We start from the raw sequence: 57,671 nt of genomic DNA on the forward strand, positions 1-57,671 counted from the left end.
GTTGTCCACGCCGTTATGATGTGTTGTTGCTGATAGCTTTGTTGGCAGAAATCCTGCTTTGGTGCATCGGTCTGGCAGCCAGGCATCTGGGATGGCAGCGGAGGTTTCAAGCCAATACGATACGTGACAGAAACGTGCTATCTGTGCTCCGGCTCGGCAAAGAAGTGAGACGACGTCCGGAATACTCAATCAAAGAATCGCATTTTCGCTGGGCTTGGGGTGAATTTCTTAAACTGGTTAACACCTCTGGGAGGCCCTAATTATGAGGGGATCCTCCAGAACCGGGGTTATCCTTATGTTCGAATGGGTCGAGAAAATTTCGTTTAGTGAAGCCAGTCCGTTAACGGCGCAGGCGCAGGACAATAAGTTTGGCTTTCATCGCAAGCGGCCAGAGGTGATGGCCCACAGCCATTGGCATGGCCATATAGAGATTAACTACCTCTTTGATTGTTCAGCCGATTATTTGATTAACGGTCAGGAGATCTCTGTGCCCGAGGGGCGGATGATCATCTTCTGGGCTTCGATCCCCCATCAGATGACCGCTTGTCATGGCGACGGTGAGATAGTCAATATCTACATTCCGCTGCAGGCCTTCCTCACCTGGATGCTGCCGGGGGAGTTTGTCAGCCAGCTGCTCCACGGCGAGGTGATGGTGTCGGACAGCCTCTATGTGTGCGATCGCCAGCTGACACAGATCTGGGAGGCGGATATCGCCAGTCAGGAGCCCTTGCTCGCCAGTCAGGTGATCAACGAGATCCGCAACCGTATCCGCCGCATGGCGATAGAGCACTACAGCACCTTTAATCTGGCCCATCGCAGCGGTCATGGGGTCGACAAGCCTGTGTTTGGCGGGCTTAATCATATCCAGACCATGCTGCGCTATATCGCCGACCACTATGATCAGAAGATCACCATAGAGAATGTGGCCATGTCCACCGGGCTGCACAAGAACTATGCGATGAAGCTCTTCAATCGCGTAATGAAAGTCTCAATAAAACAATATATTAACCAGCTACGGCTGCAGCATGCCCAAGCCTTGCTTATCGATACCGAGAATCCTGTGCTGAACATAGCGCTGGAGGCGGGATTTGGCTCGGTGAGCCGCTTCTATGACATCTTTCAGCGCGAGTTCAACATGTCGCCGCTGGAGTTTCGTCGCCGGGTGGGATGAGGGTTATTTTTCGAGAAAGTGTCATTGTTTTTTAGTAAGCCTGTTGCCGCGCTCGCGTGCTTCAATCTGTAAAGCGCTCGCGCTTAGCCCGTCCAGACTGGCTAATCAACATAGGCGCAGCAAATAAAGGTTCGGCGGGTAAATAGATAAGGCTATTTAACAAGAGTATCTATTTTCTTGGATATTTATCGGCACGAGCCACTTATAAAAAATAATACTGAATAGTAATAACCGAGTGTCTTTGATTATTGGGTTAAGCCTTATCGGCTTATTTTATATTTTGATTTTATAAGCAGCCAAATATTCGAATGACACAAGATAAAAACGTTATTAATACCGAGAAGAGTATGAAAAAAAGCATTTTATTATCGGCATGCGCAATCTCCATCCTATCGGCCTGTTCTCATCAAGCGCCCCGTTCAGGCGAGCAGCAAGTCGCCCCAGAAGCCCCTCAGGCCCAAATGCGGTTAAACGATCAGGTGCAGTTAAACGATCAGGTGCAGTTAAACGACTTGGCCAATACTCTGAATGACCGTTGGCAGTTGGGCGATGAGGGGATCACCTGGCAGGTACAGGACAAGCATGAAGATCATATCGAGATGAGCGGCGAGCAGATCTCGGCCATCATCTATTACGGCAGCGACGAGCAGGGACAGCTGACTCTGAAGCGTAAGCTGGTCTGGCCCATGCTGCGCACCATTCCTAACGACACCCATGCCAGCCTGATCCATGATTTTCCACTCAGCGTCTCGCCTGAGATCATGCTTGGCGGTAAGCCGCCTGCGAAAGAGTCACTTGCGCGTGTGACCATAGATGGCACCCTGAATCTAACCAGCCAGCTATCCGATGCCCAGGGCAGCAAGGTGAGTCTCAGTCGTACCCTGTCACCTAGCACCACAGGGCCTAAGATGATCGAGCGCTTGCGGTTTACTAACCAGGGCGAGCAGACCGTCGTGCTGGAGTTTAAGCCTTTAAATTATAAGGTCGAGACGGATGCGGATAAGGGGGTCTATGGCCGCTATCTTATCCAAGCCAGCAGCGATAAGGCGGGGCAGTATAGTCTGGCGCCCGGCAGCGACCTGGAGCTCTTCGTGACTTTCGAGGCCCACAGAGCCAACAGGCAAGCCGGTGAGGCGGGGCCTGGCCAGGCGCTAACTCAAGCGAACGTGCTAACGCCGGCACAAGAGCTAACGCCAGCTCAGGAGATAAGCGCACGTAAGGATTATGTCGCAGAGCTGAATCAAAACCTTCGCCTAGAGACGCCAGATCCTGTGCTCAACAAGATGTTCGAGTTTGCCAAGCTGCGCAGCGCCGAGTCTATCTTCAGGACCAAGGGCGGCCTGATGCATGGCCCCGGCGGCGGTCGCTACTACGCGGCGATCTGGGCCAACGATCAGGCGGAATATATCAACCCCTTCTTCCCCTTCCTGGGGGATAAACGCGGCAACGAGTCGGCCATCAACAGCTTCGCCCACTTTGCCCGTTACATGAACGATGAGGGCCGGGCGATCCCATCCTCTATCATCGCCGAGGGTGACGATTACTGGAACGGCGCCGGTGACAGGGGCGATTGTGCCATGATCGCCTATGGTGCCAGCCGTTTCGCCCTGGCCTATGGTGACAAGCAGCAGGCCCGTGAGCTCCTGCCTCTCATCGACTGGTGTATCGACTTTAGCTACAAGAAGCAGACCCAAGATGGCGTAATAGCCTCCGACAGCGATGAGCTGGAGGGACGTTTCCCCGCAGGAGAGGTGAATCTCAGCACCAACATGCTGACCTATGGCGCGCTAATCTCCTCGGCCTACCTGAATCAGGAGCTGGGCCGCACTGAACTAGCCAGCGACTATCGCCAGCGAGCCGAGGCGCTTAAGGCCGCCATCGAGGCCTATTTTGGCGCGACCGTGCAGGGGTTCGATACCTATCAGTATTATCTGGGCAACGACAAGCTGAGAGCCTGGATCGCCTTGCCGCTCACCTTCGGTATCTTCGACCGTAAGCAGGCGACCCTGGATGCCCTGCTGTCGGACTACCTGTGGAGCCCAGAGGGGATCTACAGCGAGGCGGGCAACAAAACCTTCTGGGACAGGGCAACCCTGTATGCCTTCAGGGGGATCTTCAGCGCCCAGGAGACAGACACCGCCATGCGCTACTTTAAGTATTATTCGCGCAAACGCCTGCTGGGCGAGCATGTGCCCTATGCGGTCGAGGCTTGGCCTGAGGGTAATCAGCGTCACCTCTCGGCCGAGAGCGCCCTCTACGCCCGGGTCGTGACCGAGGGGATCTTCGGCATGGAACCTACAGGCTTTAATCGCCTCAAGGTCGCCCCCTATCTGCCGACCGGTTGGAATAACATGTGTTTAAGGGGGATTCGCGCCTTCAACAGTAAGGTAGATCTCTGCGTCAATCGCACTCAGGCCAAGGGCGATGATGCCTATCAGATCAGCGTTCAGCAGCCAGATGGCAAGGAGCAGAAGTTCAGCTGGGACGGCAAGGGACCTGTGTCGCTATCACTCTAAACAGTCATTGCCAATAGCGCCTTTCTGTCCGCAACGAGGCGGAAGGGTGCATCTTAAACTGGTTGTGCGTCAGGTTTAGATCGCCTTAGCCCATATCGGAGGCCCTAGCTGTGAGCATCTTATCCATTGCCATCGTCGGTGGCGGCGCCAGCGGCTGGCTGGCCGCCAATCATCTGGGGCTGGCGCTCAAGGGACGTAGCCCTAAGGTGAGCATTACCCTTATCGAGTCGCCCGATGTCCCCACCATAGGAGTGGGCGAAGGCACTGTGCCTATGATCCGCAAGTCCCTGCAGGCGTTCGGCATTGAGGAGACGGCGCTTTTCAGGCGCTGCGATGCCAGCTTCAAGCAATCGATCAAGTTCATCAACTGGCGTCACCGCACGCCTGGCAGCGAGATGAGCGCCTTTCATCACGCCGAGTCCCTTTGGTGCGGATCTCAGCGACTTCTGGCTCGACGGGCTCGCAAAGGGTGAGAACCCCATGGGGTTCGATGAGGCCCTGTCGCCCCAGAGTTTTAGCTGCGAGGCGCAAAAGGCGCCTAAGACGCTCGCCTCCGCGCCCTATCAGGGAGCTCACGCCTATGCCTATCACTTCGATGCCGCCAAATTTGCCGAGCTGCTCAGGGAGAACGCCATGGAGCGTTTCGGTGTCGAGCATATTCAGGATCATCTGCTCGAAGTTGAGACGGGCAGGCTTGGGACGGACTGTGTAGAAACGGACATGCTCACAGAGGGCAATGAAAGTAAAAATGATAAGAAGATAGTGGCGCTGCACCTGAGAGAGGGCGGTCGCCGCTGTTTCGACTTTTATCTAGACTGCTCAGGCTTTAGTGGCCTCTTGATGGAGAAAGCCCTCGGCGTCGAGTTTACCTCCCTTGCAGATAAGCTCTGGATGAATAAGGCGTTAGTGACTCAAGTGGCCAGCGCGTCCGATGCGCCGCTGCCGCCCTATACCCAGGCGAGCGCCCATCAGGCAGGTTGGATCTGGGATATCGCCCTGCCCAAGCGGCGAGGCGTGGGGCTGGTCTATTGCGACCGCTACCTGAGCGACGATGAGGCGCGCCAGAAGCTCAAGCGGTATCTGGGTGACGAGCTGCTAAGTGACGGCGAGTTTCGCAGCCTTACGATGCGGCTAGGGCATCTGCAAAAGTTCTGGCAGGGCAACTGCGTCGCGCTTGGGTTGGCCCAGGGTTTCCTCGAGCCCTTGGAGGCGACCTCTATCCTGCTAACCGACTTCGCCGCGTCACTACTTGCACGAAAATTCCCCACAGACAGTGAGACACTGCCTGTGCTTGAGGCCAGGTTTAACCGTATCGTCGGCCACGCCTGGCAGGCGGTGATCGACTTCGTGGCGCTGCACTATCAGCTGTCGGATCGTAGCGACTCCGCCTTCTGGCGCGACTATCGTACTCATCTGGGCGCCCAGCCAACATCCGAGGAGCTGTCTCGGCGACTCGCCCTGTGGCAACACTTCACGCCCCATCCCGATGACTTCTTCTCTCAGTTCGAGGTGTTTGGGGTGGATAACTACCTCTATCTGCTCTATGGCATGGGCTTCAGTACCCTGCCCAAGGCGCTCGATGATGCGGCGCGCCAGCAGGCCAGGGCGCAGCTGGATAAGATCGCCCACGCCAAGGCTTTTCTGGCGCAGAAGCTGCCGGATCACAGGGCCTTTATCCGGGCGTTAACTGAGGGCTAATCACAGGGCTAATCTCAAGCTTAGTCTCAGGGCTATTCTCAGGCCGAATATCAGGCTTAAGCGAGGTCAGGCTAAAGTGAGGTAAGGCTGGAAAGGTGTTACCAGTTCGCGCCGCGCTCTGCCAACGCCTGCTTGAGAAAATCGATAAACACCCTGAGCCGGGCGGGCATATGTTGCCGCTCAGGAGTGAGGGCGTAGATGCCATGTGTCGGCGCCTGGTAATCGCTGAGCACTGGCACCAGGGTGCCCGCTGCCAACTCCTCTTCCACCAGATACCTGGGCATCAGGGCGATCCCCATGCCATCGAGCAGCAGGCGGCGGATCACCTCGCTGTTATTCACTTTGATGTTGCCCCGGGGCTTGATTCGGCTCACCTCGCCGCGCCGCTCAAAACTCCACTCCAGTCCGCCGCGAAAGTAGGAGTAGAAGAGGCAGTTGTGTCCCCTGAGCTCAGCAAGGCTTCTGGGATCGCCCTGGCGCGCAAGATAGTCGGGGGAGGCGCACAGCAGGCTGTGACAGGGGGCGAGCTTTACCGCTACCAGGCTAGAATCTGGCAGATCGCCTATTCGCACCACCATATCCAGGCCCTCTTTGAGCAGATCCACCACGCGATCGTCCAGGCTCACCTTTAAGTTGATGGCCGGGTATTGGCGGGTAAATTCGCTCAGCAGCGGCGCGATATGACGCTGACCGAAGACGTTGGGCAGGCTCACCTTTAAGCTGCCCTGAACTGCCCCCTGTTGGCTGGCCAGGGCATCCTGGGCCTGCTGCATCAGAGTGGCGGCCTGGTGCACATATTCATAATACTGCCTGCCGGCATCTGTGAGGTGCAGTCTGCGGGTGGTGCGCTGAATAAGCTTGACCCCTAAGGCTTGCTCTAAGGCGCTGATGCGCTTACTCACCGCCGATTTGTTAATGCCTAAACGCCGTGCGGCCTCGGAGAAACTGCCCAGCTCGACCACAGAGACAAACAGGGGAATGTTGGCGTAGATGTCCATATATAGTTTTCATCATGGCAACAAAGAGTTTCGAATATAACGGATTATCTATTTTATAGAAACAGATTAAAGTGGCGCCATCGAGATTAAGATGACTAATAAGACGCTACTTAGCGTGGAACGAGACGATGACGAAAGAGCTAATACCACAACTTATGCCACAAGAACCGACAGGCCAGGCTCACATTGACCTTAAGCCACAGGCAAGCACGCCACTGAACCTGATGCTTGGGCTGCTGGGTGGAGTGGCCCTGGCGGTGATGATCGCCCTAAACAGCGAACTATCCAAGTATGGCTCGCCGCTGCTGGCCTCTTGGGTGGCCCATGGGGTCGGCACACTAGTCGCGCTCCTATTGTTGGGCGCGGTGCGCCTCAGACAAGCTGCCCTTACAAGGCGCAACGGTGCAGCGCCTTGGTGGGCCTATCTGGGCGGGCTGCCCGGCGCCTTCACCGTGGTACTAGGGGCCATGACGGTCAACAGCGCCCTGGGGCTGAGCGCCAGCATCGCCTTCATCATGGCGGGGCAGATCCTCTTCGGTCTGGTGTGCGATAGCCTGGGCTTGTTTGGCATGGCGAGGCGCCGCCTAAATTGGGGGCAGGGCGCATCTCTGGCCGTGATGGCCCTGGGTGCACTTGTTGTCTTGCTGGCTCAGGAGGGCGCGTAATGCTAACGCTTCTTCTGCTTGCGCTGCTTAACGGCGTCTGTATCGGCCTGTGTCGCATCCTCAACGGTCGTCTGGGTCAGGCGAGCGATGCCTACTATGCCTCGCTGTGGAACCATGGCGTGGGCTTTGTCTTCTTGAGTCTGCTGCTGGTATTGATGCCGACTCCGCCCATCGCAAGCCTGCTCGATGCCCCCCTCTATGCCTGGCTTGGCGGCGTCGTGGGCGCGGTATTTGTGGTGCTTAATACCCTGGTTATCCTAAGGCTCGGCGCGACTCTCTGCAGCCTGCTGGTGATCTCGGGTCAGCTGCTGAGCGGCGTGCTGTTCGACCTTGTGGTCAAGGTGGTCAATCCGCTGCAGCTGCTGGGGGTGATCATCATCTTCGCCGGCGTGCTGGCTTTTCGCCGGATGGAGGCGCGTAGTAACAGTCCCAAGCAGCAGCTTCATAATCAGCCGCTTAAGTCAGAAAAGACGTGATTGGAAATACTTTAGGCTGGGGAGGTGCTAGCTAAAGACTAATGGTCTTCAGCGCCGGCGAGTTTGAGAAAGCTTAAATTCGCGGCGAAGCAAGAAAATGGGAAATAAAAGCCCCTTTTCAGGAATGACTGTAAAGGGCAACTGGCCGAGCATAGCGATCACTTAAGAACCAAGGATGTAGATCGCTATTATGTTTCAAAAGACCCAGGCTAAGCCGCAGTTTTCAACCGATGAACACCCCCATCGCCGTTTCAATCCCCTCACCGGCGAGTGGGTGTTGCTGTCACCACATAGAAGTAAGCGGCCCTGGCAGGGACAGACCGAGGCGCTGGATCTAACCACGGCGCCCAGCTACGACAGCGAGTGCTTCCTCTGTCCTGGTAATAAACGCATCAATGGCGAGCAAAACCCCAAGTACGACACCACCTTCGTGTTTCAAAACGACTTCGCGGCCCTCAATAGTGACGGTCCCAAGGCTCAGGGGGAGGACCCGCTGTTTCGCTTCGCGACGGTAGAGGGGGAGAGTCGGGTGCTTTGCTTCTCACCGGATCACAGCCTGACGCTGGCGCAGCTCGACCCCGAGGCGATGCAGGCGGTGATCGCCGCCTGGCAGAGTCAGAGCGAGCTTTTGGGGCAGAAGTATCTCTGGGTGCAGGTATTTGAAAACAAGGGCGCCGCCATGGGTTGCTCTAACCCCCATCCCCATGGGCAGATCTGGGCCCATAACCATCTTCCTACCTTGGTGGCGACGAAACAGCAGCGTCTTGCGGACTACTACCAGCAGCACCACGGCAATCTCCTGGGCGACTATGTCGAGCGCGAGCTACAGCAAGAAGTGCGCATTGTGGTGAGCAACCATGATTGGGTGGCCCTTGTGCCTTACTGGGCCAGCTGGCCCTTCGAGACTCTGGTGCTGCCAAGATTTGATATTAGGCGCATGACCGAGCTGACCGCCGAAACCCGTGAAAGCCTGGGGGAGATCATAGGCGCGCTTACCGTGCGTTACGACAACCTATTCCAGTGCGCCTTTCCCTATTCCATGGGTTGGCACGGCGCGCCGTTTGATGGCCAGGACCACCCCGAGTGGTGCCTGCACGCTCATTTTTATCCGCCGCTGCTGCGTAGCGCCAGCGTGAAAAAATTCATGGTGGGGTACGAGCTGCTGGCCGAGATCCAGCGGGACATCACCCCAGAGCAGGCCGCCGCGCGCCTGAGGGAACAATCCTCAATCCATTACAAGAGTAGCCATTACAAGAACAGCCACAACAAGAATAGCTAAGACAAGCAGAGCCAATAAAAACACAGATAAAGCCAGGCTTTAAAGAAAAGGAAAGAAAGATGAAAAATGGCGAGCTAACTCAAGCCCTTACTCACGCCTGGATGAAGGCCTTCACCCAGGCCTTCGGCCAAGAACCTGCGTTGATGGCCTATGCCCCAGGGCGGGTCAATTTGATAGGCGATCATACCGACTACAACCTGGGCTGGGTATTACCAGTGGCGCTCGACAGGGGCACCTGGGTGGCGGCGTTACCGAGAGAGGAGCCGCAGATCCAAGTGGTGGCGAGAGACATGGACAACGAGCAGGTTAGCTTTTCGCTCGATGACCAGGCAATGGCGCAGATGCCAATGGATAGCGTCTCGCCCTGGAGCAACTATGTGCGCGGTACGGTGAAGATGCTAAGCGCCTATCTGGCCGAGACGGGTCAGCCACCTCTCAGGGGCGCTAGCCTGATGATCACTGGCAATCTGCCTAAAGGAGCTGGGCTGAGCTCATCGGCGTCTCTTGAGATGGCGCTAATCAAGGCCTTAGCCGGGCTGTTCGATCTTAAGATCGACGGCATAAAAGCCGCGCAGCTGGGCCAGCAGGCGGAGAACGAGTTCGTTGGCTGTAACTGCGGCATCATGGATCAGCTGATCTCGGCGATGGGAGAGGCGGAGCGCGCCATGCTGCTTGATTGTAGCGATCTTGCTATCAATCAGGTGCCGCTGCCAGAGGGGCTTAGGCTGATGATCATCAACTCTAACGTGAAGCGGGCGCTGGTGGGCAGCGAATATAACCTGAGGCGCGAGCAGTGCCAAAAAGTGGCGCAGTATTTCGGCGTGAGCTCGCTGCGGCAGGTGAGCTACGAGCAGCTGTGTCAGGCAGAAGCCTCGCTGGAGACTACCCTGTTTCGGCGTGCCCGCCATGTGGTGAGTGAAAACGCCCGGGTGCTTGAGATGGCTGAGGCGCTAAGCGCTGGCGATAGCGCCCGCATCGGCCATCTGATGGCCGCCTCTCATCGCTCGCTGCGAGATGATTTTGCCGTGAGCACCCCAGAGGTGGACTGTCTGGTGGCACTGGTTAGCGAGGTGCTGGGCATGGATGGCGGCGCGCGCATGACAGGCGGCGGCTTCGGTGGCTGCGTGGTCGCCCTGCTACCGGAGCACAAGATAGCCGAGGTGCGCGAGACAATCGCCGCCGACTATCAGGCAAGGACAGGGCTGACGGCGGATATCTATCTGTGCCAAAGCGGGGCGGGGGCCTTCGCCTAAGCGTCTAAGCGCCTAAAGGCTTAAGCGCTTAAGCCTGTTTGGGGGCGGGCCAGGGGCCCGCCATAGAAAACGATAAGAATAAGAGAAGACGACTATGTTAGAGACACTGGATATTGGCATTTTGCTGGTCTACGCCCTTGGGCTGCTGGGGCTGGCGCTGTGGATCTCCCGCCAGGACAAACGTTATGAGCGAGACACAAAGGACTACTTTCTGGCGGGCAAGGCTTTGCCCTGGTGGGCGATCGGCGCCTCCCTCATCGCCTCTAACATCTCCGCCGAGCAGATCATCGGCATGTCCGGCTCTGGTTATGCCATCGGCCTGGCCATCGCCTCCTACGAATGGATGGCGGCGATCACCCTGATCTTGGTGGGCAAGTATATGCTGCCCATCTTCATCAAGAACGAGATCTACACCATGCCCCAGTACCTGGAGCAGCGCTTCGACAAGCGGGTGAAGACCACACTGGCGCTGTTCTGGTTGTCTGTGTACATCTTGGTCAACCTCACCGCCGTACTCTGGCTTGGCGGCCTGGCGATCGAGACGGTGGCGGGGATCGACTGGCTCTATGGCATGGTGTTGCTGGCGTTGTTTTCCCTGGCCTACTCTCTCTATGGCGGCCTCAAGGCGGTGGCCTACACAGACATCATTCAGGTGGTGCTGCTGATCTTCGGCGGCCTGCTGCTCAGCTATCTGGCGCTGGAGAAGGTCGCGGACGGGCAGGGCGTCTGGGCCGGGTTCGACAGGCTTTCCAGCGCCTTGCCGGAACATTTCGAGATGATCCTGAGTCAGAGTAACCCCCACTACATGAGCCTGCCGGGGATCTCTGTGCTGGTGGGCGGGTTGTGGATCATGAACATCAGCTATTGGGGCTTTAATCAGTACATCATACAGCGCGCCCTGGCGGCCAAGAGCGTGGCCGAGGCGCAGAAAGGAATAGCCTTTGCCGCCTACCTCAAGCTCTTGATGCCGCTCATCGTGGTGCTGCCGGGGATCGCCGCCGTGCTCCTCTATCCCGGTCTGGAGTCGCCGGATCAGGCCTATCCCTCCATGATGGCCCTGATGCCCGCCGGGGTGAAGGGACTGGTGTTTGCTGCGCTGGTGGCGGCCATCGTCTCCTCACTGGCTTCCATGACCAATAGTATCTCGACCATATTCACCATGGATATCTATGCCATGATGCGCCCGGCCAAATCCGAGGGGCACTATGTGTTGGTGGGCAGGCTGTCTAGCTTGATAAGCCTGTTGATCGCCCTGGCGATGGCTCAGCCGCTGCTGGGTGAGTTCGAGCAGGCCTTTCAATATATTCAGGAGTTTACGGGGGTATTTACCCCAGGGATCGTGGTGATCTTCCTAACGGGCATGTTTTGGCGCCGGGCGACCTCTCAAGGCGCGCTGGCGGCGGCGCTGGGCTCGGCTATTTTCTCCTTCGGCCTTAGGTTCTACTGGCCCGAGCTGCCCTTCATGGATCGCATCGGCCTGGTGTTCCTGCTCTGTCTGGTCCTTAGCGTGCTGGTATCCCTCATGGGGCGCTCACTGGAAGAGGGGGCGAGTGTGGCTTTAGGCGGCGTCAGCTTCAAGACGGGCAGAGCCTTCAATCTCAGTGCCCTGGGGGTGGTGGTGATCCTCAACTTCCTCTACGTCACCTGGTGGTAGGGCATTACAGCAGATGAAAGGTGAAAAGATGAACGTTTTAGTCACAGGGGGCGCGGGCTATATCGGCTCCCATGCCTGCGTCGAGCTGCTGAGCGCCGGGCATCAATTGGTGGTGCTGGATAACCTGTCACGGGCCAAATTTGAGTCCCTGGTGCGAGTCGAGCGGATCACTGCGGCTAAACTCATCTTCGTCGAGGGGGATATTCGCGACGAGCGGGCGCTGGATGCCCTGTTTTCCAGTTACCATATCGATGCCGTGATGCACTTTGCCGGGCTCAAGGCGGTGGGGGAGTCGACCCGGCTGCCACTGGAATACTACGATAACAATGTGGTCGGCTCCATGCGCCTGCTAAGCGCCATGACCCGCCATGGGGTGAAGACCCTGGTCTTCTCCTCCTCGGCCACCGTCTATGGGGCCAATCCACCGCTGCCCATCACGGAAGCGGCGCCCTGTTCCAGCACTAACCCCTATGGTCAGACCAAGCTGGTGGTGGAGCAGATGTGCGCCGAGTGGGCCAGGGCGCGCCAAGATGTTAGCGTGATCCTGCTGCGCTACTTTAATCCAGTCGGCGCCCACGAGTCCGGGCTGATTGGCGAAGATCCCAAGGGGGAGCCCAATAATCTCTTGCCCTACATCACCCAGGTCGCCATGGGGCGCCGCCCCTATCTGTCGGTGTTTGGTAGCGACTATGCCACAATCGATGGCACAGGCCTGCGCGACTATATCCATGTGGTGGATCTGGTGCAGGGGCACCTGGCGGCCCTGACTCGGCTACATGGGGTGGCGGGTTGTCATACCTTTAATCTGGGTTCGGGGCAGGGCTATTCTGTGCTTGAGATGGTTAGGGCCTTCGAGCAGGCGAGCGGTAAAGCAATTGCGCTGCATATGGCGCCGCGCCGGCCTGGGGATATCGCCGCCAGCTATGCCTGCCCAGATAAGGCGGCCCGGGAGCTCGACTGGCGGGCGTTGAGAGATCTTACGCAGATGATGCAAGACAGCTGGCGCTGGCAGTGTCGTAATCCACAGGGATATAGCTAAACAGCTTCTTAACTCGCTGGCAGGTTAGTCGCTATTTACAGGCCTTGTATTGGTTGCTGATGGGGTCATATTCGAACCCAGAGGCGGCCAGCTTCTGCTCCAGTTGGGCACTGGGAATGTCCAGCTGGTAGAAGAGGTCCTGCTTGTCATGACAGTTCAGCCTGAGCTGCTCGTTGACTATGCCCACCAAAATATCGCCGCTTAGCTGGGTTAAGTGGTAATCCATCTCGTCCTCCTGCATCTGAGTATGCATCTGTTATAGGTTTAGCCCAGTTTTTATGGGCTGACAACGGCGCTGTTACTCGGCTCTGCCCTTTGATGACACCTCTTTCCATAGCTATTTACAACGATATTTAACTGTTAACACGATATTTAGTGATGACGTATCACGATATTTCGTGAACGTTTGATCTTATTCTAACTTCCTGTCGATACAGCCCTTTTATCCAGTGCTGGCACGTTAGCTGCTGGTAGAGAGAGGTCATTGGGAATACCCAAGCTAACAAAAAACAGCGTAAACACTGATAAAGGGAAAATGTGATGAATAAGAAGTTATTGGCTCTGTTGATCCCATCTGTATTGATGGCCAGCTCGGCGCAGGCTATCGAGTTGTACAAGGATCAAACCAATGCTCTGAATATGATGGGCTGGCTAGGTTTCGCCGCGGTTAACGATGGTGACGACACCGCCGTGGTCGATAATTTTTCGCGTGTCGGCTTCCGGTTTGACCGTCAGGAGAAGAACGGCTGGCGCAGCTTCGCTCACACTGAGTGGGGCATCAACATGGTCACCAGCGACGACTCGCTCAAATATGTGGGCGGCCAGCTGGGCGCGCAGAAGACCTCAGACTTCCTGTTTAACCGTCTGGGTTATGTCGGCCTATCACACGCCAAGTGGGGTAGCCTGAGCTTTGGTAAGCAGTGGGGTGCCTACTATGACGTGGCCTACACCACTGACGTGCTCAACGTCTATACCGGTTATTCGGTTGGCGCCTATACCTTCGGTGACGGTGGCCTAACGGGCGCGGGTCGCGCCGATTCAGCCTTCATCTATCGTAACAGCTTCGGCGATCTGGATATCGCGCTGCAATACGCCGCCAAGCAAAATGGTGACGTCGCCCTGTTTGATAAGAATGGTCAGGCGGTGGACGATGGCTCTCACCTGAGCTTCGACACCAGCTATGGCGCCAACCTGACCTATCATGTGACCGATAAGTTTAAGGTACTTGCCGGCTTTAACCGCGGCGATTTCGAGGGTGAGCTGGCCGGAGTTAGCGTCGATGATACCAACGAGATCATAGGTATCGGCGCCCAGTATGGCTCCTTCTACCAGTATGCGCCGGGCCGCGACGCCAAGGGGCTCTATGTCGGTTTCAACGCCCATCAGAGCAAGCAAAACGAATTGGTGGCCGGTCAGCTGTATGACTCTACCGGCGCCGAGTTCCTGGTGGCCTACCACTATGACAATGGTTTCGTGCCTAGCTTCCTGATCTCTTATCAAGATCTGGATACCGACGAGACCACGGCCATCAAGGGTAACTGGACACGTCAGTTTGCCGTGCTAGGCCTGCACTATCGCTACAGCCGAGATACCGTGATGTTTGCCGAAGCCAAGTTCGACTTCAGCGACATGGATGACAAGGGCTTCGAGGCGGCACAAGACAACAGCTACGCCGTCGGTATCCGCTACTTCTTCTAGTTTGATTGTTCCCTGCAAGGTTCAAAGCACTCCTCGGAGTGCTTTTTTTGTCTCTGATATTTAAAGGCTTAGCGCCAGCTTCTAACGCTAAGCACTTAACACCAAGTGTTAAGCACCAAGCATTTAACACTGGCAGTTAGCACAGTCCCAGCTTCTTCATCTTGCTGCGCAGGGTATTGGGGTTGATATCTAGCATCTCGGCGGCGCCGCCCGGCCCATAGAGTTTACCGCCGGTGATCCGCAGCGCATGGGCGATATACTTACTCACCATCACATCCAGGGGCACCAGTTTATCGCTGGCATGACTGGGATCGATAATGATGGTCTCATGTTTGCCGTTGGCCGCGGGTTCCACCTTGTCCACCTGAGTCAGGTTGAAGTTGAGCGGTCCCTCTGGGGTTTCGATCATGGCCCGCTCCAGCACGTTGATCAGCTCACGCACGTTGCCTGGCCAGTGGTAGTGATTCAGGCTGTCGAGTTGTTCACTGCTGACTCTGGGTAGCTTGTTCAGATTAAACTTGGCCGCCAGTACCTCGATAAAGTGCTGCACCAGCAGGGGGATGTCCGAGCGGCGCTGACGTAGCGAAGGGATCTCGATGGGAAAGACCGCCAGGCGATACCAGAGATCCTCACGAAAGGTCTGCTTCTTCACCATGGCCTGCAGGTTTCTATGGGTGGCCGCAATCACCCGAATGTCTAGGTTGATGGCGTCATAACCGCCGACTCGAGTGATGGTGCCGTTCTGCAGCACCCGCAGCAGCCGTACCTGTACCGACAGGGGCAGCTCGCCGATCTCGTCTAAGAAGATGGTGCCGCCATTGGCCTGTTCGAAGAAACCAGCCTTACGCTGCTCGGCGCCGGTGAAGGCGCCTTTCTCATAGCCAAACAGCTCAGAGTCGATGAGGCTCTCTGGGATGGCGCCGCAGTTGACCTTGATGAAGGGCTTGTCGGCCCGCTGTGACTTGCAGTGAACGGCGTTGGCGATCACCTCCTTACCACAGCCGGTTTCCCCCAGGATCAACACGCTGGTATGCAGCTTGGCGATCGCCTCTACTTGGGTCATGACTCGCTTGAGGCCAGAGTCGGCACCTATTACCCCGCAAGGATTGAAGGCCTGTTTGAGTAGGCGGTTTTGCTGGGTGAGCGCTTGATTGGCCCTGAGCAGATTACGCCCCTTGAGATTAAAGGCGGTGATCAGCGACAGGGTGTCCTTGTGGGGCTCGATAAGCTCGGCGTGGCGATGACAAAACTGCGCCTTCTGCTTGGCATAGAAACCCACCACCCCCAGATGGGTGTTACCGCTGAGCATGCGCAGCAGAATCACCGACTGGATATTGGGGATCACCTGAGGCGCGACGAAGCCTGTCACCTGATCGTGCTCAAGATCGTTGATGATGCGGATCACCGGACGGTCGGGCTGGCTCAGCAGGGCCTGCATCTCGGCGGAGATCTTCACCTGTTTATTCAACGCCGTAGTCTGCGCCTCATCCACATGGGCCAGAAACTGGATGTCACCATATTCGGGGCGGTAGATGTTGAGGTAGATGCCGTCGATGGGCAGGTGTTGCCTGACATATTCGAAGTAGGCTCGCAGGGACTGCTCCAGCTCCAGGCTGCTGCACAGGCGCTGGGTGGCTTCGAAATAGAATTGTTTTTGCATTGAAATGTCACGGTGATCACGAAGTTTCGTGATTGTAGATCATCATATTTCGTGATTCTGTGCCCCCCTTCATAAATTGTTCCTTATCCCCCTCTTTTTAGGTAGTTGGCATGCCGGGTGCAATCTTATCTGCATGAAATCGAGGCGAATTCCCCCGATTCTACTTTGCTCAAATGGTCGAAAGGAAAATTAAAAATGAAACAGAAAGATCTGATAAGCCCGGGTCGTCGCCAGCTGTTAAAAGGCGGCGCCGCGATGGCCGTCAGTGTGGCGGGACTGGGCGCCATGAGCGCCCAGGCGGCCGAGTGTAGTGGCGATAAACCGCCCCATTTTGACGAGATAGTCGATGTCTTGGTGATTGGAAGCGGTTTCGCCGGCATGTCGGCGGCGCTGCAGGCCAAAGAGGCCGGTGCCAGCGTCATGGTGATCGACAAGATGCCCGTGTTTGGTGGCAACTCCACCATCAATGGCGGCGCCATGGCGGTGGCCGGTTCTAAGTTGCAGGCTAAGGAGGGGATCAAGGATTCGGTCGATACCATGGTGGCCGACATGCTCAAGGCGGGTCGCGGCATGAACGATGTCGAGATGCTCAAGCTGGTGTGTAACGGCACCGCCGAGTCTTGCCAGTGGCTGGAGGCCTATGGCGTCGAGTGGAAGCCTTTTGTGCAGCACTTCGGTGGCCACTCGCTGCCGCGCGTGTTACAGACGGTGCAGAGCTCAGGCGCCGGCATCATTCGCCCCCTGATCAAGGCGGCGAAGCAGCATGGTATCGAGATGCGAAATCAGACTAAGCTCGAATCTTTCGTGAAAGATCCGGCGGGTCGCGTGATCGGTGTCCAAGTTCGCGATGGCTATTATTTCCCGCAGGAGCGCACGGGTAAAATACATCTTATCGGCGCACGCAAAGGGGTGATCATGGCCACCGGCGGCTTCTCCCGGGATCTCGAGTATCGTCAGATGCAGCAGCCTGAATTAAATGGCGATCTCGACTCGACCAACCATCCCGGCGCGACTTCTGAGGCCCTCAAGCAGATGATGTTGATCGGCGCCAACCCGATCCATCTGGACCAGATCCAGCTCGGCCCCTGGGCATCACCGGACGAGAAGGGCTTCGGCACCGCCTCTCAGTTCAACACCATCGCCACTTATCCCAGCGGCATAGTGGTGGATGTGCGTACCGGCGAGCGTTTCTTCAACGAACTGGCCGACCGTAAGGCTCGCGCCGACGCCATCATGACCCGCCGTGACGCCCAGGGTAATCCCGTCTATCCCGTGGGCTTTACTAATGCCAAGGGCGCGGCCCAGGCCCAAACCCTGGAGTGGGGCCTCAAGTACAAGGTGATCCAGAAGGCGGACACATTAGAAGAGTTAGCGGCCCTGTATCAGATCCCCGCCAAGGCATTGAAGGCCCAGGTGGCGCGCTGGAACGACGCGGTAAAAGCCGGCGAAGACAAGGAGTTTGGTCGCCCCATGCAGAAGGCCATGGCACTGGAAGAGGGCCCTTGGTATGGCGTGCGTATGTGGCCCAAGGTGCACTACTGCATGGGCGGCGTGAAGGTGAATACCCAGTCTCAGGTGCTGCACCTGGTGAGCAACGAGCCGATCGACGGCCTGTATGCCGCCGGTGAGGCGACGGGTGGCATCCATGGGGCGAGCCGTCTCGGCGCCTGCGCCGTGGCAGAAGGTGTGGTGACGGGCAGAAACGCCGGTCGTATCTGCGCGGCGAGCGCGGCAATCGAATTAAAACAGGCTTAGCACAGGTGTGCAGCCGAGAAAAATATTAAGGAATTGATGATGAAAAAAGTAAATACTCTGTTGGCAACTACAGCCCTGGCCACCAGTGCCCTGGCGATGACCTCTGGCGCCGCTATGGCAAGCGATACCGTGGTGCTCGACGGTCAGCATCTGACTCAGGCCCAGGCCTGGGCGATCGCCGATGGCGCTAAGGTGGATATCGCGCCTCAGGCGGCCTCCGCTTTGGTGAAGGCTCACGATCTGCTGATGGAAGCGGCGCGACTGGGTAAGCCTGTGTATGGTCTCACAGTAGGCGTTGGCCTGAACAAGGACCACAAGCTGTTCGATGCCAATGGCGAGCTAAGCGCCGAGGTGATGGCGGCCTCTAAATCCTTTAACTACAGCACCCTAAGAGCACACAGCGCGGGCGTTGGCGAGCCGATGCCGGTGAGACTCACCCGTGTGGCTCTGGCGGTACGCCTCAATACCATCTTGTCTGGTCACACCGGCGTGCAGCCCTATGTGGCCGAGATCTATAAGGCCTACCTGAACCAGGGGATCACGCCTGTCATTCCATCGCTGGGCACAGTAGGCGAGGCGGACATTTTGCTGGCATCCCACGTGGGCCTTGCGATGATCGGCGAGTGGGATGTGTTCTATCAAGGCAAGCGCATGAGCAGTGTCGATGCGATGAGCAAGGCGGGCGTCAAGCCGCTTAAGCCTATCGGCAAAGATGCGCTCTCTATTTTGTCGAACAACTCGGTCGCCGTGGCCTACGCCATGCAAGGTTATCAGGACGCCGAGCATCTGCTGCAGGTCTCGCCAACCGTGTTTGGCCTGAGCCTGGAAGGGCTAAACGGTAACGTGGCGCCATTCCTGCCACAGACCAATGATATTCGTCCTTTCCCTTATCTGAAGGCGACCACTGAGGATATCTTAGGCTCACTTTCTGGTAGTTACCTGTGGGATCTCAACAGCGAGCGTCCGCTGCAAGACCCGCTGAGCTACCGCACCACCGCCTATACCCTGGCGAGTGCCCAGAAGGCGCTGTCTGATCTGGGCCAGGTGATCGACATTCAGATCAACCACTCAGATGACAACCCTGGGGTGATCCTGGGCGCGAGCAAGCAGTACGCCGAAAACTCTCAGGTGGCCAAGTACCTGGTCGAAGGCAAGGGCGGTGTGTTCCCAACCACTAACTTCGAACCGCTCCCTGTGGCCCTGGCGGTGCAGCAATTGAGTGTGGCTCTGACCCATGTGTCTCACAACAGCGCCATGCGCACCATTCACCTGTCGGACGATCACTTTACCCATCTGCCACGCTTTTTGAGCGCGCCGGGTAACAATGGTCACGCCTTCGGCGCCATCCAGAAGACCTTCGTGGACATGCAGGTGCGTAACAAGATGTTGGCGACGCCAGTGTCATTCGACGGCATTCAGATCGCCGGTAACATCGAAGACACCTTCACCAACCTTAAGCTGGCGAGCGATAACCTGATCCAGATCGTCGACAACATCAACACCATGTATGGCCTGGAGTTGTTGCACTCGACTCAGGCGATCGACCTGCGCAAGGCGGCCAACGCCGACCTTAAACTAGGTAAGGCGACTCAGGCCATGTACCAGGCGTATCGTCAGCAGGTGCCATTCGTCGAGCTTGACCGTCCGTTCACGCCAGACATTCAGGCGTCACACGACTTCATCGTCAAGTACTGATGGATTGGGCGTTAGCCTAAGCAAGTTATTAGCTGGGGCGCTGGTCGCCCCACAATAAGGATTCAAGATGTTAAGAGTATTATCGGCCCTCTGTTTGGCGGCGCTACTGAGCGCGCCGGGTGCACAGGCCATGAAGTTAAAAGATTATCACCAAGAGATCATGACCAACGAGCAGGGCAAGATCGAGTGCAGCGCCTGTCATGGTGAGGCGAAACGCAAGAGCATACCTAAGATGAGTGCCTGTGAGTCTTGTCACGGCACGGCGGCCGAGATGGCCGAGCTGACTAAGCGCCCCGAGGGGGCAGGCCACAGCGTTGAGCCGAATCCCCACGACAGCCTGCACTATGGCAGCGATCTTCCTTGTACCTACTGTCACCAGGAGCACAAGGAGAGCAAGGTGTACTGTAACCAGTGTCATGAGTTTAAGTACCCTAAGATGAAACGTTAGCCAAGTTCGGCTAGGGCGCCCAGTGCCGAGTCTGGGGACAAGGGCCACAGCGCACGCTCCCGCTGCTGTGGCCTTTTTCTCTGCTTTTTTCTTTGTCTCTTCCCCGCAATTTTCCCGCTATTACCTTCAGTTATTCTAGTAAATAGGCTACTTTGTCTTTGATTATCAACATCTGATGACTAATTTGGCGACTAATTAAGAACGAATAGGGGAGCTTATCTTGGATAGAATCGATACCATGAAGGCCTTTACCGCCGTGGTGCAGGAGGGCTCCTTCACCAAGGCGGCAGACAGGCTAGGGCTCTCCTCGCAACTGGTCAGCAAGTATGTGTCCCAACTCGAGGAGCATCTCAAGGTGCGTCTGCTCAATCGCACCACGCGGCGGGTTAATGTGACCGAGGCGGGCAGGGCCTACTTCGAGCGTTGTCAGCAGGTGCTTATCGATATCGAGGAGATGGACAACGCCCTGACCAACCTCAGCGAGACAGCCTCAGGTCTGCTTAAGGTCAGCGCCCCCATGTCTTTCGGTATTCATCATCTGCCGAGCGCCCTGGTGCAGTTTCAGCAGCAACACCCGGATGTCAGGCTGGATATCACCCTGACGGACAAGAAGGTGGATCTCTTGGAGGATGGCGTCGATGTGGCGCTGCGCATCGGCCTGCTCTCAAGCTCCTCGCTTATCGCCAAGAAGCTCACCCCGATCAAGCTGGTTGTCTGCGCCTCTCCCGAGTATCTGGCCGAGCGCGGTGAGCCCAAGACCCCGGCGGATCTTATCCATCACAACTATCTGCACTTTAGCTACTCGGATCTGGGCGCGGCATTCGGTCGTTTCGGCGAGCACTTCTCGGCGCTGAAGATCCCAAGCGACCTGGCTTGTAATAACGGCGACATGCTGGTGGAGGCCGCCATCGCCGGTCGTGGCATAGTGGTGCAGCCCACCTTCTTGGTGAGCAAGGCCCTGCGTAGTGGTAAGCTCAAAGCGATCCTCACCGACTACACGCCAGAGCCCTTCGGCCTGTACGCCGTCTATGTCCACCGTAAGTTTCTCGCCAGCAAGGTGCGCTGTTTCGTCGATGCACTGAGCCAATACTATGGCAAGACCCCTTACTGGGATGAGATAGACGACTAGCTGGCTCTTATTCATGAGCCAGCTCTTTTATAGACTGGCTAACCTTACTCCCGTCCTCACTGTTCTTGCCTTGGTGGTAGTCACTCTTTTCGCGCCTTAAAACTAATGCCCCAAGACTAAAGCTTAAAGACGTGAGCCCATCTGCCATCTAGGCTTATTGTCGCCATTTTGTTGTTAATCATTAAATCATAGTGATGTTTATCAATTTAACGTTGAGAGCTACATTTACCTCATCGGCAGCGAATGGCTAATGACTTTTACCTAATCAAAGTCAAAGGCCAAAGGCTGCAAACCAAACATCTTTGAGGAGATTACTATGAACAAGCAAACGTTAATCAAACTACTTAACAGCGATGCAGGACTGGCCCCCTTGGTACTGCGTCTACCCCTAGGACTCATCTTTGCCGCCCACGGCGCCCAGAAGCTGTTCGGCTGGTTCGGCGGCTATGGCCTGGAAGGCACAGGGCAGTGGATGGCCAGCGTCGGCTTCGAACCCGGTTACCTGATGGCTCTGCTGGCCGGTAGCGCCGAGTTCTTCGGTGGTCTGGCACTGGCACTGGGTCTGCTGACTCGCCCTGCCGCCGCGCTGACCGCCTTCACCATGGCGGTGGCCATGACGCTGCACGTGGGCAACGGCCTGTTTGTCTCTAACAACGGCTACGAGTTTGCCTTGATATTGCTGGCGGCCTCGCTATCTCTGGCGGTGCAGGGCGGTGGACGCTACTCAATCGACAAGCTACTGACCGGTCGTCTCTAAGGTTAGCCAATTTTACGGTAGGGGCGGGTGTAGGAGACTATGCCCTGCATCCTGTTAAGGGTTTAGAAGGAGAAGCAGATGTTAGTCGATGGTCGTTGGAATGGAGATTGGCAGCCGGTGCAGGCGAAGGATGATGAGGGGCGTTTCGTGCGTCAGATCTCTAGCTTTCGCAACTGGATAACGCCGACAGGCGAGGCTGGTCCTACGGGTGAGGGCGGTTTTAAGGCGGAGTCTGGCCGCTATCATCTCTATGTCGCCTATATCTGCCCCTGGGCCTCACGTACCCTGATGGTGCGGGCGCTCAAGGGCCTTAGCGAGCATATCAGCGTCAGCGTGGTCAACCCCGTGCTTTCGGAGCAGGGCTGGCAGTTTGGCGGCGCGCAGGATAGCAAGGTAGCTGGTGACAGCGACATTCTCAATGGCCACAAGTATCTGCATCAGCTCTATACCCAGGTGGATCCGCACTTTACCGGCAGGGCGACCGTGCCCGTGCTCTGGGATAAGCAGCGCCAGGTGATAGTGAATAACGAGTCGGCAGACATCATACGCATGTTAAACACCGCCTTCGATCACCTTACCGACTCGGCATTAAATCCGGCATTGGACCTCTATCCACAGGGGCTGCATCAAGCTATCGATAGCCTGAATGAGCGTCTCTATCACGAGTTAAATAATGGCGTCTACAAGGCGGGCTTTGCCACCAGTCAGTTTGCCTACGAAGAGGCCTACCAAGGCGTCTTTGGCCTGCTCGATGAGCTGGAGCAGACCCTGAGCGATGGTCGCCCCTACTTGCTCGGCGAGCAGCTGACCGAGTCAGATATTCGCGCCTTCGTGACCCTAGTGCGCTTCGATGTCGCCTACTACGGCCTGTTCAAGTGTAACCGTGAGCTGATCGTCCAGAAACCGCAGCTACAGGCCTATCTGCAGCGCATCTATGCCCTCGATGGCATCGCAGCCACGGTCAACATAGAGCATATCAAGCAGGGTTACTACTCGATCAAGGCGCTGAATCCAACAGGCATAGTGCCTGTCGGCCCTCAGGCTAGCTTATGAGTTCAGTAAAGAGTTTAAAAGTGAGCACAAATATGAGTACAAATATGAGTGCAAGTAAGAGCTTAATACAGATCTCCCCTGAGGTGAGTGAGCGGCTAAAGGCTGCTACCAGTGCCGGGCTCATGCCGAGCCTGTTTGTCTCCCACGGCTCGCCCATGTTGGCCCTGGATGACAGCGACAACGCCGCATTTCTTGCCGAGCTGGGTCAGGTGCTGCCAAGGCCCAAGGCGATATTGGTGTTCTCGGCCCACACGGATATGAGCAGCAAGGTGCGTATCACCTCAAACGATGCCCCGCGTACAGTGCACGACTTCTACGGCTTTCCCGACGCCCTTTATCGAGTCAACTATCCCGCCCCTGGCGCGCCCAAGCTGGCCGCCGAGGTCGCGGATCTTCTGCAAACCGCGGGGTTTGACGCCGAGTTAGATGACAAGCTTGGCTGGGATCACGGCCTCTGGACGCCGCTCTGCCGTCTCTATCCCGAGGCGGATATCCCCTTGGTGCTGGTCTCTATCGACAGCCGCCAGGGCGCCAGCTATCACTACCGCCTGGGACAGGCGATAAAATCTCTGCGCACTGACGGCGTATTGGTGCTGGGGTCGGGCGGCATCAGCCACAACCTGGGCGAGCTGTTTCGCCGCCCCGGCGACCCGCAAAAGGTAGAGAAGATGCAGAGCTTCGTTAATTGGATCGCCGATAAGCTTGCCCAAGGGGATCTGCCCGCGCTGCTGGATGTCGAGCGCCAGGCCCCACACGCCAGGTTCAACCACCCCAGCATAGAACACCTGATGCCCTTCTACGTCGCCCTAGGTGCAGGGCAGGACGACGGAGTTAATGAGGCCACCAAGCCACCACTACGACTCCACCAAAGCGTCGAACTACAAATCCTCGCCCTCGACACCTACGCCTGGCTCGAGTAACTATCAGCGCGGTAGAGGTGTCTTACGCGACATAACTCATTTTTGGACAAAAACAAGTAGACCGTCGAATAAAGGTATTGGCTTTTTAGATTGTAACCTTTAGTGGCATAGGTTTTTACTTCGCTGATGGTAGCCTTGACCTTCATGGTTTTGAATTGCCTGCGGCAGGCTTATGTGCAAACACATTTGTGACACGGTGAGTGAAGCCTAGCTTCGTGCATTCGAACGAGAGGCATGGATGCCGAACTGGCCATTAGACATGGATGGTGTTCGAGCACTTCCCTGTGAGCTCTACCTCGGCATCTGACCTCCACGGAAGGAGGGAATGCCAAAAATGTCGGGAACATTTTTGGCCATACATAGGAAGGTCACAAATGTGTTTACACCAGTATCTATCGTCTCTTCGATTTGACGTTATTGCACAGCCTAGCCTTAAAAATACTCTTGGACAGAAATGCGATAGAGCAAGGAATCTAAAGCTGAGGGAGGCTGAGGAAAAATATGGTAATCAAGTAAAGTCTACTTTGATCCGACATATCCCAGTTGTTTTGACTCTAGTTCAATTACACGCTTCTGCCATCAATCAAATGAATCTTTTTGTCTATCGTATAAATGCACAAACTTTCCTTGTGATGGCATTGCAAGCTAACGCAACCTTACTTCAGACGGCGTCTGCAGGAAAGCTGCGTTATGTGCTTTTAAAATTCAGGAAGGTTTTAAGAATACTTAGAATATTTGGTCCATAATCCAACAAAGCTTTAGCTAGACCATGAGTTCCTATATATGATGTCGCTGCCCAGGTTCTGTAGCCGGAATCAACGTTTGAAAAATCACTGTATTTCTTGAAGTCGTATTCTTTCATGATATCAAGAAATGATTCACTGACACTTTCCAAGACATGATTGTAAACCTTTTCATTTACAGGTTTGGCGAATCTTAGCTCTCTCTCATCAATATGTGGAAAAACATCCTCTCCGAAGTGTTTTCTCAATGTACCACCGACATGAGCGCCCCTCGTAACTTTTCTAGTCGCATAAAGAGTAGTAATAACAGCAATAATGGAGCAAATAGTATCCTGATCTCTTACAACAGATGTATCAATAGCTAATGTGACACTTTTTGCTGTTGAAGGCCTACTAACTTTGCCTAGCTTTTCTTGAAGCCAATCATCGATATTTTGTGCGCCATCGAGAATAGAATCTCTCAATTCAGGCTTCTGGGAAATTTCCTCCATAGCTCTTTCCATAAGAGAAATAATGAGTAGAGCTAATTGTATTTTTCCTTCCATAATAAACTCTTATCTATAAAAGCTAATAATTTAAAATTTTTAATAAACTTCAGAGCTAGCGCGTAACCACTGTTAAGGTGAGAGCAACGTAATACCGATACCACGGCCTACGATTTTAAACACCAAACGCAACGCATAGTAAAAATGTCACGCGTTGCGAATCAATCTTGAACAGTTTGTATGGGCTCACTAGCCCACGTTCACACCAATCATACAATCAACATTCACAAACTCATTGTTACTTAGAGTTTGATTGACAACGTGTAATTCTGATTGGTCTCCGTATATTTGAATACCTATGGTACGCAGATCTAGTTTAATAATATGAGCTTCATCATCCGTTACTTTCACGACATGGATTAGAACTTCATTATCCGCCTTGATGACGACCTCATTGTCAAGCTCATCGACACTAATTTGAGGATGCAAAGTCAAGTTGTCCCGAACTAATGGCTTTGTTTTACCAACCTCATTAAGTGCAAGTTGATTAACCCAAACACGCGGTTTTTTACCTCTGCCCACTAGAAAAGGTTGATCGCCAGATATAGAAATAGGAATGCGCCCATTTTTTAGAGTATTTGAGCATACTTTGAGTAATCCAAATGGCACGTATCCGTCTGGCAGAGTTACTTCAGTTTTCATTGTTTTCGACCTCTACTACATGACGTCTACGTGGCGCTGATTTAAAGTGTGATTCGATGGCTTTCATGACTTTTTTGTGTTCATTTGGAATTGCAGCGTAAAATAAATAAATGACTAAAGAAGCACTCCCTGCAATCACTGGAGCAATCCACTCCCACGGTTCATAGGCAAATAACTCATTGCCTACAACACTTGCAACATATTTTGATATAAATGAAATACCAAAACCGATGGATGTCAGAAAAAACGTCAATGCAACCCCAATGCCCTTTGATTTTCCATCGCGCAATCGCAAGTAATCCGCTTCACAAAGAGCAAAATCTTCCTGTGTGGAGCTAATTTTTGCTTCGGTTTTGACATTTAGTGAGAGTTGTAACGACTCATTTATCACTTGATTCGAGATTATTTCATCTTTCATTAATCACCGTTTTCCTCCTGAGCCCTAACGATCGTGGTTCACAAGCTGTAGGTTTTGCGTAAATACTTGTTCTTTAATTCGGAGAGAGGAGGTTTACACTACTCAATCCGTGAGTTCATATTCCATGCCCTTGGGTCTACTTTTAGGCCATCCTGCGGCCTGAGGGTTTACCTAAAGTTAAGTCGTAATAAATGGGGTCAGAGTTAACTTTTTGAGGGAATTGATTGGTACATGTTGGTTTTTTTATTCCCTGAATGGCGTCGTCGATGTTTTATTCGAGTTGGCCTAGCTCTGTCCTTAACTGATGATACTTTAATCTATCTTGTAGTTGGCATTCAACATGCCACGTCACATTTTAATGTGCTTTTTCCCTTAAAAATAATAGCTTGTATCAACGACAAACAGATGAAGCCAAATCGAAGAGACGCTAGATACCGAGTGCAGATACGCAAGTGACCTTCGGTTTCAGGGATGAAACCGCAGAGCGGCCAGGGAAGGCGCACAGCGTGTCACAGGCGTATCTGCACATAAGCCTGCCGCAGGCAATTAACAGCCATGAAGGTACGATCTTCAAATCACCTTAACAAACGCCAATCCCGTCAACGGCGAAAGTAATCATGCTAACAATATGAAAAAGCCTCGATGGACGAATCGCTGGAACGAAATAGGAATTGAGCAAGAGATAGAGCAGGGGAAAAGGGGCGAGCGATACGCCCCCGAGCAGATTTACCTAAGTCGCTCCCCTCGATTAATCCCAATCAACCTATCCAAAATATGCTCCCCATCCATACGGATGCCATTATGCTCATATTCAGAGGTGAGCCAGTACCTCAGGTTACCCACCTGAGCCGCCGTCTCCAGGCTGTAATTCATCTCCACAAACATATCTTCGCTGTAGATGGCCGCGGCGACCGGCACCTGGTTGTCGGCCAGCTTAGCGGGATCGTACAGCATGGGCCAGTCGGCCTTGTCGGCCAGCAGGTGCGCCGCGTGTTTCAGCGGCTTGAGGTTGGTGAACTGGTCGAAGAACCAGGGGTAGACCATCTCGCCGGTAAACAGGAAGGGCTTGTCCGTCTGGTAGTTAAACTCGTCATAGGTCTGTCTCACCCTATGGGCCGCCCAGCTCGAGGCCTCTTGCTGACAGTAGATGCTCTCGTGTAGCAGAGCGAAGATGGGGTTGGTGTTAAAGTCCAGCAGCTGGCAGAAGTGAGCCAAAAATAGCGGGTTGACCTGAGTGCCCTTGGCCGTTTCAATCAAGGCCTGTTCCAGCAGGTAATAGACTGGCTCGCCGCCTTGCTCCATGCCGATGTTGATCCCCAGAAGCTGCAGCATCTCCACCGTCAGACGCTCGCCGGTGGCGATGCGCACCTCGTTCTCTTGCAGGTAGCTGGCCAGGCGTTTAACGAGGGCTTGCGCATCCGGGAAACGGGCGAAGAAATCCTGGTTCTTGGCCAGCACCCGCTTGTAGGTGGCCTGATAGACCTCATCGGCGCTGCGGGTCAGCGAGGGGATGCCGCCCGTGATATAGGCCTCATGCAGGCCATGGGGCGCATCGTTTAGGTATTTCAGCACGCAGAAGCCGCCGAAGCTCTGACCGAGTATGCTCCACTTCTCATCGCCTATGAGCTGCGCCCTGATAAGCTCGGCATCCTGGATGATGCTGTCGGCGCGAAAATGGCTCAGGTAATCGGCCTGGGCCTGTGAGTCCAGATGGGCCAGTGAGGCATAGTTGATCGGGCTCGAGAGGCCGGTGCCACGCTGATCCAGCAGTAAGACGCGATATTCCTGCAAGGCGCGCTTTATCCAGCCGCCGTTTGCCGCGGGTCTGATGGCGCCAAAGCCCGGACCACCCTGGAAGTAGACCAGATAAGGCAGATTGTGCTCAATGTGTTCTGGCGCCACTAACTCCCGGGCGAAGACAGTGATGCACTCGCCATCTGGGGATTGGTGATCCAATGGCAGCGAAAAAAAGTGTTTGCGGCAATGGATGCCGGCGAGACGTTGTAGGTCGGACATGATGAGCCTTTAATTGATTCTTGTTGGTAATGCTTTTTGATGAATAAATGTGCGCTAATGTCAGGCAACAGGGTACTAAATGACGCGGATAGGTTATCCTAGATCAATCTTTTTGTCAGTGCCGTTAGAGAATCCCAACCCGATGATTTAACCTATGCCGGGGTGGATGAAAGTGGAAAGAATAAGATGAAGTATCAAATTGTGCCTGTGACGCCATTTCAGCAAAATTGCAGCATCATCTGGTGTGAAAAAACCAAACAGGCGGCCGTGGTCGACCCGGGTGGCGACATAGAGCGGATCCAGCAGCAGTTGGCCCATCATGGTCTGACCCTGGAGAAGATCTTGCTCACCCATGGCCATATCGACCATGTGGGCGGCGCCAAGGCTCTGGCCGACGCGGCGGGTGTGCCCATCATTGGGCCCCATAAGGACGATGCCTTCTGGCTGGAGACCCTGCCGCAACAGAGCAAGCACTTTGGGTTTCTGCCCGTGGCTGCCTTCGAGCCGGCCCAGTATCTTGTTTCGGGCGATCGCGTCATCGTGGGCGAGCAGTCCTTGGAAGTGCTGCATTGCCCTGGGCATACGCCGGGCCATATCGTGTTTTACAGTGCGGCCGACAAGCTGGCCTGGGTGGGTGATGTGCTGTTTAAGGGCTCTATCGGCCGTACCGATTTTCCTCAGTCGAGTCATACGGATCTGATAAATTCCATCACTCAGGTGCTCTGGCCTTTGGGGCGTGAAGTGAGCTTTATTCCCGGCCATGGCCCCATCTCGACATTCGGCGCCGAGCGGCAGCAAAACCCCTTCGTGGCGGATCAACTGCTGAACTGATCTCACTAACTAATCTTGATAATCAGGATTCTAAATACTTGTTTTAAGACGGCGGTTCATTCGAATCGCCGTTTTTTCATTGTGAAATCTTTTGCAACGCTTTGAGTCTGTTTTTTATTTCTGTGTCTGCTAGGTTAAGGCATTAGTCCTTAATTTTGCCTAAGAGACACAGGGATATGTCACATCACATCGAAGATCTGCTCAACGCCTGGTCGGCGGCGCCCCAAGATGATTGGGTGCTGGCCGTGGTGACCCATGTGGAGGGCTCGGCCTATCGCAAGGTGGGCGCCATGATGCTGATCCACGGTATGGGTAAGAGTGTCGGCCTGGTGAGCGGCGGCTGCCTGGAGGCCGACCTGCGCCGCCGGGCCCAGAAGGTGATCCAGACGGGGCAGGCCGCCAGCGTCTGTTACGATGCCACCGACGAGGCCGATGCCAGCTATCAGCTGGGCTGTGGCGGACTCGTTCATCTCATGCTGGTGCCCCTGTGCGCAGCCAATCACTATCTGCATTTTCAGGCGCTTAAGGCCTCGCTCGCCAGCCAGGGGCAATGCCATTATCAGTTAGATCTCATCGACGATTCGCTGTCGTTCGATTCTACTAGTACCGCTGGCTCCTCGGATTCAGTTGGCGCCCAGGTGTGGTGCAGCCAGCAGGCCCTGGATGATGCCAAGGCGGGCTGGCAACTGAGCGACTTTCCCCGTCCCGGCATCTTACAGGGCCAGTCAGTGCCAGGTGAGTCTGCGCAAGGCGAGGCAGTGCTATGTGAGTCGGTGCAAGGTAAGTCTGCAAGTTTAGTCGTTCCGCTGCGTGAACGTCATCGCATCGCGATCTTCGGCGGCGGCCTGGATGCCCAGCCCGTGTGTCAAATTGCCCAGCAGCTGGGTTGGCGAGTGGATGTGGTCGACCGTCGCACCAGCTATGCCAGGGAGTATGACTTTGTTGGCGCCAACATCATCAAGCTACCGATTAATGAGCTGCCACAGAGTTTCTGGACTCGTCTCGATGGCGCCATCTTGATGCAACATAACCTGGAGCTGGATGCCCAGGCTCTGGCGGAAATTCATCAACACGCCCGGGAGCTTAGCTACCTGGCGCTACTGGGCCCTGGCCACAGACGTGACAGGGTGCTGGCCCTTGCCGGGCTAGAGGTTGCAAGCTTTGGCGCCTATTTCTCTGCGCCGGCCGGCCTAGCGTTAGGGGGCGAGCTGCCATCTTCGATCGCGCTCTCCATATTGTCCGAATGTCACGGCGTGCTGCACGGCGCCAAGCGGGTCGCCCTCAAAGAGGTGATGGCGTGAAGCCTGATACCTGTATTCAAGGTAAGGTGATGATCGCCCTGCTGGCGGCGGGGGAGAGCCGACGTTTCGGCGGCGTGAAGCTGGCGCAGTTCCTAACAAATGATGACTTGGCGAGTGATGACTTAATCGCGAATGACCTAGCAAGTGCTCCAGCAGAATCTAAACCAGTTGAGTCGAATCAGGCTGCCAGCCAAACCCCGACGACCCTGATAGGTCACCAATTTCATGCGCTCAGCGAGGTGGCAGCCAGATTGGGCGCGAGCCTTTGTGTGATCACCGGCGCCCACCATGAGGCGGTGGCAGACTGCTTGCCGCCATCGGCCAAGCTAGTGCATAACCCAGACTGGCAAGGGGGGCTTGGTCACTCCATCGCGGCGGCGGCAAAGGAGGCTAGGGCGCAACGGGCCGAGACGCTATTGATTGCCCTTGGGGATCAGCTGCTACTGGGGGCTGATGATTACCTCGGGCTGTTTCGCGCCCGCGCCCGGGCAAACACCCGGGTTTGTGCCTATTATGAGTTAACTCTGGGGGCGCCGGCGCTGTTTCATTTCGACGATTATGAGGCGCTGTCTAACCTGAGCGGCGATCGCGGCGCCAAGGTCCTCTTGTCCCGGCGTTACCAGGAGGGCAGTCTCATCGCCATGGCGATGGAGGATGCCAGCGTCGATATCGATACCCGATCTCAGCTAATGGCGTACCTGGCGAGGAGCAAGGCGGGCGCCTAATGACACAACCGACTCAAATTAACCAGATACTCGCTAAGTCGATAAAAGTTAAACCAAGCAAAGCTAAATCAAATAAAAGCGAAAACAAAATAAGCTGTTCAGATTAAAAGCTAAATCAAAACAAGCTGTTCAAATTAAAACTATTCAAATTAAAGCAAGGCCGTTAACCATAGCCTATTGGTCAACAAGGAGAAACTGATGTCCCAATCAAAACTTGGACTCAAGATAAACGGAAAAGATTACACCTTAGATGCCGATCCCAATATGCCCGTGCTCTGGGCCATCAGGGATCTCCTGGGGCTGACGGGCACCAAATATGGCTGCGGCGCCGGCCTCTGTGGCGCCTGCACCATACATGTCGATGGCGAGCCCGCCAGGGCCTGTCTGACCAGCTTAAAGCAGGTACAGGGCAAGCAGGTCACCACGATAGAGGGGCTGGCGGCCGATGGCCTCAAGCAGGCCTGGCGTGACAATAATGTGCCCCAGTGCGGCTACTGTCAGGCGGGGCAACTCATGTCTGCAGCGGCGCTGCTGAGCCAATATCCTCAGCCAAACGATGCCCAGATAGAGGAGGCCATGGTGGGCAACCTCTGTCGCTGCGGCACCTATACCCGCATCAAGGCGGCGATCAAACAGGCGAGCGGCACAGCGGCTCAGCTTGATCTGAGCGAAAGGGATGTGAGCGAAAGGGAGGTCGAGGCATGAGTCAGTTCAGCGCGGTACAAAATTTCAGTCGCCGGGACGTATTAAAGCTGTTCGGCGCCGCCGGTGGCGGTCTGGCCCTGGGAGCAAGTGGCCTAGCCTGGAGCCCGATGGCGCTGGCCCAAAACGGCGAGGCGCGCCTTAACCTGTTTATTGCCATCGGCGAGGATGACAGGGTCTATCTCACTTGTCACCGCTCCGAGATGGGGCAGGGGATCCGCACCGGCATCCCTCAGGTGCTGGCGGACGAGCTGGGCGCGGACTGGGACAAGGTCGTGGTGGTGCAGGGGCTGGCCGACAAACGCTACGGCAGTCAAAACACCGATGGCTCCCGCAGCATACGCAAGGGGTTCGACAAGATGCGTGAGATGGGCGCCATGGCCCGAACCATGCTGGAGCAGGCCGCCGCCGAACGTCTCAAGGTGCCGGTAGCCGAGCTGAGCACGGCCGATAACAAGGTCACTCACTCGGCCTCCGGCCGCAGCCTCAGCTTCGGTGAGCTGGCCATGGCAGCCGCCAAGCTGCCACTGCCCGAGGTGACCAGCCTTAAGCTCAAGTCAGCCAAGGCCTACACCCATATCGGTAAGGGCCACACCATAGTGGATATGGAGGCGATATTAGATGGCAGCGCCGAGTATGGTTACGACATTCAACTGGAAAACATGCTCTATGCCAGCATAGTGCGCCCGCCGGTGCTCGGCAGCAAGGTGGACAAGCTCGATGATAAGGCGGCCCGCGCCGTCGCTGGTGTGGTGGATATTATTACCCTGCCGGGACATCAGGGCGCGCCAAGCTTTCAGCCCCTGGGCGGCGTGGCTGTGCTGGCTACTAACTCCTGGAGTGCGGCCCAGGGGCGTAAGGCGCTTAACATCGTCTGGAGCGACTCACCAAACGACGGGCACGATTCCAGCGCCTATCTTGCGGAGTTGAAGCGCTCGGTGCAAAAGCCTGGTAAGGCGGTGAGACAGCAGGGCGAGCAGAGCCAGAGCTGGCCGGCGGATAAGACCATAGAGGCGGTCTACAGCGTGCCCTATCTGGCCCACGCCATGATGGAGCCGCCGGCGGCGGCCGCCAGCGTGACCGATAAGGGCGCCGAGATCTGGGCATCGACCCAGACGCCTCAGAGTGCCCAGGGCACAGTTGCCGCAGCCTTGGGGCTGAAGGCCGAGCAGGTGACAGTGCATGTGACTCTGCTGGGGGGCGGCTTTGGTCGCAAGTCTAAGCCAGATTTCTGCGTCGAGGCGGCGCTGCTGTCCCAAAAAACCGGGCGGCCGGTCAAGGTGTGCTGGAGCCGGGAAGATGAGCTGCAAAATGGTTACCTGCATGCCATCAGCGCCCAGTATTTCAAGGCCAGAGTCAACGACAATGCAGTCGAGGCCATATTGCAGCGCACCGGCTTCCCCAGCATCAGCTCCACCTTCGCCGAGGGTGTGGATGAACCCAGCGCCTCTGAGCTGGATCTGGGCTTCGTGGATGTGCCACTGGCCGTCGACAGCTTGCGCTGTGAGTCGGTAAAAGCCAGCGCCCATACCCGTATCGGCTGGATGCGCTCGGTATGCAACATTCAGCATGGCTTCGGCATAGGGGTGTTTGTTGATGAGCTGGCGAGCAAACGCGGCCTGGATACCTTTACCATGTGGCGCGAGCTGCTGGGTAAGGACAGGCAGGAGACCTTTAGCGATCAGCAGTTCAACTATGGCAACTATGGCGAGACGTTAGAGCGTCACCCTGTGGACACCGCCCGTTATAAGGGGGTGATCTCAGCGGTGGAGCAGAAGGTGAAGCAGATGGCTAAGCCTGAAGCAGGCCAGGGGTGGGGCTTTGCGGTGCACCGCAGCTTTACCGCCTATGTGGCCGCGGCGAGCCTGGTGGAGGTGACTCAGGATAAGCAGCTTAAGGTGCTTAAGACGGTTATCGCCATCGACGCCGGCACCCTGGTCAACCCCGACCGGGTGGCCTCTCAGCTCGAAGGCGCCGTGATGTTTGGCCTGAGCATCGCCCTGATGGGGCGCATTAGCTTTAAGGATGGACGGGTAGAGCAGTCTAACTTTCATGACTATCCGCTGCTGCGCCTGAGTCAATGCCCCGAGATAGAGACCATCTTGGTGCCATCTATGGCGCCGCCCGCCGGGGTGGGCGAGCCGGGTGTGCCGCCCATCGCGCCCAGTATCGTCAACGCCATCTTTGCGGCCAGTGGCACGCGTATTCGCGATCTGCCCCTGAGCGATCATTTCAAGATCTAGTCGCTATCCATAGATAGGCTGTAGACCATTAGAGCCAGTCGTTATATCGACTGGCTTTTTTATCACCACGCTTATGCCTTTGTTGCGTTAAGTTTTGTTCTTTTACTACAAATGGTGCCGGTTTTTCAATTTAATAACATTTAATCCGGTTTATTTGGCCTAGATCCTGTTTTTGTCATTCAATTTGGAGTAATTTAACCAAAAATAATATTCCAATGTAATGAGGGGTCATACATGGAAAATCGTATGCAGGTCGCATTATCTGCAGGGCTACTTGCTGCCGTTTGGGCTGGGGTCGCCGATGCATTTCACTTAGTCACTTGGGTTGGCTTTCTCGCGTGTAGCACTTTCTTCGCTCAGCCAAAAGCGGGTTTTCAAGGGGTGTTAATGACTTGGTTCACTAATCTCTCCGGTGTGTTCTGGGCCTGGGTGGTGATCTCGGGTGGTAGCTATTTCGATACGCCGCTTGTGGGTTATCTGCTGACGGGTATCGTTACCAGCCTGATGTGCCTGCAAGCCAGCTATCAAAGACTCGCCTTTATTCCCGGGGCCTTCATCGGCTGCTGCATTACCTTCGCCCTGGGTGGCGATATGGCAAGCATACTGCCGCCACTCGTGATAGGTGCGCTGTTGGGTTATGCCATGACACTCCTAACGGGGCAGATGGTGGCTTTTACCGCCAAGACCATACCTGCCATAAAGTTACGTCTAATCAAGGCTCAACAATAAAAATTGTGCTTAACTTGATTCTGTAGGTCGAAAGAAATTGTCAATTTAGCCTGATAAACAAGTGGGTTTCCATGAAAGCTATCCAGTTTAGAAAGATAGATGCCTTGCTGATCAAACTCAGTCTTAACGGTAAATTTTGGGTGGTCTGCTCTATGGTGACGGCCATTACCCTGACCATCGCCTTGTTGAACCTTAATGCCGCCAACAACCAACTTCACGCCGGTTCGGCGGCCCGGGTACAGGCGAGCGTCGATGCCTATGCCAAGGTGGCGAGCCAGATGGGCTTAAGTGGTGAGGCGCTGGTGCGTTTTGCCCAGGATAATGGCCTGACGCTGGCATCTCGCGATGAGCAGTCGCGCCGCGGCGATAACGTGACCGCCAGCGCGCCGGTCGCCGGTCAATATCTGCAGCTGAGTCAGGAGGTGACCGCCTGGGAGGCCGAAGGCAAGAGCGATGCCTGGTGGATGCTGTGGGTCGCCCTTATCGCCCTCTATCCGCTGTATCAGCTAAGTTATTGGATCTCCACCTCCCTGGGCGGCGGCCTGTGGGACATGTATATCGCTATCAAGCGCTTAGCCGATGGCGATCTCTCCTTCAGACTCAATTTCTTCGGTAAGGATGACTTCAGTCTTATCGCCCGGGAGATCGACCGAAACGCGGACAACATGAGCGAGATGGTCAAGGCCATAGGCAACAACGCCAGAACGCTCGCCAATGCCTCCGATGAGTTTAATCTGCAGGCGAAACAGAATGATGAGCTGGCGCAGTTCCAACATCAGTTTCTCGATACCGTCGCCGTGGCGATGGATCAGATGACCGCCGCCATCGAAGAGGTGTCTCATAACGCGGCCAACACCTCAGATCATACCAAGCATAATGCGACGGCCGCGGCCGACAGCAAACAGCGTATCGCCGAGGCGGTGCGTCGTATCGGTCAGTTGACTGGCCAGATAGATGCGGCCTCCAGCGCGGTGGATCAGCTGTCGGGCAACGCCACAGAGATTGGCGCCGTGGTGACCACCATCAACGGTATTTCCGAGCAGACCAATCTGCTGGCGCTGAATGCGGCCATCGAGGCGGCGCGTGCCGGTGAGCAGGGCCGTGGCTTTGCCGTGGTGGCCGACGAGGTTCGTACCCTGGCGGGACGCACCCAGCAGGCGACGGTGGAGATACAGTCGATGATCGAGGGGCTGCAGTCGGGCTCGGGTCAGCTGGCGGATATTACCCATGAGATCGTCGAGCAGGCCGAACTTGGCCGCGCGGCCATAGAGTCAGTGGGCAGCGATGTGGATACCATGGCCGATTCTATCGATCAGGTGTTCGACATGAGCTCGCAGATCGCCGCCTCGGCAGAAGAGCAGAGTGTATCGGCGCGGGATATCGCCTCGCAGCTCAATGAGATCCGTGACCAGTCGCAGACCATCAAGGAGACCGCCGAGCGTTCTGTGGTCTTGGCCAGCGAGCTGCAGCAGTCTTCCACTGAGCTGGATGGGATTTTGTCGCAATACCGTTTGCAGTAGCTAGATGAATCAATAGTCTATAAAAGTGACTCAATAAAAAAGGCGCCCTCGGCGCCTTTTTCGATCCATCAACTAATGATACCAATCGTAGTAAATAATTTATCATGCTAGCTGGTTAAAACCTCCGATAACGGCGTTACTATTTTTGATTGTAGAATAACTACTTATCGAAAAATACTGCCTTGTTCTCGACCGTTTTTCCTGTGCTATTTCTGATCACTTATTTACCGTGATTGGTATTAGTCTTTGAAGCAGCTCCAGATGGGCGCATGATCGGATGGCTTGTCGATACCGCGCAGATCATAGTCTACGTCAGATTCGATCAGACGCTCAGCCAGTGACGGCGTTGCCAGGATCACGTCGATGCGCAGGCCGCGGTTATCGTCGAAGCCCTTGCTGCGATAGTCGAACCAGGAGTAACGCTCAGAGCGTGTTGGATGCAGCTGACGGAAGGTGTCGACTAATCCCCAATCCAGCAGCGTCTGTAGCCACTGACGTTCTTCGGGCTGGAAGCTACATTTACCCGTCTTTAACCAACGCTTGGCGTTGACTTCACCTATGCCGATATCCAAATCGATTGGCGAGATGTTGATGTCGCCTATGATGGCGATATCTTCATCTGGACTATGGTGCTGCTGTAGATAGTGCATCAGGTCCTGGTAGAACTTGCGCTTGGCCGGGTACTTGGTTTCATGGCTGATGTTCTCGCCCTGGGGGAAGTAACCGTTGAGCACCGTCAGTTGACGACCGTTGGCTTGGGTAAAGGTGCCCATGATCATTCGGCGCTGGGCTTCGTCATCATCAGTGGGGAAACCTTTCTGCACCTTGACCGGTGGCAGTTTGGAGAGCATGGCGACGCCATAGTGGGCCTTGCCACCATGGTAGTGCACCCGATAGCCCATGGCCTCGACCTCGGCAAGGGGGAAGGCCTCGTCGTGAACCTTGGTCTCCTGCAGGCCTATGATATCCGGGCTATGGCTGTCGATCAGCGCCTGTAGCTGGTGCAGTCTGGCTCTGAGACCATTGATGTTAAATGAAACAATTTTCAAGTGCTTGCTTCCTACTATTTTGGTTAAGGGAGTACGCGCTTAAAGGGTTTTACGATGACGCTTTGGTAGACGCCGGCGGCCACGTATGGGTCTTGGTCTGCCCAGGCCTGCGCCGCTTCCAATGAGTCGAACTCGGCAACCACCAGAGAGCCAGTGAAGCCGGCTTCACCTGGGTTGTCGCTGTCGATAGCCGGGTGTGGACCTGCGATCATCAGGCGACCCTCGTCAGAGAGCTCCTGCAGGCGTGCCAGGTGGTCAGGACGGGCTTGAAGGCGTTTTTCTAAGCTGTTTTCAACATCTTGAGATGAGATCATGTACCACATTATTTGAGTTCCTTTTTATGTTCTTCAGGCATGTGTTTGTAGAGGTATACCACAGTGATCACTGTGTTGATCAGTGTCAGGGCCGTGAGGCCAAACACCTTGAAATTGACCCAGGTTTCCTGAGACAGGTTAAAGGCGACATAGATGTTAACCAGGCCACAGGCGAGGAAGAAGGTGACCCAATACCAGGTGACCCGCGACCAGATCTTGTCGGCGACGATAAGCTCCTTACCCAGCATCCCTTTGAGGATCGGCTTCTTCAGATATTGGCTCAGGGCCAGCGCCAGGGCGAACAGGGCGTAGACCACAGTGACCTTCCATTTGATAAAGGCATCGTCGTGAAAGACCAAGGTGAGGGTGCCGAAGAAGCTCACCATGGCGAAGGTGATCAGGTGCATCTTCTCTATCTTCTTATAGAGCAGATAGGTGACTACCAACTGCAGTGCGGTGGCCACGATCAGGGCGCCGCTGGCGATATAGATGTCGAAAAATTTATAGACGGCGAAAAAGATCACCAGAGGTAAAAAGTCGAGCAGTTGTTTCATGTAGGCTAGTTCACCAAACAAGGGATAAAGATGGCTGGCAGTGTAACATGCCTCTTGAGTGGGGCAAACGTTGGGGCGCGGTGAAAGCGGCGCAATTGGGATGAAATTCCCTTAATCTGGGGTAGCGCACACCTGGTGTTTGATAATTAAGTGACCTGGCTGTTGCTCTTTTGCGCAGTCAGGCTAGTCTTAATGCACGATTGTTGTTTGTATGTTAATGATTATTGGTGAGATTTTTGATTTGTCTCAAATCTTGAAGCTATTGAGGCGCAGTTTTTTGTTTAAGCTTGTGTTACATTTTTGCAGATGATGCCAAGTAGGTTTTTGAAAACCTTGGCGTCTCAGAGCAAGCAGCGAATTTCCTCCTGGGGGCAGGCGTACAACATATGAAAGTGGAACTGGATGTTTCTGAACTGGCCGTTGGCATGTATGTGGTTGAGATCACTCAGCCCAAGAACAAGTTTCAACTGGCGGAGCAGGGATGGATCACTAAACAGCAGGTGATCGATGGCTTTAAGCGTAAAGGCATTGAGAAGCTGTTAGTCGACAGCAGCAAGCGACGCCCACAGCCTAGTGAGCCTGCCAAGGTTAAACAAGCCGCCCAGCTAACAAAAACGCCTGGACTGTTTAAACAGCGACTGAGCCAGGCCAAGCAGCTGTTCAACGAGTCTAAGGCGATACAGAGACGCCTGTTTGACGATGCCCAAGCTGGCGTGCCCCTGACGTTGGAGCCGGTAAGACAGGTCACGGATCAGTCAATCGAGGCGATATTCGATAATCCCGATGCGCTGGCCTGCGTGATCAACATACGCCATAAAGACCAATATCTGCTGGAACACTCAGTGGCCGTCTCTGTGCTGATGACGATTTTTGCCTGCTATCTCAAGATAGATAAAGCGATAGTGCGTGAGCTGGCGATCGGCGCCTTCCTACACGATGTTGGTAAGATCATGATCCCCCCAAGCATTCTCGATAAGCCGGGTCGGTTGACGACCGAGGAGTTTGAGGTGATGAAGACCCATGCCAATCACTCTATCCGCATCATAGAGAATACACCCAACATCAGCCCGCTGAGCCTTGAGGTCGCCAGGCTTCACCATGAGAAGCTCAACGGCAAGGGTTATCCCTTTGGCGTCAGCGCCGAGGCGATCTCCCGTTTTGGCCGGATGATCGCAATCTGTGACATTTTCGACGCCTTGACCGCCAATCGCTGTTATAAGGCAGGTTATCCTCAGGTGAAGGCCTTTAGCATACTGCGCGCCCTGGGGGAGAATAACGAGCTGGATGCCGAGTTGGTGGATCATTTTATCAAGTGCATGGGGGTCTATCCCGTGGGCTCTCTGGTGCAGCTGGAATCTAACCGTCTGGCGATCGTCGAGAGTCATAATCATCAAGACCCTATCCGCCCCAAGGTGAAGCCCTTCTATAGCCTGAATCCCAATCATTTCGAGATCTCCGCCAATATCGATCTTGCGGCGATGCGTGACGACATCATAGTCAAGAATGTGCGCGCCGATGATTTCGACCTCGACATGGATGAGATCATCGAGTTTCTCTCCCACGAGGGCTAGCGCTTTTTTGGACGAGCGCTAGCTTATTAACGCCTTAGCTCACTTAACCCCTAGCTCACTTAATCACTAGCTCTATAACGTCCTGAGTTAATTGGGCTTTCCGGGATCATTGAGAGGCCTGAGTGTATTGAATAGCCAGCTCGGCGAGTTGCAGCTCAAAATCTCCCGTCTGACCATTGCCAATCAAGAGACCAACGGCGACCAGTTGCGTCAGGTCTGGGTAGGGCCGCGTTGGATAATCCGCGCCGCGAAAGGTCTCGATAAACTCCCCTTGAGCAAAGGTCCACTGCTCGAGTCTGCCCGCCTGGGTATCGAAGTTTGCCTTGTAGCTGACCAGTTCGCCCTGTTTAAGGACTTTGAGTCTGAGCTGGTAGTGCTTGCCATCACCTAAGGTGGTGAGGCGAATGCCGCCTGGATGAGCCTGTTGCAAAATCTGCTGCTCCTCCTGGCTTAGGGTGCGCGACACAGAGGCGAAGCCGCCGTTGTTCTCGAGGGAGACATTGCCGCTAAAGCGCAGTCGATATTGCTGATTGGCGTTGAGGAACTCACTCAGCTCGCTCTGGGAGCGGCCGCCCATTACCCCATCGTTGACTATTTGCCAGTGACCTGGGTGAGTCAGTAAGGCTAATGTTTCCATCTTAGTATCGACTCCTTGGATAGTGAGAAGGTAAGGGCCTAGCAAGGTCAAGCCAAGTAGCATCTTCATGTGCGCTGCTTATTGTTTGCAAGCTCAGGCGCACAGAGAGATGGAGGGCAAGGCCCTGTGCAGCGCCATGAGATCCCTGAAGATGTAGCTGGCGCCATGCTGCTCGCCGTAGGCTCTCTGCTCGCTGAGCAGTACAGATGGCATGCCCGCCCGCTTGGCGGCCTGGATATCATAGTGATGGTCGCCCACATAGGCTATCTGCGATGGCGGCAGCTGCCACAACTTTGCTAGCGCCAGCAGGCTGCTGGGATCTGGCTTGGCCGGGCCATCGTCGCGGCTGACAATGAGATCGATCGGCAGGGCGCAGCGCTCTATCTTTAATTCGGCCGCCTGGCGGCTGTTGCGGGTGACGATTGCCGTTGGGATCTGTTGCAGCAACAAAAAATCCAGCAGGGCTAAGGCGCCACTCATCGCCCTCGCGCTCAGGGCATCTAAGTGCTCGGCCTGGGTGATGATGCTATGGGCCTTCTTGGCACGCTCCATTGGCAGCTGCTGCACGAAGGCGAGAATATCCTGGTCTAACGGGCAGCCAACTGCCTGCTTGAGGGCCTTAAAGTCTAGGGAGCTGCTCACTAAGGTGCCGTCGAGGTCGAAGATGACTCCCTTAAACAAGTTATTAAAGCTCTGCATGGCGTGTCCTTATCTAGATTGAAGGCGAAGGTTGTTGTTAAGAAGGCTGCTGTTAAGAAGGCTGTTGTTTAGAAAGTCGCTAGCTTAATAGCTATAAGTATAGCCAGTAGCCGCCTGTCGCTCCTGTAAGGTTGACATTAGCGAGTGTTTCAAGCGCCGGCTCTCATTTGGTTTGATTGAGGATATACGGCGCCCGGCGACTAATGGATCAGTAAAGGGGAGTAGCGGATAAAAAAATCCCCGCTGGTGCGGGGACTTTAGATTGGATGAGAAGGGGGTTAGACGTTTAGTCTTAGGTCGCCGCTTTCATCTCACGGGTAAACTGGCCCAGAGTGCTGAGCAGGGCCTGCTCATCGTCTTGATGGGCCTCGATGATCTTCACTACGGCAGAACCCGAGATGGCGCCCGCCGCGCCCGAAGCTATAGCAGCCTCGACCTGAGCAGGCTCTGCGATGCCAAAGCCCAGTAGGGGCGGCGGTGCATCGAAGGCTTTGAGCTGGGCCAGGATATCATCCAGCGGCATGCCTGCCTTAGACTCTGTGCCCGTGACGCCGGCGCGTGATAGCAGGTAGGTGTAGCCCTGGCCCTGCTCGGCCACCTGGCGCAGCGTCTCGGCATCGCCATTGGGCGGCGCGATAAAAATTGGCGCTACCTCGTGGGCCTTGGCGGCGGCGATAAAGGGCGCAGCCTCCTCCACAGGCACGTCGGCAATAAGCACAGAATCCACGCCGGCGGCCTTGGCTTTGGCGTAGAAGGCTTCGACGCCGTTGGCATACACCAGGTTGGCATACAGCAGCAGGCCGATGGGTAGATCTGGGTATTTGGCGCGTACCTCAGTGATGATCTCAAAACAGCCACCCGGCGTGGTGCCCGCGGCTAAGGCGCGCAGATTTGCGCCTTGGATCACAGGGCCGTCGGCGAGAGGATCTGAGAAGGGAAAGCCCAGCTCCAAGGCGTCGGCGCCATTTTCCACTAAGGTCTCGATGATCTTCAGTGACAATTCTTTATTGGGATCGCCTATGGTGACGAAAGGCACGAAGGCGCCACGCCCGCTTGCGTTAAGTGCGGCAAATGCTGCCTGATAACGGTTACTCATTGCCGCTCTCCTCGTTATTTGCTTGTTGTTTCTCTAAGATGTCGGCGACGGTGAAGATATCCTTGTCGCCGCGGCCTGAGAGGTTGACCACCAATAGGGTCTCCTCGGTGGCGGCCTCGGCCAGCTTGATGGCATAGGCCAGGGCATGGGCCGACTCCAGCGCCGGGATGATCCCCTCGCTGCGGGCCAGCAGCTGGAAGGCTGCTAAGGCCTCGTCATCTGTGGCCGACTCATAGGTGGCGCGACCGGTCGCCGCAAGGTGGGCGTGCTGCGGCCCCACAGAGGGGAAGTCCAAGCCTGCGGAGATAGAGTAAGACTCTTCGATTTGGCCCTCTTTATCTTGCATCAGCGGCGCCTTCATGCCGAAGAAGATCCCCGTCTTGCCGTGCTTGAGCGGCGCACCATGTTTAGGCGTGTCTATGCCGAGTCCTGCTGGCTCGACACCGATAAGCTTAACCGAAGGCTCGTCGATAAAGTCGGCAAACATGCCGATGGCATTAGAACCGCCGCCGACACAGGCTATCACCGCATCGGGCAGACGTCCCTCACGGTCGAGTATTTGCGCCTTGGTCTCTTCGCCAATCATGCGCTGAAACTCACGCACTATGGTGGGGAAGGGATGGGGACCGGCGGCGGTACCCAGCAGGTAGTGAGCCTTGTCGTAACTGGCAGACCAGTCGCGCATCGCCTCGTTACAGGCATCTTTCAAGGTGGCTGAGCCTGAGGTGACCGGAATCACCTCGGCGCCCATCAGGCGCATACGGAACACGTTGGGCGATTGACGTTCGACATCTTTGGCGCCCATGTAGACCTTGCACTTGAGGCCTAATAGCGCGCAAGCCAGGGCAGTGGCCACGCCGTGCTGTCCGGCGCCGGTTTCTGCGATGATCTCTTTCTTGCCCATACGCTTGGCCAGCAGGGCCTGACCCAATACCTGGTTGGTCTTGTGGGCGCCGCCATGGAGCAGATCTTCACGCTTGAGGTAGATCTTCACCAGAGGGTTAGGGCTAAGGTTACGGGTCAGCGTCAAGGCGGTCGGTCTGCCGGCGTAGTTTTTCAGCAGATCGGTAAATTCGGCTTGAAAGCTCGGATCGTTCTGCGCATCGACGAAGGCGGCTTCGAGCTGCTTGAGGGCGGGCATCAAAATCTGCGGTACAAACATACCGCCATATTCGCCGAAATAAGGGTCCAGCTTAGTCATCATAAAGCTCTCTCTGTATGGAGCGGCGCCGTTAAGGTGCGCCGCAAAACGTTAATATTCTCTAAGGGCGGTAAAGGCTTGCTTGATAAGCTCTGCATCCTTGATGCCGGGAGCCGACTCGAGGCCCGAGTTAAAGTCCAGGCCATAGAAGCCCTGGCGGGCGGCGTCACAAGCGTTGCCTGCGTTAAGCCCACCGGCCAACATGGCATCAGCCTTGTGCGGCAGTTGCTGCTGCCAGTTAAAGGCATGGCCCGTGCCGCCAAACTGCACGCCATTTGGCGCCTTGGTCTTGCTGTCGTAGAGCAGGCGATCGGCATTGTCTGGCGTGGAGGGGGCCTGGCAATCGTCGCTGTCGACGCTGACGGCTACCGCTTTCCAGATTTGGGTCTGGCAATCAAGTTCATTTAGCTTAAGTCTGAGCTGATCGATATCATATTCGCTCTCCTTGCCGTGAAGCTGCACGGCGAAGAGATTGAGGCGTTTGGCCAGCTCGGCGATGGTGGTGACCTCTTCGTTGACGAAGACGCCGACAAAATTCAGCCCCTTACCTGTGCTTCGTTGCTGCTCGACTAAGTCTAGTGCCTGCTCTGGGGTCACGTAGCGAGGCGATTTCTTGGCAAAGATAAGTCCGCCATAGAGGGCGCCGGCGTCAGTGACGGCGCGCACATCTTCGCTGCGGGTCAGGCCGCACACCTTGTTGTGGCCAAGGGTCAGGGCGCGGCAGGCGAGATCAAGATCGGCCTCGGCCATCAGCGAGCTGCCTACCAGGAAGCCATCTACCAGGGGGCTCAGGCGTCTTACCTGCTGCTGAGTGTAGATGCCTGATTCGCTCACTACCACGCGGTCTGCTGGGATATGCGGGGCTAAAGCCTCAGTGGTTGCCAGATCTGTGGTGAGATCTCTTAGGTTGCGGTTATTGATCCCTATGATGGCGGCATCCAGGGCGATGGCGCGCTTGAGCTCCTCCTCGTTACTGACCTCGGTCAGCACATCCAGCTGGTACTGGGCCGCCAGGCTTGCCAGCTGACGGTAACGGTCATCATCGAGCACCGACAGCATCAGCAGTATGGCATCTGCGCCCTGGTGGGCCGCCAGTTTCACCTGATAGGGATCGACGAAGAAATCTTTACATAGGATGGGTTGGCTAACCCTGGCACGTACCTTGGGCACGTAATCCATGTCGCCCTGAAAAAACTGCTCGTCGGTCAGCACAGAGATGGCCGCGGCATAATGCTTGTAGACATCGGCGATAGCCTCGACATCGAACGCTTGTCTGATGAGGCCCTTAGAGGGGCTGGCCTTCTTGCACTCAAAGATGAAGCCAGCATTGGGCGCCTTGAGTGCCTGATACAGACTGCGATCCGACACCTTGGGCGTTAGCGAGGCCTCGGGGAAGCGCTGTTTTAGCGCGGCGATATGAGCCGGTTTAGTGTCGACGATACGGGTCAGCACGTTGCTGCTTGTCTTGGATTCGCCAGTTTGACTGTTTACACTCGCTTGCATCAGTTTGTTCCTAGATTGTCACTTTGGCTCGCGCTAGCAAGCTGTTCGAGTAGGGTGTAAGCCTTGCCGCTGGCGAGGGTCTGTAGCGCCAGCGCCGTGCCTTGCTGTGGGCTGTCACAGCAGCCGGACACATAGAGGGCGCAGCCAGCATTGGCAGCTACCGCCTCAGTGTGCGCCAACTCGCCATGGCCTTGCAATATGGCGCGGGTGATTTCGGCGTTTTCTGCAGGGCCAGCGCCGGCGAGATCGCTTATCTCGGCGCGGCTCAGCCCCAGGGCCTCTGGTGAGAGGTAATATTCGACGATTTCGTCCTGTTTCAGCTCACAGACTAAGGTCTCGCCGTGTACCGCCACCTCATCCAGGCCGCTGCCGTGGACCACCATGGCGCGTTTGACGTCCAGCGCCTTGAGCACGTCGCAGATAGGACGCACCAGCATAGGATCATAGACCCCCAGCAGCATGTAATCGGGCCTGGCCGGATTGATCAATGGACCTAAGACGTTAAACAGGGTGCGGGTCTTCAGTGCCTGACGCACAGGCACCGCGTGGCGCACGCCGCCGTGATAATGGGGCGCGAACAGGAAACAGAGCCCAAGAGTGTCGAGACAGTCTCTTGCAGTCTCGGGCGCCATGGTGAGATCGATACCAAACTGCGCCAGCAGATCCGACGAGCCAGACTTGCTCGATACGCTGCGATTGCCGTGCTTGGCCACCTTGGCGCCCGCCGCGGCGGCCACGAAGGCTGAGGTGGTCGAGATGTTAATGGTGTTGTGACCGTCACCGCCGGTGCCCACGATATCCACTATGCCCTGGACGCGAGTGGCCTCACTGGGGGCGGGAAAGGCCTTGGCGGCTTGCAGCAATGCGTCGGCCGCGCCGGAGATCTCATCTATGGTCTCGCCGCGCATCTTCATCGCGACCAACATGCCGGCCATGGCAACGGGATCCATCTTGCCCTCGACTATCTCGCTAAACAGCGCCTTGGTCTCCTCGCGGGTGATGGTTTGCCCCTGATAAAGCCTGTCGAAAATCGGCTGTAGTTCACTCATTACTATACTCCTTGGCCGCTGCTTAATTGGGCATCTTGGGTCAGGTAGGTCAATGTCTGGGTCAGCAACTGGCTGCCGAGTGTGGTCAAGATAGACTCGGGATGGAACTGAAAGCCTACCGCCTTGACGCTCTTGTGGGAGATGGCCATGGGCATCTCCTCTGTGGTGGCGATCACCTCGAGGCAGTCGGGCACCTGCGTTGCCACCAGGCTGTGGTAGCGGGCGACGGGAAGCGGCGAGGGCAGACCGGCAAAGATCCCCTGGCCGTTGTGCTCGGTTGGGCTGGCCTTGCCATGGACCACTTGTTTGGCGCGTTCCACCTTGCCGCCGAAGTGTTCGATCATCGCCTGGTGGCCCAAACAGATCCCCAGCATGGGCACCTTGCCCGCCAACAGGTCGATGAGCGCCATCAGGCAGCCCGCCTCATGGGGGGCGCCCGGGCCGGGGGATAATACCAGCGCCGCCTTGCCTTGCTCTTGCAGTAGCTTCTCGGCGATAAACTGGGCATCTAAGTCGTTGCGGTAGATCACCACCTCGAAGCCAAGGCTGCGGAACTGATCCACCAGGTTGTAGGTAAAAGAGTCGAAATTATCCAGTAGGTAGAGCTTCATTGTCCGCCTCCCATCTTGATGGCTGATATGACCGCCTGGGCCTTCTGGCGGGTCTCGTCGGCTTCGGCCTGGGGATCTGAGTCATACACCACGCCCGCGCCGGCTTGAATATGGGCCGTGCCCTCTTTTACGAAGGCGGAGCGGATCACTATGCAGGTGTCCATGTCGCCAAGGCCATTGAGATAGCCTACGGCCCCGCCGTAGCTGCCGCGGCGGGTCTGTTCGGCGCCGCGAATAAGCTGGGCCGCGCTCACCTTGGGCGCACCGGTAAGGGTGCCCATGTTCATGCAGGCCTGATAGGCGTGCAGGGCATCGAGATCGCTTCTAAGCTGGCCGGTCACCCGGCTGACCAGGTGCATCACGTGGGAGTAACGATCCACTTTCAGCAGCTCGGCGACCTTGCGGGTGCCGCTTTGGCTGATGCGGGCCACGTCGTTACGGGCCAAGTCTACCAACATCAGGTGTTCAGACAGCTCTTTCTTATCCAGGCGCAGTTCCAGCTCGATGCGGCTGTCGAGATCGAAATCGATGTCGCCGCTCTCAGTCTTGCCGCGTTTGCGGGTGCCGGCGATGGGATAGATCTCCACCTGGTTGGTGCTGGCCTCATATTTGAGGGCGCTCTCTGGCGAGGCGCCAAACAGGGTAAAGTCATCGCCTCTGAAGTAGAACATGTAGGGACTGGGATTGGTCAGTCTCAGGGCGCGGTAGGCGCCTAGGGTATTCGGGCAAGGCAGGCTGAAGCTGCGCGATGGCACCACCTGAAAGATATCGCCGGCGACGATATGAGACTTAAGATCTGTCACTATGCTCTTAAACTCATCATCTGACACATTAACCTGGGTCTCGGCATCCACAGGGCAGAGCGGGGCGATATCGGGAAGCCTGCTGCAGGCCTGGTGCAGTTGGGTGACTCGTTCGGCCAATGCCGCCTTAATTTCCGCATTCTGAGTAAAGTCATGGCTGATGATGTCGGCGCTGCGTGCTTGATGATCGACCAGGATCAGGGTTTCGGCCAGATAGAAGAGGTAATCAGGGCAGGTATTGGCGCTTTGACTCACCTTGGGTAGCGGCTCTACCGTGTCGATAAGATCGAACGCCAGCACGCCACCGAGGAACAGGCTCTCAAACTGGGCATCATTGCCCATGTCGATATGCTTTATTAGGCTGCGCAGGCCATCGAGCGGTGAGGTAGATTTTAATCTGGCATCTTCATCCAGGAGCGAGGTGTCTTTATGCAGGACTAAGGTCAACGTCTTGCCATCCACCTGGCTTTCATCTTCGTCGAAGAAGCGGGCAATGGGAACCAGCAGCGCCTGACCATTGTCGCTCAGCGCGGTGAAGCTGAGTTGGTAACCTTCACAACGTATGGCCAGGGCGGCGTGGGTCATGATGATGCTTTTAAGGTGGTCCTTACTGTCGATTTCAGCCGACTCCAGCAACATGGTATGTGCCGCATCCTGCGTCAGGTGCTGATACAGCTGGAGAGGATCATTATGATAGGTGATCCGCTCCTTTATCGTGTTGACGCTGGCCAGAAACTCTTGCCCCATATTTGCGCTCCTACTTGCCGATAGTAGACTAACTTGTTTGTGCGTTTGGGTTAGTCGTTTATAAATCTATTAATAAAATTAGGTGATTAAATGCAAAAAGCCCGCATCGAGTGCGGGCTTTTTGTTTAAATCTTGTCTCTTTTACATGAGCACAGAAATTCACACCACCCGCTATGTTGGGAAGTGCCACCACCAGTTGATGTTGTTGAATAGCTGCGTTGTCATTTCAGTGTCTATCTCATGTAAAGGTAAAATCTCGTTGATGGCTATATAAAAGCATCCCCTCCGTTACCTTGTCAATTGAATATTTTTCTATTTGGGGTTTTAAGATCACAATCTGCAGTGATTACCGAGAAGATTTAACGAATCTTATGCAATTTCGTCCATTTTCATCCAATTAGATGTTTCTAATAACAAAGTCGAGTAGAATAAAGAGATGACAGATGAAACGCGTTTAATCGATCTTCACAGCCACACTACGGCATCCGACGGCCAGTTAACCCCGTCAGAATTAGTGGCCCGTGCCCTCGCTAATGGGGTGCAGATGCTGGCCATTACCGATCACGATACCTTAGCCGGTCTCAAGGAAGCCCACAGCTTCAACGACAGTCAAGCCGAGCCTTTGACCCTGATTAACGGCTGCGAGATCTCTACCCGCTGGAATAACTTCGATATTCATATCGTCGCCTTAAATATTGATCCTGAACATCAGGGGCTGGATGCTTTCTTGAACCAGCAGCGTGCCTTGCGTGAGGCGCGGGCGATGGAGATAGGCGTGCGCTTGGAGAAGGCCGGTATCAGCGGCGCCTATGAAGGGGCTAAGGCGTTAGCCGAAGGCGCAGCGCTGAGTCGCGGCCACTACGCGCGCTGGTTGGCGGATAACGGCTATGCCACCAACGCTGCCGCCGTGTTCAAGAAATACCTGGCGCGGGGTAAGACAGGCTATGTGCCGAACAATTGGTCTGACATGGAAACCGCTATCGCCATCATTCATGAGGCGGGCGGCGTCGCCGTGCTGGCACACCCCAGCGGCTACAAGTTGTCGGCCAAATGGCTAAAGCGTCTGGTACGTGAATTTAAGGCCGCCGGTGGCGATGCCATGGAAGTGGTGCTGGGTCAGCAGACCCTGGACGATCGTAACAATTTAATAGCCTTGAGTCGGCTCAATGAACTGCATGCATCGCTGGGAAGCGATTTTCATTTTCCCGGTAGCTGGCTCGAGTTAGGTAGAAATATGTTCCAACCCCAAGGTGTCGATTGGGTTTGGCAAATGGATAATTGGATGGGAAACCCATGAGTCAATTTTTTTATGTACATGAGGAAAATCCTCAGGTTCGTCTGATTAATCAGGCGGTCAATGTGATTAAGCAGGGCGGGGTGGTGGTCTATCCCACAGACTCTGGCTATGCCCTAGGTTGTCTGCTGGGTGAGAAAGATGCGATGACCCGCATAGTGCGCATCCGTCAGATCGAGAACGACCATAACTTCTCGTTGATGGTGCGTGATCAGTCTGAGCTGGCGACCTATGCCAGGGTGGATAACCAGGCCTATAGAGTGCTTAAGCACAACACCCCTGGTCCTTTTACCTTCATCTTCAAGGCCACCAAAGAGGTGCCTAAGCGCCTGCAGAACCCGAAGAAGAAGACTATCGGTATTCGCGTGCCAGACAATGTGATTGCCCTGGCGCTGCTTGAGGCGCTCGATGCACCGCTGATGTCTACCAGTCTTATCCTGCCGGGTGAAGAGTTTACCGAGTCAGATCCCGAGCATATCCGTGACATCCTCGAGCATCAGGTAGACGTGATTATTCATGGCGGTTATCTGGGCGAGAAACCGACTACGGTTATCGATCTCTCAGAGGGCGATATCGAGATCTTACGTGAAGGCGCAGGTGATGTTAGCCAGTTTGGCTAAAGCCCTGTCTATTGGTCAAATTTGCAGTTATAATCGCGCGTTTGGTGTCGATTAGCCTCGCCAGAAACCGGTGATTATTCGCCCTAAATGGCGGTAATTTATCGTTATTATCTAACCTTTAGCCTGTGGCAGGCAAATGCCTGTCTGCTGACTTGGAGAGCGGATGCAGGGGACTCAGCAAAGTTTACCTTTGGCCGTGGTCAGGGGCGAGCCCGTTAAGGAGCTGCCGGCGGATCTCTTTATTCCGCCCGAGGCGCTAGAGGTGTTTCTCGAGTCTTTCGAAGGCCCGCTGGATCTGCTGCTTTATCTGATCCGCAAGCAGAAACTGGATGTGGTCGAGATGGCCATTGCGCCGGTGACGGATCAATATCTCGAGTATATCGAGCTGTTGCAGGGGGCGAGGGTGGAACTGGCCGCCGACTATCTGGTGATGGCCGCAACCCTGGCCGAGATCAAGTCGCGCCTCTTGCTGCCAAGACCCGAACTTGCAGAGGAAGATGAGGCCGATCCCCGTGCCCAGCTGATAAGACAGCTTAAGGCCTACGAGGTGATTAAAGACGCGCAGCAAAGGCTAGATGCCTTGCCGCGACTCGAGCGAGATGTGTTTCAGGCCAAGGTGTTGCCCGCGCCTGATATCAAGCCGGTATTAGTGCCGCCGTCGGTTTCCCTGGTGGAGTTGGCCGGTGCCTTCGCCGCCGTGTTAAAGCGGGTCGAGGCCACAGAGCATCACCATGTGCAGCGTGAGCATCTGTCGACACGGGAACGCATGACGCAAATATTGGCTATGCTAGAAGGCAAGTCCTATGTGCCTTTCGAGCAGCTGTTTGATGTTTCTGAGGGGCGAGCCGGCGTGGTTGTGAGTTTTCTTGCGCTGATGGAGCTGGTAAAAGAGCTTCTGGTCGACCTTATTCAGGCGCAGCCGCTGTCGACCATACATGTTAGGGCCTATTGATTGTCGAGTAAGAAACTTCAAATAAACCCGGATCAGCTCAAGCAGCTGATTGAAGCCAGTCTGTTTGTGATGGCTAGGACTGTCTCTATCAAGCACTTAAACGAAAGTGTGCTGGCAAACTTTAGCGTCTCCCGCGCCAAGGTTAAGGCCGCCATAGAGGAGTTGCAGCAGGATTATCAGGGTCGCGGCATAGAGTTAGTCAAGGTGGCGGGCGGTTATCGTTTTCAGTCCATCGAGACCTTGAGCCCCTATCTGCAGCCACTGTGGCAGGAGAAGGCGCCGAGATATTCACGGGCGACCCTGGAGACCCTGGCGGTGATCGCATATCGTCAGCCGGTCACCCGTGCCGATATTGAGTTTGTACGTGGTGTGGCCGTGGGAAGCCATATCATCAAGAGTCTATCCGATAGACACTGGATTAAGATTGTTGGCCATAAAGAGGTGCCGGGCAGGCCCGCGCTCTATGCGACCACAAATGAATTTTTAGCCTATTTTGGCTTGGACAGGATAGCGGACCTTCCTCCCTTATCCGATGCCGAGTCACTAGCGGCGCTGTTTGGAAAAACCCAGGCGGTCGAATCGACTCCTGACAACACAGCGCCTCAAACCAATGAAGAGTCTACTAATGAGTGAAAAATTGCAGAAAGTCTTGGCCCGTGCAGGCCATGGCTCCCGTCGTGAGATGGAGGCATGGATTGCTGCAGGTCGAGTTAGTATAGACGGTGAAATTGCCAAATTGGGCGATCGTATTGAGGCCGATGCCAAGGTGCGTATCGATGGTCGTACGGTGTCTATTAAGTCGGAAGAAGACTTGGTATGCCGCGTGATCGCCTATCACAAGCCTGAAGGGGAGATCTGTAGCCGCAAAGATCCCGAAGGGCGTCCGACGGTATTCGACCGTCTGCCTAAGACCCGAGATTCTCGCTGGGTTGCGGTAGGTCGTCTGGATATCAACACCTCAGGCTTGTTGCTGTTTACCTCAGATGGTGAGCTGGCCAATCGCCTGATGCACCCGTCTCATGAGGTGGAGCGTGAATACGCCGTGCGTACCTTTGGTGAGGTGACCGATGCCTGCATTCAGCGTCTGCGCAGTGGCGTAACTTTGGAAGATGGCCCGGCCCATTTTGACAAGGTGAAGCCTGCCGGTGGCGAGGGCATGAATAAATGGTGGCATGTGTCGCTGGCCGAAGGCCGTAACCGTGAGGTTCGCCGCCTGTGGGAATCCCAGGAAGTGCAGGTGAGCCGCTTGATCCGTATTCGCTACGGCATGATAGATCTGCCTAAATCCCTGCCTCGCGGTGGTTGGGTCGAGCTGCCAATCGAGCAGGTGAACTATCTGCGTAAGTTGGCCGGCATGGATGAGGAGACGCGCACCCTGCTGGGCACAGACAAACACAGTGTGGCCCGTGCCAAGGTGAAAAGCGCTAAGATCCGCCGCGCCGTGCGTAAGCACAAGACCACAGCGGGTAAGACGCCGCGTCAAAGAAGCTAAAATTAAGTTTGTAGTAAAAGCCGCCTTGTGCGGCTTTTTTTATGCTTTTTTCTAGTGTTGCCTAAGGAATCTTGCGAAGGACTAGGGCCATTCGCTGCAAACTGTGCCTTGTATCTACCCACTTTAAGCACACGCAGAGCAAGCACGGGACTTATTCGCACCTTCCCTAAGCCTCACAGACTTGAGTCATCTGTCGTCGTCAGCCATGATGAAGCTTATTGGCTACAGGGAACGTAAGATGAAATTATGCTCAGTCACCAAAATATGGGATAAGTCGGCTCACAATGCCTTTACCGATCTTGCTCTCTATCGCGGCAAGCTCTATTGCGTATTCAGGGAAGCCAGTGCCCATGTGTCACCTGATGGCGCGCTGCGGATCCTATGCTCCGACAATGATGGACAAGACTGGCATAGTGTTGCCCTCATCGAGGCCGATTTTGCCGACCTTAGGGACGGTAAGCTGGTGGTCGAGGGGGATAGCCTGTTTCTGTTTGGCGGCGCCGCTATGCATGAGGGCAAGGGTGAGGGCATGCGCTCTTACTGCTGGCAGTCTGATGATGGGATACATTGGTCTGCGCCAAGGGCGCTGGTGAAAGAGAGAGAGTGGCTGTGGCGCATCACGCCCCACAAGGGCTACTTCTATGGCATAGCCTATTATTGTCATGAACATGATGGCTATGCGGCGCTGTATAAGAGCGACGCTAATACCGATTTTTATCCCCTGGTGGAGAAGCTTAGTCAGGCCGGTTATGTCAATGAGTCTGGTTTAGTGTTCGACGAGGAAGACAAAGCCATCTGTCTGCTGCGCCGGGATCCACTGTGGCAAACCGATGAGCATGCGTTGCTGGGCGAGTCAGCGCCTCCTTATACCCAGTGGCATTGGCAAACGGTGAACTGCCGCGTAGGGGGACCCGTAACCTTTCTCTATCAAGGTCAGCTTTATGGTGTGGTGCGCCTCTATGATGGTCGTGTGCGTTCTCTGGTGGCGATTGACAGACAAAGCGCGCAAATAGAGGAGTTACTGACCCTGCCTTCGGGCGGCGACACCAGTTATGCCGGTGTTGTGCTCTGTGATAATACCTTGATGGTCAGTTATTACTCCTCCCACGAAGGTGACTGCGCCATTTATTTCGCTAAAATTGCCCTTTAACCTATTTAAGACCAAGTGAAACATCATTTGGTCTTTATCACTTCTGCATTTTCTCTTTTTGTTTAGTCAAATATCCTGAATGTCAATTCTTGCTAAATCTGTGACTTTTTAATTTATTTTTAAGGTAAAGGTTAAGGTGCGTAATAAATAAGGTTTAACGCTTTTGTTGTTAAAATTGTTATTTACCCTTTCTTACCATCAGGATACATTATTTTACATTGTTACTTTTGTGGTTACTTTTTATATTTAATTGATCTTTCGTTAAACTATTAAACATATTTGACACAGAGGTATTAATTTGTATCGACTGATTGTTTTTGTATTTTTACATTTTTCGATAATATTGATTGTTATAAAAACTTTTTATAAATCAGGTGTATGGGTAACTTTTGTTGGGTGGGTGGTATCGTTTTTTATTATCGAGTTGTATCAATGTTTATCATTTCGGTTATTTTCGTGTTAACCGCGTTGACTTATTTTATCTTTTTTTACAATATCTTCACCGAAGGACATTCTTCTTATTTTAAAAATAAAAAATAAATTAATGATCGAAACTCAGATTGTCTGGTTTCGTATTGTGAGGGAAACATATGAACTCTTTGACCTTAACAGCAAAAGCGGTTCGCGTAGGCTTATTTGCCGCCGCGACATCTAGCATTGCATTTTCTGGTATCGCAATTGCTGAAGAGCAAAGCGATAAAGTTGAACGCATCGAAGTAACTGGTTCGCGTATTAAGCAAGTTGATATGGAGACTTCGTCTCCTGTGACTGTATTAAGTGCGGCAGATATCGCGTTGACCGGTGAAAAAACTGTTGCCGACGTATTGAATAACTCTTCTATCAACGCCTTTGGTTCTTGGCGTGGTACTTCGGGTTATGGTTCGGGTGCGAGTGCGACTTCAACAGTTAACATGCGTGGTTTAGGTTCTCAGGCTACCTTGGTATTGCTTGATGGCCGTCGTATGCCTGGTACCAGCTCTAGCTCGGGTGCCGAGGCAGATACATCTCAGATCCCACTAGCAATCGTTGAACGTATTGAGATCCTACGTGATGGTGCTTCTGCGGTTTATGGCTCAGATGCCGTAGCAGGTGTCATTAACATCATTACCAAGAAAGAGTTTGATGGATTCCAAGTCGACTACAGCACAGAGCAGCCTAGCGTAGAAGGCGGCGATGCCAATCGTTTCTCTATTGCGGCAGGCTTCAACTCTGAGAAAGGTAATGTGACTTTTACCTATGAGTACTATGACACTAAGGCTGTGATGGACCGTGACATTTGGAACATGGATGATCCTAGCTATGGTGACTACAGCTCTTTTAGCTCTGTACCGAATGGCTACTATAACACCGGCGAGAAAGATGCCGATGGCGATGATATCTATGCATTCTACTCAAACTCTGAGATGTGTGCCGATACCGATAACGTTGCCGATACCACAGATGGTCAGAACAATGGTCGCTGTCTATACAGCTATGGTGCGGTAACCAAGCTATTTGGTGACATGACCCGCAACTCTTTCATGACCAACTTTAACTATGACATCACGGATAACATTCGCTTCCGTGGTCGCGGTACCGCATCTTTGAGCGAAACCAACACACGTTATGCCGGTACGCCCGTATCGACTAACTATCCTGTGATGAGCGCGGATAACCAATATAACCCAACGGGTAAGGACATGACGCTGTACATGCGCTCTGTCCAGATTGGTGAGCGTGACACCCTAACCGAAACAAACAGTTTCGATATCCTAGGTGGTTTCGTGGGTTATGCCGACGTGGGTAATGGTATCGATTGGGAGCTGAACGCACAGCATTCTGCATCGACCACTAACGCCTTTAACTACAACCTGATCAATGACAACATCATCCAGAGCGAGATCGATACTGGCAACTATGATGTCTTCAATACCTCAGGTATGAGCTATGCAGAGTGGGAGCAGCAGATGACAGCACTGTATTCTGCCGCAAACCACACTGGTGTATACCAAGGTAAATTCGACAGCACGCAGATCGACGGTCTTGCCAGCACCATGCTGTATGAACAAGGTGATTTCTCTGTGGCCATCGTAGGTGGTTTAGAGTATGAGATGATCAACTTCAAGCAAACCTCTGATCCAGAGTCGGCTTCTGGCATTATCTCTGGTGGTTCGGGTGGTGACGATGTTGATGCTGAGCGTACACGTCAGTCTGCCTATACCGAAATCCAGATGGCACTGCCTGCGAACTTCGAACTGTCAGCGGCGCTACGTTATGAGCGTTATGAGCAGGAAGGTACCTTGACGGGTGCAGAAGGTCAGGTGACTAACTCTTCTACATTCGATGCCGTTGTACCTAAGTTTGGTTTGAGCTGGCGCCCTGTCGATTCGTTGCTGCTTCGTGCTAGCTACGGTGATTCATTCCGCGCACCAAATATGGGTGAGATGTTCTCGTCGCAATCTCTGAGCTTCGAGAAGGCCTACGATTCGGTTTGGTGTGAAGCCAACAACAATTCTGACGCCAACTACTGTGCTACAGGTAACCAGCACAAGACCTGGTTTGGTGGTAACCCGAACCTGGAAGCGGAAGAGGGTAACTCACTGACATTGGGTGGCGTCTGGAACGTGACCGATGCGTGGAGTGTTGAACTGTCATATTACTCAATCACTTATGACAACAAGATTGAAGCCGTTAGCGCATCAGACGTGATCCGTGATGAGAAGATCAACGGCGGCTCTGACTTCGTGACTCGTGGCCCAGACGGTAAGATTGAGTACCTTGAAAGTGGTTATGTGAACAAGGCATCGCTGGAAACATCTGGTTTTGACTTTGCTTCTTCATACAACTTCGAGACAGGCTTCGGTGACTTCAACCTTAAGCTAGATGTTACTCACATCCTCGACTTTAAAGAGCAGGCAGATGCCGAATCTGAGAAGATCGATTACTCAGGTACCCAAGACTATCCTGATTGGCGTGGTAACTTCGCCGCGGCTTGGTACTACAACGATTTCAGCGCGGCTTGGACAACCGTGTATATCGGTAGTCAGTCAGGTGCAATGTGGCGTGATCTTGGTTACGACTACATCATCGACACACCAAGCTACTTCAAGCATAACTTCCAGGTGGGTTATACCCATGATTGGAACGGTACTATCACAGTGGGTGTGAACAACCTGTTCGACGAGAAAGCACCGACTTGGTATGACTATGCGGGTTATCGCGATGTGAACACCAACCTATACGATGTATTGGGTCGTACCTTCTATCTGCGTATTAACCAGAAGTTCTAAATCGTTATTCACCCTCCCTGTGACTTAACGATAAAAGCCTCCTGATTCAGGAGGCTTTTTTTATGGGCGTCATTAAGTGGACTGTCTTTTAAATTAATCGTCGACTGGCGCGGCTATCGTGACTGGCGTGATTAATTCGGCTGACGCGACTAGCTCACTAACTCGATTGGCGCAATTGAGCGAACTGCTCGATTAGCAAGCAGTTCGCTTATTGACCTGTGCTTAGTGGGTGAGCCTGAGCTCGTGCCTGTGCTCGTGGGCATAATCGGCGGCGCACTGGGTGCAGCGCTGCTCGAGCGGATTGGCGTTGAGCCGCTCGGCTTCGATATCGGCCTCGCAGTCTGAGCACAAGCCGTAGAGACCCAGATCCAGCTGGCACAGCGCCGCATCGAGTTGGGTCAGTTTGATAAACAGGGGCTCGTCGGCCAGTTTGGCCGCGGTCATCTCGTCGATGAGGGAGGTCAGCGAGAGTTGCTGGGTATCGAGCGTTATTTGATGTAATGCCAGCAGGGTACCTAACTCTTTCCTGAGATTCGCTTCAAGCACCGACAGTTCATGTCTGATATGGGATCTGCTCACAAATCATTGCCTAGTTGATATTCTTAGATAATCAGTCTAAACCGCTTGGGCGTCTTGGCTATGACTAAGATCAAAAGTCGGTGACTTTTATGGTGAATCGCGTTTAGGGATGTGAAGATCAGACCAGTTAAGGCGCGGCTAGGCTGGCTATTTGTCGCGCCTTAAGATAGGGAAAGATGAAGGTTAGAAGCCCTGAAGCATC

52 protein-coding genes and 1 pseudogene are annotated in these 57,671 nt (G+C 54.7%); 34 read left to right on the forward strand and 19 right to left on the reverse strand.

The genetic code is table 11. The features are described 5' to 3' along the window. From AYI87_RS13405 to AYI87_RS13420, 5 genes and pseudogenes are all read left to right on the forward strand, one after another. Positions 1–260 (forward strand): annotated as a pseudogene (locus AYI87_RS13405) (IS4 family transposase); the annotation flags it as partial. 35 nt (positions 261–295) lie between these two features. Then, positions 296–1,171, forward strand: a complete 876-nt coding sequence (locus AYI87_RS13410) for a helix-turn-helix domain-containing protein (protein ID WP_011866092.1) — start codon at positions 296–298, stop codon at positions 1,169–1,171. 347 nt (positions 1,172–1,518) lie between these two features. Next, positions 1,519–3,687 carry a hypothetical protein gene (locus tag AYI87_RS13415; protein WP_260865140.1) on the forward strand — a complete coding sequence of 723 codons (2,169 nt, stop codon included), beginning with the start codon at positions 1,519–1,521 and terminating at the stop codon, positions 3,685–3,687. A gap of 110 nt (positions 3,688–3,797) precedes the next feature. Continuing rightward, complete coding sequence (locus tag AYI87_RS21460; RefSeq protein ID WP_260865141.1) at positions 3,798–4,160, forward strand: tryptophan 7-halogenase; 363 nt, start codon at positions 3,798–3,800, stop codon at positions 4,158–4,160. Between the two features lie 7 nt (positions 4,161–4,167). Further along, complete coding sequence (locus AYI87_RS13420) at positions 4,168–5,385, forward strand: tryptophan 7-halogenase (RefSeq protein WP_260865142.1); 1,218 nt, start codon at positions 4,168–4,170, stop codon at positions 5,383–5,385. 98 nt (positions 5,386–5,483) lie between these two features. Here the strand turns inward: AYI87_RS13420 and AYI87_RS13425 are convergent, their stop codons facing one another. Next, complete coding sequence (locus tag AYI87_RS13425; RefSeq protein WP_144202806.1) at positions 5,484–6,383, reverse strand: LysR family transcriptional regulator; 900 nt, start codon at positions 6,381–6,383, stop codon at positions 5,484–5,486. Between the two features lie 128 nt (positions 6,384–6,511). Between AYI87_RS13425 and AYI87_RS13430 the strand changes: the two genes are divergently transcribed. The 6 genes from AYI87_RS13430 to galE all read left to right on the forward strand — a co-directional run bounded on the left by AYI87_RS13430 (position 6,512) and on the right by galE (position 12,749). Next, a complete protein-coding gene (locus AYI87_RS13430; protein WP_144202809.1) occupies positions 6,512–7,048 on the forward strand; it encodes a DMT family transporter in 537 nt (178 codons plus the stop codon). Continuing rightward, positions 7,048–7,524, forward strand: a complete 477-nt coding sequence (locus AYI87_RS13435) for a DMT family transporter (RefSeq protein WP_144202812.1) — start codon at positions 7,048–7,050, stop codon at positions 7,522–7,524. Before AYI87_RS13430 ends, AYI87_RS13435 begins: the two co-directional genes overlap by 1 nt. A 190-nt stretch (positions 7,525–7,714) precedes the next feature. Continuing rightward, the gene (locus AYI87_RS13440; RefSeq protein ID WP_144202815.1) at positions 7,715–8,803 is read left to right on the forward strand and encodes a UDP-glucose--hexose-1-phosphate uridylyltransferase; all 1,089 of its coding nucleotides are present in this window, start codon (positions 7,715–7,717) and stop codon (positions 8,801–8,803) included. 59 nt (positions 8,804–8,862) lie between these two features. Beyond that, complete coding sequence (galK, locus tag AYI87_RS13445) at positions 8,863–10,056, forward strand: galactokinase (protein WP_144202818.1); 1,194 nt, start codon at positions 8,863–8,865, stop codon at positions 10,054–10,056. 94 nt (positions 10,057–10,150) lie between these two features. Continuing rightward, the gene (locus AYI87_RS13450) at positions 10,151–11,710 is read left to right on the forward strand and encodes a sodium/sugar symporter (protein ID WP_144202821.1); all 1,560 of its coding nucleotides are present in this window, start codon (positions 10,151–10,153) and stop codon (positions 11,708–11,710) included. A 28-nt stretch (positions 11,711–11,738) separates the two neighbouring features. Then, on the forward strand, positions 11,739–12,749 hold the full coding sequence (gene galE / locus AYI87_RS13455; protein ID WP_144202824.1) for a UDP-glucose 4-epimerase GalE: 1,011 nt from the start codon (positions 11,739–11,741) through the stop codon (positions 12,747–12,749). Positions 12,750–12,780: 31 nt separating this feature from the next. Here galE and AYI87_RS13460 read toward each other — a convergent pair whose 3' ends face one another. Further along, positions 12,781–12,975 carry a DUF4250 domain-containing protein gene (locus AYI87_RS13460; protein WP_258406083.1) on the reverse strand — a complete coding sequence of 65 codons (195 nt, stop codon included), beginning with the start codon at positions 12,973–12,975 and terminating at the stop codon, positions 12,781–12,783. 314 nt (positions 12,976–13,289) lie between these two features. Here AYI87_RS13460 and AYI87_RS13465 point away from each other — a divergent pair, with 314 nt between their 5' ends. Continuing rightward, complete coding sequence (locus AYI87_RS13465) at positions 13,290–14,447, forward strand: porin (protein ID WP_144202830.1); 1,158 nt, start codon at positions 13,290–13,292, stop codon at positions 14,445–14,447. A gap of 136 nt (positions 14,448–14,583) precedes the next feature. Here AYI87_RS13465 and AYI87_RS13470 read toward each other — a convergent pair whose 3' ends face one another. Continuing rightward, complete coding sequence (locus AYI87_RS13470; protein ID WP_144202833.1) at positions 14,584–16,107, reverse strand: sigma-54 interaction domain-containing protein; 1,524 nt, start codon at positions 16,105–16,107, stop codon at positions 14,584–14,586. A gap of 195 nt (positions 16,108–16,302) precedes the next feature. Between AYI87_RS13470 and AYI87_RS13475 the strand changes: the two genes are divergently transcribed. From AYI87_RS13475 to AYI87_RS13505, 7 genes are all read left to right on the forward strand, one after another. Further along, the gene (locus AYI87_RS13475; protein WP_144202836.1) at positions 16,303–17,862 is read left to right on the forward strand and encodes a flavocytochrome c; all 1,560 of its coding nucleotides are present in this window, start codon (positions 16,303–16,305) and stop codon (positions 17,860–17,862) included. Between the two features lie 36 nt (positions 17,863–17,898). Then, positions 17,899–19,557 (forward strand): histidine ammonia-lyase, encoded by a 1,659-nt coding sequence (hutH, locus tag AYI87_RS13480; protein ID WP_186300627.1) that lies wholly within the window; start codon positions 17,899–17,901, stop codon positions 19,555–19,557. 67 nt (positions 19,558–19,624) lie between these two features. After that, positions 19,625–20,005: a cytochrome c3 family protein gene (locus AYI87_RS13485; RefSeq protein WP_144202838.1), complete on the forward strand. Its 381-nt coding sequence runs from the start codon at positions 19,625–19,627 to the stop codon at positions 20,003–20,005. Between the two features lie 220 nt (positions 20,006–20,225). Next, positions 20,226–21,134, forward strand: a complete 909-nt coding sequence (locus AYI87_RS13490) for a LysR family transcriptional regulator (protein ID WP_144202840.1) — start codon at positions 20,226–20,228, stop codon at positions 21,132–21,134. 316 nt (positions 21,135–21,450) lie between these two features. Further along, positions 21,451–21,891 (forward strand): DoxX family protein, encoded by a 441-nt coding sequence (locus AYI87_RS13495; protein ID WP_144202843.1) that lies wholly within the window; start codon positions 21,451–21,453, stop codon positions 21,889–21,891. Between the two features lie 78 nt (positions 21,892–21,969). Then, positions 21,970–22,944, forward strand: a complete 975-nt coding sequence (locus AYI87_RS13500) for a glutathione S-transferase family protein (RefSeq protein WP_144202846.1) — start codon at positions 21,970–21,972, stop codon at positions 22,942–22,944. 44 nt (positions 22,945–22,988) lie between these two features. After that, positions 22,989–23,864 carry a DODA-type extradiol aromatic ring-opening family dioxygenase gene (locus AYI87_RS13505; RefSeq protein WP_260865143.1) on the forward strand — a complete coding sequence of 292 codons (876 nt, stop codon included), beginning with the start codon at positions 22,989–22,991 and terminating at the stop codon, positions 23,862–23,864. Between the two features lie 688 nt (positions 23,865–24,552). Here AYI87_RS13505 and AYI87_RS13510 read toward each other — a convergent pair. From AYI87_RS13510 to AYI87_RS13530, 4 genes are all read right to left on the reverse strand, one after another. Beyond that, positions 24,553–25,152 (reverse strand): hypothetical protein, encoded by a 600-nt coding sequence (locus AYI87_RS13510; RefSeq protein ID WP_144202848.1) that lies wholly within the window; start codon positions 25,150–25,152, stop codon positions 24,553–24,555. A gap of 189 nt (positions 25,153–25,341) precedes the next feature. Further along, complete coding sequence (locus tag AYI87_RS13520; protein WP_144202851.1) at positions 25,342–25,794, reverse strand: hypothetical protein; 453 nt, start codon at positions 25,792–25,794, stop codon at positions 25,342–25,344. Further along, complete coding sequence (locus tag AYI87_RS13525; RefSeq protein ID WP_144202854.1) at positions 25,784–26,212, reverse strand: hypothetical protein; 429 nt, start codon at positions 26,210–26,212, stop codon at positions 25,784–25,786. The genes AYI87_RS13520 and AYI87_RS13525 overlap by 11 nt, the downstream gene beginning before the upstream one ends. Positions 26,213–26,938: 726 nt before the next feature. Next, entirely contained in the window at positions 26,939–28,228 is a 1,290-nt protein-coding gene (locus AYI87_RS13530) for an alpha/beta fold hydrolase (RefSeq protein WP_144202857.1), read from the reverse strand. A 186-nt stretch (positions 28,229–28,414) separates the two neighbouring features. On the opposite strand from AYI87_RS13530, the gene AYI87_RS13535 reads away from it, so the two are divergent. The 7 genes from AYI87_RS13535 to AYI87_RS13565 all read left to right on the forward strand — a co-directional run bounded on the left by AYI87_RS13535 (position 28,415) and on the right by AYI87_RS13565 (position 36,279). Further along, positions 28,415–29,059, forward strand: coding sequence for an MBL fold metallo-hydrolase (locus AYI87_RS13535; RefSeq protein WP_144202860.1), 645 nt, complete (start codon positions 28,415–28,417; stop codon positions 29,057–29,059). A gap of 176 nt (positions 29,060–29,235) precedes the next feature. Further along, on the forward strand, positions 29,236–30,360 hold the full coding sequence (locus AYI87_RS13540; RefSeq protein WP_144202863.1) for an XdhC family protein: 1,125 nt from the start codon (positions 29,236–29,238) through the stop codon (positions 30,358–30,360). Beyond that, positions 30,357–31,085: an NTP transferase domain-containing protein gene (locus AYI87_RS13545; protein WP_186300628.1), complete on the forward strand. Its 729-nt coding sequence runs from the start codon at positions 30,357–30,359 to the stop codon at positions 31,083–31,085. The genes AYI87_RS13540 and AYI87_RS13545 overlap by 4 nt, the downstream gene beginning before the upstream one ends. Positions 31,086–31,283: 198 nt before the next feature. After that, positions 31,284–31,790, forward strand: coding sequence for a (2Fe-2S)-binding protein (locus AYI87_RS13550; protein ID WP_144202869.1), 507 nt, complete (start codon positions 31,284–31,286; stop codon positions 31,788–31,790). Further along, positions 31,787–34,030: a xanthine dehydrogenase family protein molybdopterin-binding subunit gene (locus tag AYI87_RS13555; RefSeq protein WP_144202872.1), complete on the forward strand. Its 2,244-nt coding sequence runs from the start codon at positions 31,787–31,789 to the stop codon at positions 34,028–34,030. The genes AYI87_RS13550 and AYI87_RS13555 overlap by 4 nt, the downstream gene beginning before the upstream one ends. Positions 34,031–34,264: 234 nt before the next feature. Beyond that, the gene (locus AYI87_RS13560) at positions 34,265–34,759 is read left to right on the forward strand and encodes a DUF1097 domain-containing protein (RefSeq protein WP_144202875.1); all 495 of its coding nucleotides are present in this window, start codon (positions 34,265–34,267) and stop codon (positions 34,757–34,759) included. 71 nt (positions 34,760–34,830) lie between these two features. Continuing rightward, positions 34,831–36,279: a methyl-accepting chemotaxis protein gene (locus AYI87_RS13565; RefSeq protein WP_144202878.1), complete on the forward strand. Its 1,449-nt coding sequence runs from the start codon at positions 34,831–34,833 to the stop codon at positions 36,277–36,279. A 239-nt stretch (positions 36,280–36,518) separates the two neighbouring features. On the opposite strand, the gene xthA is transcribed toward AYI87_RS13565, so the two are convergent. From xthA to AYI87_RS13580, 3 genes are read right to left on the reverse strand one after another with little or no spacing between them, the layout of a single operon-like run. Beyond that, positions 36,519–37,328, reverse strand: coding sequence for an exodeoxyribonuclease III (gene xthA / locus AYI87_RS13570; protein ID WP_144202881.1), 810 nt, complete (start codon positions 37,326–37,328; stop codon positions 36,519–36,521). A gap of 23 nt (positions 37,329–37,351) precedes the next feature. Beyond that, positions 37,352–37,651, reverse strand: coding sequence for a YciI family protein (locus tag AYI87_RS13575; protein WP_011866059.1), 300 nt, complete (start codon positions 37,649–37,651; stop codon positions 37,352–37,354). Continuing rightward, positions 37,651–38,196 carry a septation protein A gene (locus tag AYI87_RS13580; protein ID WP_011866058.1) on the reverse strand — a complete coding sequence of 182 codons (546 nt, stop codon included), beginning with the start codon at positions 38,194–38,196 and terminating at the stop codon, positions 37,651–37,653. Before AYI87_RS13580 ends, AYI87_RS13575 begins: the two co-directional genes overlap by 1 nt. Positions 38,197–38,582: 386 nt before the next feature. Here AYI87_RS13580 and AYI87_RS13585 point away from each other — a divergent pair, with 386 nt between their 5' ends. Beyond that, on the forward strand, positions 38,583–39,767 hold the full coding sequence (locus AYI87_RS13585; protein ID WP_144202884.1) for an HD-GYP domain-containing protein: 1,185 nt from the start codon (positions 38,583–38,585) through the stop codon (positions 39,765–39,767). Positions 39,768–39,873: 106 nt separating this feature from the next. Here AYI87_RS13585 and AYI87_RS13590 read toward each other — a convergent pair whose 3' ends face one another. The 8 genes from AYI87_RS13590 to AYI87_RS13625 form a co-directional block, all read right to left on the reverse strand. After that, positions 39,874–40,404, reverse strand: a complete 531-nt coding sequence (locus AYI87_RS13590; RefSeq protein WP_186300629.1) for a CIA30 family protein — start codon at positions 40,402–40,404, stop codon at positions 39,874–39,876. A gap of 93 nt (positions 40,405–40,497) precedes the next feature. Next, positions 40,498–41,103, reverse strand: a complete 606-nt coding sequence (locus AYI87_RS13595) for an HAD family hydrolase (protein ID WP_144202889.1) — start codon at positions 41,101–41,103, stop codon at positions 40,498–40,500. Between the two features lie 292 nt (positions 41,104–41,395). Next, the gene (trpA, locus tag AYI87_RS13600; RefSeq protein ID WP_144202891.1) at positions 41,396–42,199 is read right to left on the reverse strand and encodes a tryptophan synthase subunit alpha; all 804 of its coding nucleotides are present in this window, start codon (positions 42,197–42,199) and stop codon (positions 41,396–41,398) included. Next, entirely contained in the window at positions 42,192–43,400 is a 1,209-nt protein-coding gene (gene trpB, locus AYI87_RS13605; protein WP_144203214.1) for a tryptophan synthase subunit beta, read from the reverse strand. Before trpB ends, trpA begins: the two co-directional genes overlap by 8 nt. 51 nt (positions 43,401–43,451) lie before the next feature. Continuing rightward, positions 43,452–44,903 (reverse strand): bifunctional indole-3-glycerol-phosphate synthase TrpC/phosphoribosylanthranilate isomerase TrpF, encoded by a 1,452-nt coding sequence (gene trpCF, locus AYI87_RS13610; RefSeq protein ID WP_144202894.1) that lies wholly within the window; start codon positions 44,901–44,903, stop codon positions 43,452–43,454. After that, positions 44,903–45,952, reverse strand: a complete 1,050-nt coding sequence (gene trpD / locus AYI87_RS13615) for an anthranilate phosphoribosyltransferase (protein ID WP_409928974.1) — start codon at positions 45,950–45,952, stop codon at positions 44,903–44,905. Before trpD ends, trpCF begins: the two co-directional genes overlap by 1 nt. Before the next feature lie 2 nt (positions 45,953–45,954). Beyond that, positions 45,955–46,563, reverse strand: coding sequence for an aminodeoxychorismate/anthranilate synthase component II (locus AYI87_RS13620; protein WP_144202900.1), 609 nt, complete (start codon positions 46,561–46,563; stop codon positions 45,955–45,957). Further along, positions 46,560–48,113: an anthranilate synthase component 1 gene (locus AYI87_RS13625; RefSeq protein ID WP_144202903.1), complete on the reverse strand. Its 1,554-nt coding sequence runs from the start codon at positions 48,111–48,113 to the stop codon at positions 46,560–46,562. The genes AYI87_RS13620 and AYI87_RS13625 overlap by 4 nt, the downstream gene beginning before the upstream one ends. Before the next feature lie 436 nt (positions 48,114–48,549). Here AYI87_RS13625 and rnm point away from each other — a divergent pair, with 436 nt between their 5' ends. From rnm to AYI87_RS13660, 7 genes are all read left to right on the forward strand, one after another. Further along, the gene (gene rnm, locus AYI87_RS13630; protein WP_144202905.1) at positions 48,550–49,410 is read left to right on the forward strand and encodes an RNase RNM; all 861 of its coding nucleotides are present in this window, start codon (positions 48,550–48,552) and stop codon (positions 49,408–49,410) included. After that, entirely contained in the window at positions 49,407–50,027 is a 621-nt protein-coding gene (locus tag AYI87_RS13635) for an L-threonylcarbamoyladenylate synthase (protein WP_011866047.1), read from the forward strand. The genes rnm and AYI87_RS13635 overlap by 4 nt, the downstream gene beginning before the upstream one ends. 163 nt (positions 50,028–50,190) lie before the next feature. Continuing rightward, positions 50,191–50,979 carry a segregation and condensation protein A gene (locus AYI87_RS13640; protein WP_011866046.1) on the forward strand — a complete coding sequence of 263 codons (789 nt, stop codon included), beginning with the start codon at positions 50,191–50,193 and terminating at the stop codon, positions 50,977–50,979. After that, entirely contained in the window at positions 50,980–51,612 is a 633-nt protein-coding gene (gene scpB / locus AYI87_RS13645; RefSeq protein WP_144202908.1) for an SMC-Scp complex subunit ScpB, read from the forward strand. Next, complete coding sequence (rluB, locus tag AYI87_RS13650; protein WP_144202911.1) at positions 51,605–52,471, forward strand: 23S rRNA pseudouridine(2605) synthase RluB; 867 nt, start codon at positions 51,605–51,607, stop codon at positions 52,469–52,471. Before scpB ends, rluB begins: the two co-directional genes overlap by 8 nt. Before the next feature lie 238 nt (positions 52,472–52,709). Beyond that, entirely contained in the window at positions 52,710–53,621 is a 912-nt protein-coding gene (locus AYI87_RS13655; RefSeq protein ID WP_144202914.1) for a sialidase family protein, read from the forward strand. Positions 53,622–54,211: 590 nt separating this feature from the next. Then, on the forward strand, positions 54,212–56,890 hold the full coding sequence (locus tag AYI87_RS13660) for a TonB-dependent receptor (protein WP_144202917.1): 2,679 nt from the start codon (positions 54,212–54,214) through the stop codon (positions 56,888–56,890). A gap of 222 nt (positions 56,891–57,112) precedes the next feature. Here the strand turns inward: AYI87_RS13660 and AYI87_RS13665 are convergent, their stop codons facing one another. Then, positions 57,113–57,469: a TraR/DksA family transcriptional regulator gene (locus tag AYI87_RS13665; RefSeq protein WP_011866041.1), complete on the reverse strand. Its 357-nt coding sequence runs from the start codon at positions 57,467–57,469 to the stop codon at positions 57,113–57,115. Between the last annotated feature and the right edge of the window lie 202 nt (positions 57,470–57,671).

Origin of the sequence: Shewanella sp. KCT (genome assembly GCF_007636505.1) — a bacterium.
In the GTDB taxonomy this organism is placed as follows: Bacteria; Pseudomonadota; Gammaproteobacteria; order Enterobacterales; family Shewanellaceae; genus Shewanella; species Shewanella halotolerans.

Bases quoted from the DNA above. Each gene is read 5' to 3' on its own strand.
- AYI87_RS13410 (WP_011866092.1), top strand. From the start codon at position 296: ATGTTCGAATGGGTCGAGAAAATTTCGTTTAGTGAAGCCAGTCCGTTA.
- AYI87_RS13415 (WP_260865140.1), top strand. From the start codon at position 1,519: ATGAAAAAAAGCATTTTATTATCGGCATGCGCAATCTCCATCCTATCG.
- AYI87_RS13420 (WP_260865142.1), top strand. From the start codon at position 4,168: ATGGGGTTCGATGAGGCCCTGTCGCCCCAGAGTTTTAGCTGCGAGGCG.
- AYI87_RS13425 (WP_144202806.1), bottom strand. From the start codon at position 6,383: ATGGACATCTACGCCAACATTCCCCTGTTTGTCTCTGTGGTCGAGCTG.
- AYI87_RS13430 (WP_144202809.1), top strand. From the start codon at position 6,512: ATGACGAAAGAGCTAATACCACAACTTATGCCACAAGAACCGACAGGC.
- AYI87_RS13435 (WP_144202812.1), top strand. From the start codon at position 7,048: ATGCTAACGCTTCTTCTGCTTGCGCTGCTTAACGGCGTCTGTATCGGC.
- AYI87_RS13440 (WP_144202815.1), top strand. From the start codon at position 7,715: ATGTTTCAAAAGACCCAGGCTAAGCCGCAGTTTTCAACCGATGAACAC.
- galK (WP_144202818.1), top strand. From the start codon at position 8,863: ATGAAAAATGGCGAGCTAACTCAAGCCCTTACTCACGCCTGGATGAAG.
- AYI87_RS13450 (WP_144202821.1), top strand. From the start codon at position 10,151: ATGTTAGAGACACTGGATATTGGCATTTTGCTGGTCTACGCCCTTGGG.
- galE (WP_144202824.1), top strand. From the start codon at position 11,739: ATGAACGTTTTAGTCACAGGGGGCGCGGGCTATATCGGCTCCCATGCC.
- AYI87_RS13460 (WP_258406083.1), bottom strand. From the start codon at position 12,975: ATGGATTACCACTTAACCCAGCTAAGCGGCGATATTTTGGTGGGCATA.
- AYI87_RS13465 (WP_144202830.1), top strand. From the start codon at position 13,290: ATGAATAAGAAGTTATTGGCTCTGTTGATCCCATCTGTATTGATGGCC.
- AYI87_RS13470 (WP_144202833.1), bottom strand. From the start codon at position 16,107: ATGCAAAAACAATTCTATTTCGAAGCCACCCAGCGCCTGTGCAGCAGC.
- AYI87_RS13475 (WP_144202836.1), top strand. From the start codon at position 16,303: ATGAAACAGAAAGATCTGATAAGCCCGGGTCGTCGCCAGCTGTTAAAA.
- hutH (WP_186300627.1), top strand. From the start codon at position 17,899: ATGATGAAAAAAGTAAATACTCTGTTGGCAACTACAGCCCTGGCCACC.
- AYI87_RS13485 (WP_144202838.1), top strand. From the start codon at position 19,625: ATGTTAAGAGTATTATCGGCCCTCTGTTTGGCGGCGCTACTGAGCGCG.
- AYI87_RS13495 (WP_144202843.1), top strand. From the start codon at position 21,451: ATGAACAAGCAAACGTTAATCAAACTACTTAACAGCGATGCAGGACTG.
- AYI87_RS13500 (WP_144202846.1), top strand. From the start codon at position 21,970: ATGTTAGTCGATGGTCGTTGGAATGGAGATTGGCAGCCGGTGCAGGCG.
- AYI87_RS13505 (WP_260865143.1), top strand. From the start codon at position 22,989: ATGAGTGCAAGTAAGAGCTTAATACAGATCTCCCCTGAGGTGAGTGAG.
- AYI87_RS13510 (WP_144202848.1), bottom strand. From the start codon at position 25,152: ATGGAAGGAAAAATACAATTAGCTCTACTCATTATTTCTCTTATGGAA.
- AYI87_RS13520 (WP_144202851.1), bottom strand. From the start codon at position 25,794: ATGAAAACTGAAGTAACTCTGCCAGACGGATACGTGCCATTTGGATTA.
- AYI87_RS13525 (WP_144202854.1), bottom strand. From the start codon at position 26,212: ATGAAAGATGAAATAATCTCGAATCAAGTGATAAATGAGTCGTTACAA.
- AYI87_RS13530 (WP_144202857.1), bottom strand. From the start codon at position 28,228: ATGTCCGACCTACAACGTCTCGCCGGCATCCATTGCCGCAAACACTTT.
- AYI87_RS13535 (WP_144202860.1), top strand. From the start codon at position 28,415: ATGAAGTATCAAATTGTGCCTGTGACGCCATTTCAGCAAAATTGCAGC.
- AYI87_RS13540 (WP_144202863.1), top strand. From the start codon at position 29,236: ATGTCACATCACATCGAAGATCTGCTCAACGCCTGGTCGGCGGCGCCC.
- AYI87_RS13550 (WP_144202869.1), top strand. From the start codon at position 31,284: ATGTCCCAATCAAAACTTGGACTCAAGATAAACGGAAAAGATTACACC.
- AYI87_RS13555 (WP_144202872.1), top strand. From the start codon at position 31,787: ATGAGTCAGTTCAGCGCGGTACAAAATTTCAGTCGCCGGGACGTATTA.
- AYI87_RS13560 (WP_144202875.1), top strand. From the start codon at position 34,265: ATGGAAAATCGTATGCAGGTCGCATTATCTGCAGGGCTACTTGCTGCC.
- AYI87_RS13565 (WP_144202878.1), top strand. From the start codon at position 34,831: ATGAAAGCTATCCAGTTTAGAAAGATAGATGCCTTGCTGATCAAACTC.
- AYI87_RS13575 (WP_011866059.1), bottom strand. From the start codon at position 37,651: ATGTGGTACATGATCTCATCTCAAGATGTTGAAAACAGCTTAGAAAAA.
- AYI87_RS13580 (WP_011866058.1), bottom strand. From the start codon at position 38,196: ATGAAACAACTGCTCGACTTTTTACCTCTGGTGATCTTTTTCGCCGTC.
- AYI87_RS13585 (WP_144202884.1), top strand. From the start codon at position 38,583: ATGAAAGTGGAACTGGATGTTTCTGAACTGGCCGTTGGCATGTATGTG.
- AYI87_RS13590 (WP_186300629.1), bottom strand. From the start codon at position 40,404: ATGGAAACATTAGCCTTACTGACTCACCCAGGTCACTGGCAAATAGTC.
- AYI87_RS13595 (WP_144202889.1), bottom strand. From the start codon at position 41,103: ATGCAGAGCTTTAATAACTTGTTTAAGGGAGTCATCTTCGACCTCGAC.
- trpA (WP_144202891.1), bottom strand. From the start codon at position 42,199: ATGAGTAACCGTTATCAGGCAGCATTTGCCGCACTTAACGCAAGCGGG.
- trpB (WP_144203214.1), bottom strand. From the start codon at position 43,400: ATGACTAAGCTGGACCCTTATTTCGGCGAATATGGCGGTATGTTTGTA.
- trpCF (WP_144202894.1), bottom strand. From the start codon at position 44,903: ATGCAAGCGAGTGTAAACAGTCAAACTGGCGAATCCAAGACAAGCAGC.
- trpD (WP_409928974.1), bottom strand. From the start codon at position 45,952: ATGAGTGAACTACAGCCGATTTTCGACAGGCTTTATCAGGGGCAAACC.
- AYI87_RS13620 (WP_144202900.1), bottom strand. From the start codon at position 46,563: ATGAAGCTCTACCTACTGGATAATTTCGACTCTTTTACCTACAACCTG.
- AYI87_RS13625 (WP_144202903.1), bottom strand. From the start codon at position 48,113: ATGGGGCAAGAGTTTCTGGCCAGCGTCAACACGATAAAGGAGCGGATC.
- rnm (WP_144202905.1), top strand. From the start codon at position 48,550: ATGACAGATGAAACGCGTTTAATCGATCTTCACAGCCACACTACGGCA.
- AYI87_RS13635 (WP_011866047.1), top strand. From the start codon at position 49,407: ATGAGTCAATTTTTTTATGTACATGAGGAAAATCCTCAGGTTCGTCTG.
- AYI87_RS13640 (WP_011866046.1), top strand. From the start codon at position 50,191: ATGCAGGGGACTCAGCAAAGTTTACCTTTGGCCGTGGTCAGGGGCGAG.
- rluB (WP_144202911.1), top strand. From the start codon at position 51,605: ATGAGTGAAAAATTGCAGAAAGTCTTGGCCCGTGCAGGCCATGGCTCC.
- AYI87_RS13655 (WP_144202914.1), top strand. From the start codon at position 52,710: ATGAAATTATGCTCAGTCACCAAAATATGGGATAAGTCGGCTCACAAT.
- AYI87_RS13660 (WP_144202917.1), top strand. From the start codon at position 54,212: ATGAACTCTTTGACCTTAACAGCAAAAGCGGTTCGCGTAGGCTTATTT.